This window comes from Syntrophales bacterium (assembly GCA_023229765.1).
In the GTDB taxonomy this organism is placed as follows: domain Bacteria; phylum Desulfobacterota; class Syntrophia; order Syntrophales; family UBA5619; genus DYTH01.
On record JALNYO010000004.1, the window covers coordinates 1 to 56190 of the forward strand.

At 53.8% G+C, this 56190-nt stretch carries 59 protein-coding genes and 2 tRNA genes; 33 read left to right on the forward strand and 28 right to left on the reverse strand.

Annotated elements, in window-relative coordinates; all coding sequences use genetic code 11:
• On the forward strand, positions 1 to 736 hold a 736-nt coding region (gene ftsY / locus M0P74_03395; protein MCK9362636.1), incomplete at its 5' end, for a signal recognition particle-docking protein FtsY.
• A gap of 578 nt (positions 737 to 1314) precedes the next feature.
• Here ftsY and M0P74_03400 read toward each other — a convergent pair.
• The 3 genes from M0P74_03400 to M0P74_03410 all read right to left on the reverse strand — a co-directional run bounded on the left by M0P74_03400 (position 1315) and on the right by M0P74_03410 (position 2640).
• A complete protein-coding gene (locus M0P74_03400) occupies positions 1315 to 1650 on the reverse strand; it encodes a nucleotidyltransferase domain-containing protein (protein MCK9362637.1) in 336 nt (111 codons plus the stop codon).
• Entirely contained in the window at positions 1626 to 2018 is a 393-nt protein-coding gene (locus M0P74_03405) for a HEPN domain-containing protein (GenBank protein ID MCK9362638.1), read from the reverse strand. The genes M0P74_03400 and M0P74_03405 overlap by 25 nt, the downstream gene beginning before the upstream one ends.
• 355 nt (positions 2019 to 2373) lie before the next feature.
• Positions 2374 to 2640: a hypothetical protein gene (locus M0P74_03410; GenBank protein MCK9362639.1), complete on the reverse strand. Its 267-nt coding sequence runs from the start codon at positions 2638 to 2640 to the stop codon at positions 2374 to 2376.
• 134 nt (positions 2641 to 2774) lie between these two features.
• Here M0P74_03410 and M0P74_03415 point away from each other — a divergent pair, with 134 nt between their 5' ends.
• From M0P74_03415 to M0P74_03435, 5 genes are all read left to right on the forward strand, one after another.
• Positions 2775 to 3074: a hypothetical protein gene (locus tag M0P74_03415; protein MCK9362640.1), complete on the forward strand. Its 300-nt coding sequence runs from the start codon at positions 2775 to 2777 to the stop codon at positions 3072 to 3074.
• Positions 3075 to 3129: 55 nt separating this feature from the next.
• Positions 3130 to 4164, forward strand: a complete 1035-nt coding sequence (locus tag M0P74_03420) for a heterodisulfide reductase-related iron-sulfur binding cluster (protein ID MCK9362641.1) — start codon at positions 3130 to 3132, stop codon at positions 4162 to 4164.
• Complete coding sequence (locus M0P74_03425; GenBank protein ID MCK9362642.1) at positions 4161 to 5540, forward strand: FAD-binding oxidoreductase; 1380 nt, start codon at positions 4161 to 4163, stop codon at positions 5538 to 5540. The genes M0P74_03420 and M0P74_03425 overlap by 4 nt, the downstream gene beginning before the upstream one ends.
• Positions 5540 to 6715, forward strand: coding sequence for a (Fe-S)-binding protein (locus M0P74_03430; GenBank protein ID MCK9362643.1), 1176 nt, complete (start codon positions 5540 to 5542; stop codon positions 6713 to 6715). Before M0P74_03425 ends, M0P74_03430 begins: the two co-directional genes overlap by 1 nt.
• A gap of 73 nt (positions 6716 to 6788) precedes the next feature.
• Complete coding sequence (locus tag M0P74_03435; protein ID MCK9362644.1) at positions 6789 to 7163, forward strand: signal recognition particle receptor subunit alpha; 375 nt, start codon at positions 6789 to 6791, stop codon at positions 7161 to 7163.
• A 218-nt stretch (positions 7164 to 7381) separates the two neighbouring features.
• Here the strand turns inward: M0P74_03435 and M0P74_03440 are convergent, their stop codons facing one another.
• Entirely contained in the window at positions 7382 to 8923 is a 1542-nt protein-coding gene (locus tag M0P74_03440; protein MCK9362645.1) for a right-handed parallel beta-helix repeat-containing protein, read from the reverse strand.
• Positions 8924 to 9372: 449 nt separating this feature from the next.
• On the reverse strand, positions 9373 to 9885 hold the full coding sequence (locus M0P74_03445) for a nitroreductase family protein (protein MCK9362646.1): 513 nt from the start codon (positions 9883 to 9885) through the stop codon (positions 9373 to 9375).
• A gap of 694 nt (positions 9886 to 10579) precedes the next feature.
• Here M0P74_03445 and M0P74_03450 point away from each other — a divergent pair.
• Positions 10580 to 10777, forward strand: a complete 198-nt coding sequence (locus M0P74_03450) for a hypothetical protein (protein ID MCK9362647.1) — start codon at positions 10580 to 10582, stop codon at positions 10775 to 10777.
• Positions 10778 to 11164: 387 nt separating this feature from the next.
• Here M0P74_03450 and M0P74_03455 read toward each other — a convergent pair whose 3' ends face one another.
• From M0P74_03455 to coaBC, 4 genes are all read right to left on the reverse strand, one after another.
• A complete protein-coding gene (locus M0P74_03455) occupies positions 11165 to 11914 on the reverse strand; it encodes a slipin family protein (GenBank protein ID MCK9362648.1) in 750 nt (249 codons plus the stop codon).
• 13 nt (positions 11915 to 11927) lie between these two features.
• On the reverse strand, positions 11928 to 13340 hold the full coding sequence (locus M0P74_03460; protein ID MCK9362649.1) for a nodulation protein NfeD: 1413 nt from the start codon (positions 13338 to 13340) through the stop codon (positions 11928 to 11930).
• Positions 13337 to 14104 carry a uracil-DNA glycosylase gene (locus M0P74_03465; GenBank protein MCK9362650.1) on the reverse strand — a complete coding sequence of 256 codons (768 nt, stop codon included), beginning with the start codon at positions 14102 to 14104 and terminating at the stop codon, positions 13337 to 13339. Before M0P74_03465 ends, M0P74_03460 begins: the two co-directional genes overlap by 4 nt.
• A 95-nt stretch (positions 14105 to 14199) precedes the next feature.
• Positions 14200 to 15408: a bifunctional phosphopantothenoylcysteine decarboxylase/phosphopantothenate--cysteine ligase CoaBC gene (coaBC, locus tag M0P74_03470; GenBank protein ID MCK9362651.1), complete on the reverse strand. Its 1209-nt coding sequence runs from the start codon at positions 15406 to 15408 to the stop codon at positions 14200 to 14202.
• A gap of 167 nt (positions 15409 to 15575) precedes the next feature.
• Between coaBC and M0P74_03475 the strand changes: the two genes are divergently transcribed.
• Entirely contained in the window at positions 15576 to 16901 is a 1326-nt protein-coding gene (locus M0P74_03475; protein ID MCK9362652.1) for a M23 family metallopeptidase, read from the forward strand.
• Positions 16902 to 16915: 14 nt separating this feature from the next.
• Here the strand turns inward: M0P74_03475 and rapZ are convergent, their stop codons facing one another.
• From rapZ to M0P74_03535, 12 genes are all read right to left on the reverse strand, one after another.
• Positions 16916 to 17779 carry an RNase adapter RapZ gene (rapZ, locus tag M0P74_03480; GenBank protein MCK9362653.1) on the reverse strand — a complete coding sequence of 288 codons (864 nt, stop codon included), beginning with the start codon at positions 17777 to 17779 and terminating at the stop codon, positions 16916 to 16918.
• 18 nt (positions 17780 to 17797) lie between these two features.
• Positions 17798 to 18259 (reverse strand): PTS sugar transporter subunit IIA, encoded by a 462-nt coding sequence (locus M0P74_03485; GenBank protein MCK9362654.1) that lies wholly within the window; start codon positions 18257 to 18259, stop codon positions 17798 to 17800.
• 19 nt (positions 18260 to 18278) lie between these two features.
• The gene (gene raiA / locus M0P74_03490) at positions 18279 to 18818 is read right to left on the reverse strand and encodes a ribosome-associated translation inhibitor RaiA (protein ID MCK9362655.1); all 540 of its coding nucleotides are present in this window, start codon (positions 18816 to 18818) and stop codon (positions 18279 to 18281) included.
• 90 nt (positions 18819 to 18908) lie between these two features.
• On the reverse strand, positions 18909 to 20375 hold the full coding sequence (rpoN, locus tag M0P74_03495; GenBank protein MCK9362656.1) for an RNA polymerase factor sigma-54: 1467 nt from the start codon (positions 20373 to 20375) through the stop codon (positions 18909 to 18911).
• Positions 20376 to 20397: 22 nt separating this feature from the next.
• Positions 20398 to 21120, reverse strand: coding sequence for an LPS export ABC transporter ATP-binding protein (gene lptB / locus M0P74_03500; protein MCK9362657.1), 723 nt, complete (start codon positions 21118 to 21120; stop codon positions 20398 to 20400).
• 33 nt (positions 21121 to 21153) lie between these two features.
• Positions 21154 to 21702, reverse strand: a complete 549-nt coding sequence (gene lptA, locus M0P74_03505; GenBank protein MCK9362658.1) for a lipopolysaccharide transport periplasmic protein LptA — start codon at positions 21700 to 21702, stop codon at positions 21154 to 21156.
• A 15-nt stretch (positions 21703 to 21717) separates the two neighbouring features.
• Complete coding sequence (gene lptC / locus M0P74_03510; GenBank protein ID MCK9362659.1) at positions 21718 to 22269, reverse strand: LPS export ABC transporter periplasmic protein LptC; 552 nt, start codon at positions 22267 to 22269, stop codon at positions 21718 to 21720.
• Between the two features lie 121 nt (positions 22270 to 22390).
• Positions 22391 to 22957, reverse strand: a complete 567-nt coding sequence (locus M0P74_03515) for an HAD-IIIA family hydrolase (protein MCK9362660.1) — start codon at positions 22955 to 22957, stop codon at positions 22391 to 22393.
• Between the two features lie 198 nt (positions 22958 to 23155).
• On the reverse strand, positions 23156 to 23983 hold the full coding sequence (kdsA, locus tag M0P74_03520) for a 3-deoxy-8-phosphooctulonate synthase (GenBank protein ID MCK9362661.1): 828 nt from the start codon (positions 23981 to 23983) through the stop codon (positions 23156 to 23158).
• A gap of 73 nt (positions 23984 to 24056) precedes the next feature.
• A complete protein-coding gene (locus M0P74_03525) occupies positions 24057 to 26066 on the reverse strand; it encodes a tetratricopeptide repeat protein (protein MCK9362662.1) in 2010 nt (669 codons plus the stop codon).
• A 26-nt stretch (positions 26067 to 26092) separates the two neighbouring features.
• Positions 26093 to 26947, reverse strand: coding sequence for a site-specific tyrosine recombinase XerD (xerD, locus tag M0P74_03530; GenBank protein MCK9362663.1), 855 nt, complete (start codon positions 26945 to 26947; stop codon positions 26093 to 26095).
• Between the two features lie 52 nt (positions 26948 to 26999).
• Positions 27000 to 28325, reverse strand: coding sequence for an N-acetylmuramoyl-L-alanine amidase (locus M0P74_03535; protein MCK9362664.1), 1326 nt, complete (start codon positions 28323 to 28325; stop codon positions 27000 to 27002).
• A 199-nt stretch (positions 28326 to 28524) separates the two neighbouring features.
• Between M0P74_03535 and M0P74_03540 the strand changes: the two genes are divergently transcribed.
• The 6 genes from M0P74_03540 (at position 28525) to dnaB (ending at position 32351) form a co-directional block, all read left to right on the forward strand.
• A tRNA-Arg gene (locus tag M0P74_03540) sits at positions 28525 to 28601 on the forward strand.
• 120 nt (positions 28602 to 28721) lie between these two features.
• A complete protein-coding gene (rpsF, locus tag M0P74_03545) occupies positions 28722 to 29195 on the forward strand; it encodes a 30S ribosomal protein S6 (protein ID MCK9362665.1) in 474 nt (157 codons plus the stop codon).
• Between the two features lie 2 nt (positions 29196 to 29197).
• Complete coding sequence (gene rpsR, locus M0P74_03550) at positions 29198 to 29473, forward strand: 30S ribosomal protein S18 (GenBank protein MCK9362666.1); 276 nt, start codon at positions 29198 to 29200, stop codon at positions 29471 to 29473.
• A gap of 35 nt (positions 29474 to 29508) precedes the next feature.
• Positions 29509 to 30471, forward strand: coding sequence for a YybS family protein (locus tag M0P74_03555; GenBank protein ID MCK9362667.1), 963 nt, complete (start codon positions 29509 to 29511; stop codon positions 30469 to 30471).
• Between the two features lie 45 nt (positions 30472 to 30516).
• Complete coding sequence (gene rplI, locus M0P74_03560; protein MCK9362668.1) at positions 30517 to 30963, forward strand: 50S ribosomal protein L9; 447 nt, start codon at positions 30517 to 30519, stop codon at positions 30961 to 30963.
• A 35-nt stretch (positions 30964 to 30998) separates the two neighbouring features.
• Positions 30999 to 32351 (forward strand): replicative DNA helicase, encoded by a 1353-nt coding sequence (dnaB, locus tag M0P74_03565; GenBank protein MCK9362669.1) that lies wholly within the window; start codon positions 30999 to 31001, stop codon positions 32349 to 32351.
• Positions 32352 to 32353: 2 nt separating this feature from the next.
• Here dnaB and rpoH read toward each other — a convergent pair whose 3' ends face one another.
• Positions 32354 to 33214, reverse strand: coding sequence for an RNA polymerase sigma factor RpoH (rpoH, locus tag M0P74_03570; protein ID MCK9362670.1), 861 nt, complete (start codon positions 33212 to 33214; stop codon positions 32354 to 32356).
• A 425-nt stretch (positions 33215 to 33639) separates the two neighbouring features.
• Entirely contained in the window at positions 33640 to 34989 is a 1350-nt protein-coding gene (locus M0P74_03575; protein MCK9362671.1) for a tetrathionate reductase family octaheme c-type cytochrome, read from the reverse strand.
• 241 nt (positions 34990 to 35230) lie between these two features.
• On the opposite strand from M0P74_03575, the gene M0P74_03580 reads away from it, so the two are divergent.
• The 6 genes from M0P74_03580 to M0P74_03605 all read left to right on the forward strand — a co-directional run bounded on the left by M0P74_03580 (position 35231) and on the right by M0P74_03605 (position 41311).
• The gene (locus M0P74_03580) at positions 35231 to 36655 is read left to right on the forward strand and encodes a sigma 54-interacting transcriptional regulator (GenBank protein MCK9362672.1); all 1425 of its coding nucleotides are present in this window, start codon (positions 35231 to 35233) and stop codon (positions 36653 to 36655) included.
• A gap of 125 nt (positions 36656 to 36780) precedes the next feature.
• A complete protein-coding gene (locus M0P74_03585) occupies positions 36781 to 38034 on the forward strand; it encodes an ATP-binding protein (GenBank protein ID MCK9362673.1) in 1254 nt (417 codons plus the stop codon).
• A complete protein-coding gene (locus M0P74_03590; protein ID MCK9362674.1) occupies positions 38031 to 39383 on the forward strand; it encodes a sigma-54 dependent transcriptional regulator in 1353 nt (450 codons plus the stop codon). Before M0P74_03585 ends, M0P74_03590 begins: the two co-directional genes overlap by 4 nt.
• 188 nt (positions 39384 to 39571) lie before the next feature.
• The gene (locus tag M0P74_03595; protein ID MCK9362675.1) at positions 39572 to 39862 is read left to right on the forward strand and encodes a hypothetical protein; all 291 of its coding nucleotides are present in this window, start codon (positions 39572 to 39574) and stop codon (positions 39860 to 39862) included.
• A gap of 13 nt (positions 39863 to 39875) precedes the next feature.
• Positions 39876 to 40400, forward strand: a complete 525-nt coding sequence (locus tag M0P74_03600) for a hypothetical protein (GenBank protein MCK9362676.1) — start codon at positions 39876 to 39878, stop codon at positions 40398 to 40400.
• Positions 40401 to 40504: 104 nt separating this feature from the next.
• Positions 40505 to 41311 carry a transporter gene (locus tag M0P74_03605; protein ID MCK9362677.1) on the forward strand — a complete coding sequence of 269 codons (807 nt, stop codon included), beginning with the start codon at positions 40505 to 40507 and terminating at the stop codon, positions 41309 to 41311.
• A gap of 113 nt (positions 41312 to 41424) precedes the next feature.
• Here M0P74_03605 and M0P74_03610 read toward each other — a convergent pair whose 3' ends face one another.
• Both M0P74_03610 and M0P74_03615 read right to left on the reverse strand, forming a co-directional pair.
• Positions 41425 to 41799 carry a NifB/NifX family molybdenum-iron cluster-binding protein gene (locus M0P74_03610; protein ID MCK9362678.1) on the reverse strand — a complete coding sequence of 125 codons (375 nt, stop codon included), beginning with the start codon at positions 41797 to 41799 and terminating at the stop codon, positions 41425 to 41427.
• Positions 41800 to 41828: 29 nt separating this feature from the next.
• Positions 41829 to 42221 carry a DUF134 domain-containing protein gene (locus tag M0P74_03615; GenBank protein MCK9362679.1) on the reverse strand — a complete coding sequence of 131 codons (393 nt, stop codon included), beginning with the start codon at positions 42219 to 42221 and terminating at the stop codon, positions 41829 to 41831.
• Between the two features lie 351 nt (positions 42222 to 42572).
• Here M0P74_03615 and wrbA point away from each other — a divergent pair, with 351 nt between their 5' ends.
• The 5 genes from wrbA to M0P74_03640 all read left to right on the forward strand — a co-directional run bounded on the left by wrbA (position 42573) and on the right by M0P74_03640 (position 45877).
• Positions 42573 to 43190: an NAD(P)H:quinone oxidoreductase gene (gene wrbA, locus M0P74_03620; protein ID MCK9362680.1), complete on the forward strand. Its 618-nt coding sequence runs from the start codon at positions 42573 to 42575 to the stop codon at positions 43188 to 43190.
• A 74-nt stretch (positions 43191 to 43264) separates the two neighbouring features.
• On the forward strand, positions 43265 to 43594 hold the full coding sequence (locus M0P74_03625) for a thioredoxin family protein (protein MCK9362681.1): 330 nt from the start codon (positions 43265 to 43267) through the stop codon (positions 43592 to 43594).
• A 96-nt stretch (positions 43595 to 43690) separates the two neighbouring features.
• Positions 43691 to 44389 carry a tetratricopeptide repeat protein gene (locus M0P74_03630; GenBank protein ID MCK9362682.1) on the forward strand — a complete coding sequence of 233 codons (699 nt, stop codon included), beginning with the start codon at positions 43691 to 43693 and terminating at the stop codon, positions 44387 to 44389.
• Positions 44390 to 44642: 253 nt separating this feature from the next.
• Positions 44643 to 45488: a metallophosphoesterase gene (locus tag M0P74_03635; GenBank protein ID MCK9362683.1), complete on the forward strand. Its 846-nt coding sequence runs from the start codon at positions 44643 to 44645 to the stop codon at positions 45486 to 45488.
• 41 nt (positions 45489 to 45529) lie between these two features.
• Entirely contained in the window at positions 45530 to 45877 is a 348-nt protein-coding gene (locus M0P74_03640; protein ID MCK9362684.1) for a rhodanese-like domain-containing protein, read from the forward strand.
• A 47-nt stretch (positions 45878 to 45924) separates the two neighbouring features.
• Here M0P74_03640 and M0P74_03645 read toward each other — a convergent pair whose 3' ends face one another.
• The 3 genes from M0P74_03645 to M0P74_03655 all read right to left on the reverse strand — a co-directional run bounded on the left by M0P74_03645 (position 45925) and on the right by M0P74_03655 (position 48611).
• Complete coding sequence (locus M0P74_03645) at positions 45925 to 46806, reverse strand: epoxyqueuosine reductase (GenBank protein ID MCK9362685.1); 882 nt, start codon at positions 46804 to 46806, stop codon at positions 45925 to 45927.
• 298 nt (positions 46807 to 47104) lie between these two features.
• Positions 47105 to 47434, reverse strand: coding sequence for a 4Fe-4S binding protein (locus M0P74_03650; GenBank protein ID MCK9362686.1), 330 nt, complete (start codon positions 47432 to 47434; stop codon positions 47105 to 47107).
• Between the two features lie 10 nt (positions 47435 to 47444).
• Positions 47445 to 48611 (reverse strand): acetyl-CoA synthase subunit gamma, encoded by a 1167-nt coding sequence (locus M0P74_03655; GenBank protein MCK9362687.1) that lies wholly within the window; start codon positions 48609 to 48611, stop codon positions 47445 to 47447.
• A gap of 226 nt (positions 48612 to 48837) precedes the next feature.
• Here M0P74_03655 and clpB point away from each other — a divergent pair, with 226 nt between their 5' ends.
• From clpB to pth, 8 genes are all read left to right on the forward strand, one after another.
• Positions 48838 to 51423 (forward strand): ATP-dependent chaperone ClpB, encoded by a 2586-nt coding sequence (clpB, locus tag M0P74_03660; protein MCK9362688.1) that lies wholly within the window; start codon positions 48838 to 48840, stop codon positions 51421 to 51423.
• 60 nt (positions 51424 to 51483) lie between these two features.
• Complete coding sequence (gene htpX / locus M0P74_03665) at positions 51484 to 52332, forward strand: zinc metalloprotease HtpX (GenBank protein MCK9362689.1); 849 nt, start codon at positions 51484 to 51486, stop codon at positions 52330 to 52332.
• A gap of 61 nt (positions 52333 to 52393) precedes the next feature.
• Positions 52394 to 52828: a DUF1844 domain-containing protein gene (locus tag M0P74_03670; protein MCK9362690.1), complete on the forward strand. Its 435-nt coding sequence runs from the start codon at positions 52394 to 52396 to the stop codon at positions 52826 to 52828.
• Positions 52825 to 53673: a 4-(cytidine 5'-diphospho)-2-C-methyl-D-erythritol kinase gene (ispE, locus tag M0P74_03675; GenBank protein MCK9362691.1), complete on the forward strand. Its 849-nt coding sequence runs from the start codon at positions 52825 to 52827 to the stop codon at positions 53671 to 53673. The genes M0P74_03670 and ispE overlap by 4 nt, the downstream gene beginning before the upstream one ends.
• A 23-nt stretch (positions 53674 to 53696) precedes the next feature.
• Positions 53697 to 53771: transfer RNA gene (locus M0P74_03680), tRNA-Gln, on the forward strand.
• A gap of 29 nt (positions 53772 to 53800) precedes the next feature.
• Positions 53801 to 54745 (forward strand): ribose-phosphate pyrophosphokinase, encoded by a 945-nt coding sequence (locus M0P74_03685; GenBank protein MCK9362692.1) that lies wholly within the window; start codon positions 53801 to 53803, stop codon positions 54743 to 54745.
• Between the two features lie 9 nt (positions 54746 to 54754).
• Entirely contained in the window at positions 54755 to 55414 is a 660-nt protein-coding gene (locus tag M0P74_03690; GenBank protein ID MCK9362693.1) for a 50S ribosomal protein L25, read from the forward strand.
• Positions 55415 to 55488: 74 nt separating this feature from the next.
• Positions 55489 to 56073, forward strand: coding sequence for an aminoacyl-tRNA hydrolase (gene pth / locus M0P74_03695; protein MCK9362694.1), 585 nt, complete (start codon positions 55489 to 55491; stop codon positions 56071 to 56073).
• Positions 56074 to 56190: the final 117 nt, after the last annotated feature.

Below are 56190 nucleotides of genomic sequence, written 5' to 3' on the forward strand. Positions count from 1 at the left end.
GAAAGAAAAGGTGAAACGCAAGGAACTCGCCTCCCCGGAGATCCTTCGCGGGGCGCTCCGGGAAACCATGCGGGAGATACTCCTGAAGAACGAGGCCCCGCTGAAAATGCCCCATGAGCAAATCTACACAATCATGGTGGTCGGGGTAAACGGCTCCGGCAAGACTACCACCGCCGGCAAGCTCGCCCATAATTTCAAGGATGACGGATACCCGGTTACGCTGGTCGCGGCAGACACCTTTCGCGCCGCAGCCGTTGAGCAGTTGGAGCTCTGGGCAAAACGGGCGGACGTCCGGATCGTCCGGCAAGCGGCCAACGCCGACCCCGCCGCCGTCGTCTTCGACGCCATGCGCCTTGCGAAGGATGGCAATCCCGGGGTGATCATTGTCGATACGGCCGGACGTCTCCACACCAAAATAAACCTGATGGAAGAACTCAAAAAGATGAAACGGATCATGGAGCGGGAACTCCCCGGCGCCCCCGATGAGGTTCTGCTCGTGCTCGATGCGACAACCGGCCAAAACGCCATCGCCCAGGCCCGGATGTTCAAGGACGAAATCGGCGTCACCGGCCTGATTCTGACAAAACTCGACGGAACGGCAAAAGGCGGCGTTGTCATCCGCATCGCCAAGGAACTCGGCATTCCGCTGCGTTACATCGGCGTCGGAGAGCAGATTGACGACCTTCAACCCTTTTGCGCCGAGGAGTTCATCGACGCACTCTTCGAAAAGGAATAACCCTTTGAGGCAATCGACACCACCGGCTGCGGCGACGTCTTCCACGCCGGCGTCATTTACGGCCTTGTCCAGGGATGGTCAGCGGAAAAATGCCTTGACTGCGGAGCCTGGGCCGCGGCCCTTGCCAGCACAAAAATGGGCGGAAGAAACGGCATCCCCACCCCCCAGGAATTGCATCAAAGGGGATATTGACCCCCTTCTCCTCCGGGCAAACGCATGCGTTACCCCGCCCCTTACAATGCCGAGGGGCTGTCGGTTATTTGGGAGGTGTGATCACAGCAGAACAATTTTATGCACTAACCAATTGCATTTTATTCGGGCCGGGAAATATCTCGATTGTGCGCCTCTACGATTAGCCAAGCGCTGAAAGTCCTTTACGATCAATGAGATCAAGAAGCCGCTGCGCCGGGCCGCCTATTTCGGCGGCGGCTATCGTATCGGCGGCTTGAATGTCATTCATGCGGCGGTTCAAACTTTACATGGGGAACTTCAACGGGCTCCGACATCGTGAACAATCTTTTCCACCTATTTCATCGTCAAAGGTTTGATGATCTCCTTTTCATGATCCTGTCCATTTTTTATGTACGGCCCGCCATGTAAATGACTTTGCCTTTCCGGACAATCTCGTTGACAAATTCGGCGGAGTCGCCGCCGAAATAGGCGTCCCGGCTGAACGGCAACGGTTCGATGTCGGTATCAATCTGTCGCCGGAGACGGAAAAGTGCCTTCATCTCTTCATAGGGAGCTTTTCCAAAGTCGTCTGAGAAAACGGCAACGTCGATGTCGCTATCATCGTTTGCCCGGCCCTCCGCATAGGAACCATAAAGGACAACAGCGTAAATGTTGTATCTTGCCCGCATGAGGGCAACGAAATCTTTCAATTTCTTCTCTACTGAATCTGCGCTTTTAGCCATTGGAGAAGCTCCTCCGTTTTTTCTATGACTTGCGCCGCCTTTTCTTTATCGATCAGGCTGTAAATTGCCTCCCGGTATGCCGGATAACGGGCCTGAATGTTGAGGGGCGTCAATTCATCTATGAAGTCGTTACGCTCTCCGGACATGGCAGTCTTCAAGCCCACAAGATCAACCAACCTGTCCAATTTGTGAATATAAGGCGGCATGGTTGAAGTCTGTTTTACATACAGGGCTTTGAGCATTTTCTCGACGGCTTGATGGCACATGAAGCCAACGTAAAGATAATGGTCTTTATCGAGAAGTGATTTGGCGACCTGCAAATCATATTCAGCGATGTCTATCCAATATTGGATCGTTTTCTCACTCATGATTCCCGACCTGTTTTTCGTGGGTCCGCGTGGGCGCTCCAGTTTAATCCTGAGACGGTGACTTGATCATTCGGAAGCTATTCCATACAATAAAACCATAAATTCCACAACAAATAAGCCATGTCTTTATCCCGATCTCTTCCTCCGCCATGATCATGATCAGCAGGACCATGATAAGCTTGGCCGGTAAAAACAGATTAAATCTCATCAACAGCCTGGCAAGAGGATTGGCTTCATAGGCCCCGCTTCTCAAAACTTTTCTGGTTGTGGTTATATCCAGAATATTCAGGATGATGAAGAGCAAAGGCAGCAGGAAGTGGAATATCTTCGTGAGCAGCAGGAAGAGCCGAGGAGTTCATCGACGCACTCTTCGAAAAGGAATACCATTTGAGGCAATTGCAAAACCATTTGTCATTCCCGAAAGGGCGGCCACCGCTCCATCTTTCTTACCCTGTCGCATCGCCAGCCCCTGCTTTTCGATGTAAAATAGATGCAAAATATTTCTGTCAAAATATTTCTTGACAAGCCAAAACAGCCCCCCTATACTCCGCCCGTCGAAAAGCAATGTCTTATCAATAAGCTTCGCTTTCGGGAATGACAAATGGTTTTGCAATTGCCTCAATAATATTAATAATTCTCCATTGCCAGCGCCTGCAATATCCGGAACATGATTTTCCTGCTGGATAACGGCACATTCGACTCCTTCAATTACAACCGCTGGGCGGTTAACCCCGCCGACATGGGGTCGGCGACAATATGCTGCGCGATTTGCAGCAAAGCGGTCTTTTCCGTGCCGTTTTTTCGTACCACACCCCCGATGAGGGCCGATATGTTGTCCAGGGCGGCGTAGAAGATTTTTTTCTCAAAATGGGCAAGACCGGTCGGACTGCCGTTGCCGCGCTGGTGATTACTCTCGAGGATACAAAACAGCACGCGGCAACCAGGAGGATACTCTATCAGAAGAAATACCGGAAGAGAGACTTCTGGGGACCCCGACCACGGAAGGCTACTGCCGGGCTACGAGTCTCGCCTTGGAAGCCCTTTCCCGGAGGATAACAACCGACATTTACGCGGGAATCATAAATGCGGAAAAATGTTAAGCGAGGTGACTATGAATGATTTGCAATTCAGCGAAAATGTCTGCCTGACCTGCCCGACCGCCGACTGCATGATGAAATGCCAGTACATCCGGTTCGGCAGTATCAAAGAGGCCCACGGGGAGATGATGAAGGTTGTCCGCGGGGAGGATTCCCGGATTCTGAGCGAGTGCGTCACCTGCTACGCCTGCGAGGAGTACTGCCGCAGGGGCAACCACCCCTATCTTCTCATTGGTGAGCGCCGGGAGGAAAAGGGCCTCCTTTCCGCCCCCCGGCCGATTGCCAAGCAGTGGATAAATCTGACGCGGATGCAGGGAAAGCAGTTCATCTGCCAGGTAAATGATACGGCGCTTTCGTGCTGCCTGCTTCCGGAGCTGATGGTTCTGGCCACCGGGGAAATCTTCAATGGCGTCAGTCAGGCCGTTGTTTTTGGCGCCGAATTCATGTGCCCTGCCGTCCACAGCCACTTCTCGAAGATGTCCGTAATCCGGGAGCGCCTGCCCCTGGTTATCGAAAATTTCCGGAAACTTGGCGTGAAGGAGGTGATCTTCATGCACGATGAATGCTACGGCACCTTTACCTCCATCGCCCCCGCCTACTGCTACGAATTGCCGTTCCGGCCGATCTACTATATGGATTTCCTGCTGGAGCGGTTGACACAATTAAAAGACCGGATCAAGCCACTCAATATCAGGGCCGCCTACCAGCGCCCCTGCTCGAACCGCCTCATCCCCGACAAACTGCCGCTCGTAAAGCAGATCCTCGACCTGATCGGCGTGGAGCTGCCGGAGAGAACCTACCAAGGGGAAAACTCCCTCTGCTGCGGAGAGGTGTTCAAGGCTACCTCCGGATACCAGCTCGTAGCCGATGTTCAGGGCCGCAATATCAGCGACATGCTCGCCTCCGGCGCCGACTATTGCGTCTTCAACTGCCCGGCCTGCCAGGTAAGCCTGTCGGAAAAGGTCAAAAAGGAAGGGCTTAAGCCTGTTCATCTGGTAGATCTTTGCAAGATCGCGATCGGCGAAAAGAGAAGGGAGGAATTTCTATGAGCGACATCCTGAATTCCCTGATTGAAATACTCGGCAAACGGGGCGTTTCCAACTCGCCTGAGGAACTCTGGTACTATTCAATGGACCCTGGGGTCCTCGATCCGCACCTGCCCGAATTCGTCGTCGCCCCGAAGACAACCGAAGAGGTGCAGAAGATCGTCCGGCTCGCCAATCGCGAAAAGATCCCGATTGTCCCGATGGGAAACGGCATGTCCCTGACAGGACTGGTTATTCCCCTCAAGGGCGGGATAGTGATGGATATGAAAAGAATGAACAAAATTGTTGAGGTCAATCCGGTGGCCCGGTATGTTGTCGTAGAAGGAGGAACCTCCCAGGGGATGCTCAAGGCATACCTGCAGGAGCACCACCCCGGCCTTCGCCACAGCCTCCCCGACGCACCGGCCGCGACGACGATTGCCGCGAACGTCTCGCTGCACGGCCAGGGAAGGCTGACCCAGCAGTACGGCTTCAACTCCGACATGGTAACCGGCCTGGAGGTCGTCCTTCCCACCGGAGAAATCTGTCGTATCGGCTCGCCCTCCGTCGGCCCCTACTGGTTTTCCAAAGGACCCTCACTCCCCGATCTTTCAGGACTTTTCCTGGGCTGGCTCGGGACGACCGGGGTCATCACCAAGGTGGGGCTGATGCTCTATCCGAACAAGAAAATCCGCGATGTCGAGCTCTTCGTGACCGACCGGGCCGACCTGATTCCGGAGATGCTCTACCGGCTCACCCATCTGGAGATGCTTGAGGACATCAATGTCTGGTTCCAGCCGAAACCGCTGATGTTCGAGGACAATTTTCATATCACCATCTACTTTGCCGGAGACGACGACGAGGAGATAGAGTTTAAAAGAAAGAAGCTCTGGAACACGATGCAGGGGTACATCGACTCCCGGGACGGCGGTTTCATGAGCGTCCAGTACATCAAAGCGTCGCTTCTCGAGATGCCCCAGCGCAGCATCGCCGATTTCGCCGACGTCCCGAAAGGGGGCGGCTTCGAATACTCGGGGCCAATTGTCACGATCGACCGTTTTCCCCTTTACGCCGCGAAGCTGGTCGAACTGGCGAGGAAATACCGCCTCCTCTACGCCGGGGCGGCCCGCCTCATCTCCGGTGGACACATGATGATGTTCGCGATTTCTTTTGCCTTTAACCGTGACGACAGAGACATGATGCGCCGGGTTAAGGAAGCCCTCGAAGAGGCGACGGAGTTTGCCCTTGCCGAGGGTGGCATCCCGTGGAAGCCCAATTTCGCAGAACAGCGGATGATCCTCGATAAGATGGAGCCCGCCACCCGCAGCCTCTACCGGATGATCAAGAAGAATCTCGATCCGCAGGGGATAATGAATCCCGGCAACTGGGAGGTGAACTGATGGAACTTGTCCACAACATCCAACACGCCGACATCGTCCACCGCTGCTTTCGGTGCGGCTACTGCAAATTTCCTTCTGATTACTCCGACTTCAACTGCCCGTCGTACAAGGCGTTCGGCTGGGACACCTACTCGCCGGGGGGGCGCATGTGGCTTATCCGGGGCTGGATGGAAGGGGAGATCAAAACAAATTCCCATTTTGCCGAGATCATGTACGCCTGCACCGCCTGCGACAACTGCAAAAACCAGTGCGTTTTCCCCCGATTTCGGGACTTCCTGCCTGAGATATTCGAGGAAACCAGGGCAGAACTGGTAAACGAGGGCTTCGTCCCCCCGCCCGTCCGCGATTATTTCAAGGCCGTGACAATCAACGGAAACCCCTACAAGCTTCCCCAAGAGCGGCGCGGGGATTGGGCGGCGGGAACCGGAATTCAGAAATTCTCCGGCCACGAATACCTCCTCTACATAGGCAGCGTCGGCGCCTGGGACGAAATCGGACAAAAAATGACAAGGAGCGTCGCCCGGGTGCTGATTAAAGCCGGCGTTTCGGTCGGCATCCTCGCCGATGAGGAGACCTGCGACGGCAACGATGTCAAGGCGATGGGGGAAACGGGGCTATTCAAACAGTTGGCAACAGACAACATCATTAAATTCAAGGAGAAAGGCATCGTGAAGATCATCACGCTGGATCCGCACGCCTATAACGCCTTCAAGAAGGACTACCCGCCGCTGGGCGCGGATTTTCAGGTATTTCACCATACGCAGATCATGGCAGAACTATTGAAAGAAAAAAGAATAACTCCATCCACCTATCCGGTGACCGTGACCTATCACGACCCCTGCTATCTGGGACGGCATAATGCCATTTACGGCCCACCGAGAGACATCCTGAAGGCGATCCCCGGACTTGCGCTTGTGGAGATGCGCCAGTCCGGTGTAAACGGGTTCTGCTGCGGCGGGGGTGGGGGGAATTTCTTTACCGATATCTTAGGCTCCGGCGAGGATAGCCCCGGCCGTGTGCGAGTCCGGCAGGCCCTGCAGACCGGCGCCTCCGTAATCGCTGTCGCCTGCCCCAACTGTGCGAAAATGTTATGCGATGCCGTCAAGGCGGAAGGTCTGGAGGAGATTCTGCGGGTTCAGGGCATCGCCGAAATAATCGAACAGGCCTCGCTGTAATTTTCTTCCTTGGCGTATCCTCGCTGGTTTCTGTCTCCCTGACATGAAAAATTAATAAAGGGAGGACGAATAGATGGAAGAAAAAAACGGGAAAAAGGGATTTTTTGACCGACTGAAGACAGGACTTGCCAAAACCCGCAAGCTGCTTATGACCGATGTTGACGATCTCATCCTCGGCAGCAAGCAGATCGATCAGGCGCTTTACGACGAGCTGGAGGAGCGGATGATTGTCGCCGACGTCGGGCCGGCCTTTACCGGCGAGCTGATTGAATCATTGAAAGAAAAGGTGAAACGCAAGGAACTCGCCTCCCCGGAGATCCTTCGCGGGGCGCTCCGGGAAACCATGCGGGAGATACTCCTGAAGAACGAGGCCCCGCTGAAAATGCCCCATGAGCAAATCTACTTGTCTATCGTTTGCAGACAGGAAAGACTCCGCAGCCAAACTTAATGTTGGCGGCCTCGTGAAAATGTATGAAACAGGGCCTTTTGAAAATGCGTTGGATTCTGTGTCGAATTCTGTTTATTGAACCCCTCGGCTCCATCATTTTGGGAGCCGAGGGAGGATATAACAAATTGATTACTGCTCTATATGGTCTTTCATGCGATAGCTTTTTCCTTCGATGAGCGTTTATCCCGCTGTCTCCACCTGAAAAAAGCGAATCATGATTACGGGCATGAAAGCCCCATCGTCGTGTAAGATTGGGAGCACTGTATCGCGTTCGGGTCGTAGGAACTGGTCGGCAGGCTGGCCCGGGACCCGAAATTTATGTTGAGATCTCTTGTCGTGTTCGGAGTGATGGTGATGGACCCGGATCCGGCAACACCGCCGCCGTTCCAGACGTTGATTCCGGTGCCGTTGTTCTTGACTTCTACCGCTTTGGGAGATGTCGGATTGAATGTCACCACGGAGCCATTCGTGATGTTGATCCCATTCCCGGGAGTACCCGTATTGTTCTGGACAAGCAACCCACCGCTCACTCCCAATCCCGAATTGTGGCTGAGAGAGATGCCATTCCCCTGCCCCGTGGTACCGCTCACCGTCAGCATTGCCAGTGGATCAACGCTTACGTTTCCCTGATAAAGATTTAACCCGATATTTACGCTATTCTGGATTGTGAGGGTAGCAGTACCCGATACATAGAGACTGGATGACATGCTGACATAGACGCCGTGATATGCGTTATTCTCCACCAACGCCGTGCCGGAAAGGAAAAGATTGGATTCAGAATAAAGGAGGATGCCATAGTGCTTGGCCGAGCGAACGGTCAGCGTAGAAGTCGCATCCGTGTAAAAGCTGGATGCGGACCCCACGGCTATTCCATCGCGGCCATTGTTCTCGTTGAGCAGAGAACTGCTGTTCTGAAAAATAATGGAAGATGAGCCGAAGGCCAGGATGCCTTTGCCATTATTCGTTGCGTTTCCCTGATTGTTCTGGATGATAATGGACGAAGTATCGGCCAAGAGACTGGAATTGTGGGTAACATCAATCCCGTGGCGGCCGTTGCCGTTGGCCGTTACCGTGGCGGCAGTCATGTAAGCGCTGGAGCTGCCCGAAATGATCACGCCGTCCCGAAGATTGTTGTTGCTGACCACCGTACCCAGGAAGAGGATGGTGGATTCTTGAAATGCGTGGATTCCGTCTTGGCCGCTGCCCTGCACCGTCACGTTATTGAGACGGGCGCCGGCAAGACCAATGATGGAGATGCCTCTGGCCGGCGCATCCTGAACAACAGAATCCCGGATTTCGAAAGTGGCCCCGCGCATGGCGAGGATGCCGTCATTGCCGCCCGGAACGCCCTTGATGGTCACGCCGGCGATAATAACTCCTGTTGCATTTTCGATGTAGATGACATCCGCTGCGGCAACCCCGGTAATCGTCGTCGCTCCCGATCCGGCCCCCTGGATGGTCAGGGTCTTGTCTCTGATAGTCAGGGCTTCCGTGTATGTCCCGGCAGCCACATTTATGATATCCCCCGGCGCGGCGGCGTTGATAGCCTGCTGGATCGTCGGGACCTGCGACGGCACGTTGATCGTCGCACCGGCGTTTGCAGCCGTCCTGACGCTGCTGGTCACCTGCAACGCGTGAATGGCCTCGACCATATCAATCTTGTTGTCATTGTTGATATCGCCAATCGTATAGGCGAAACCGTGAAAGGGAACAATCATTAAAACCAACCCAATAAACAGAACAAACCCCGTCTTTTTCATAACTCCCTCCTTATTAAATCATTGATGGATAAATATGACTGGGCAGAAGGAAAATTCACCTTTGGCGAATCTTCAATTCATTAAGATACGCCGGCAGCCAGAGAGATCAGATGAAATTCAAGCGTGAATCTTTTTGGAGATAACCGGAATAGCCTCTAAGGGAGTGGATATACTCCCATAGAGGCTTCGCATGATCGCTTTCTTGTACCTCCCCCATCTTCTCATTTTATTCACCAGAAGGCTAAAGGTTCGGTTGATGGGTTTATATGGGGACTACTGAGCATCAGGGAAGAAGCTGCCAACGGAAAATTTCAGCCTCAAATTGGCCATGCTGCCTTGTAAGCATTAATGATCCCCATCTGAAAGAATGCATATTAGCCAAAACAATCAAGCGCTTTACTTCAGGGAAGGAGCCCTCAGCCCCGCTCATCCTTCAATAATGCCATCTTTCATAGGAAGATTACTTTATCCTGTTCGAGGCTCTCGTAGGGGTGGCCGTTCTTGAACTCATCGGGAAGCCCGATGGCGACGATGGCTAAAACCCGGAGCGGGCTTTCGATGCCCAGGGTGTTTCGCACATAATCTTCGGAGGTCACATCCGCGTTGTGCCGCCGGTTTCTTATCTGAATCCAGCAGCTCCCCAGATTCAGACTTGCCGCGGTCAGGTGCACGATAGTCGTGGCAATGGAACAGTCCTCAATCCACACGTCGGATGAGGTTTCATCGCCGCAGACCACCACCGCAAGGGCAGCGTCTTTCAGGAAGGCGGAGCCGCTGTCCTTGCTGCGGGACAGGTTCTCGATAACCCCGGCATCCTGCACGAAGTAAAATTTCCACGGCTTAACTCCCCGGGAAGAAGGCGCCCGCAATACCGCCTCTTTCAGATCGTCTATTTTTGTTTGGTCAATTCGCTCCTTCTTGAATTTCCGGATGCTTCTTCTTTTTCTCATCAGCTCCAACATATTGTTCCTCCCCTCGTCATTTTTTATGCTGGAAAGACTTCCGCTCTGAGACCTTTGAATTTCTCCCGAAACCTTGTAATTTGTTATTCCCGTGAAAACGGGAATATGGTTTTTTCAGGAGTTTACAGATTCCCGCCTGCGCGGGAATGACAAAGAAGGGGCGTTTTTCAAAGGTCTCGCTCTTCCCCTGCATGCTGCGCTATTTAAGTATGCAAACAATTTGCCGAATTCCGCCCAGAATAATAATGTCACCTGCCATCATCTGTTGATCCGCTCCGCGAAAAGCTCCCGGCGCCCACAGGAATAACCTTTGGATTCACTCGCCGGCTTTCTGCAAAAAATAGGCTGACGCTCATTGTTTATCAACTTGTGCTTAAATATGGTCATATCGGCAAAAATAAATCAAGATAATTATCAACTTAACAGATAAGGCATAAACCGGCGCTGCGGCCCGCAAGAGGTTTTATAATTGTTTTGACTAAAAATATTAACTTGGGGTAAGAAAGGCTGTCGGGGATGAGCGCACCTTGTCCGCCTAACAGGACCGATAAAAAAATCGAGGAGATTGAATATGGCAATGTTTGAAATAATCGGTTGAGCAACATGAGGCGATTGCGAACCGCCGACAGTTAGTCGGAGCAAGCTGAAGTTTTCTGATGATACGCAGATCAATGTTGTCGGTTTAACCGAGATAATGGCTGACCTTTACTCCCAGGGCAGGCAGGCAAATAATGAGACGGCCGCGGAGATTATTGCCAGGCTGGAAGCCGCAAAAAACTATATCCCTTCGTCGGACCGCGTCCGTAAAGAGTACCGACATGTTCTTCTGAAGGAGTATAAAACGTACATAAAGGGCAAAGCCGGAGACAGCCAGGAAGAGGCGCCGGGCTGAGGTACAACCTGCGGCGCTGAGGACGCAGGTTATTCCGGCGATAGTCCCCTTCCCCCTGTTGGTGGAGGGAAAGGGAGAAAAAAAGAATTTAATATAAGATCCAATTGCAAAACTCCCAACGCTGTCATTCCCGCGACGCTTCTGGGCGGGAAAACGAAGTTTAATGTTCATAATCCAGTTTTTAACTATTTGAAATCATGGATGCCCGACAAAAGCGAGAGCTTTGAAAATCTATACCCTTTTGTCATTCCCGCGCAGGCGGGAATCTATAAGCTCCCGAAAAGACCAGATTCCCGTTTTCACGGGAATGACAATTAACAACATTTCGGGAGAAAGCTCTCAAAAGCATTCGGGCATGACACGGAGTTTTGCAATTACCTCATAAGATCAAGCCTTTTCGGCCAACTTCAAAAAAGGCCTGAACAGATCGATCGGGATCGGGAAGACCGTCGTTGAATTGTTCTCCGCGGCAATCTGGTTCAAGGTCTGCAGATAACGAAGCTGCAGCGACATCGGCTGGGTTTCCATCAGCGCCGCCGCCTCGACCAGTTTCTGCGCGGCCTGGAATTCGCCTTCCGCGTTAATCACCTTCGCCCGCCGCTCCCGTTCCGCTTCGGCCTGTTTGGCGATCGCCCGTTTCATCTCCTCAGGAAGGTCGATCTGCTTTACCTCCACATGAGACACCTTGATCCCCCAGGGACCGGTGCTGCGATCGAGTATCTCCTGGATCTGGAGGTTCACCTTCTCCCGTTCGGAGAGGATTTCGTCGAGTTCCATCTGGCCACAGACGCTTCTGAGCGTCGTCTGGGAAAGCTGGGACGTGGCAGAGAAATAATTTTCGATATTGATCACCGCGGAGTTGGGATCAATTACCCTAAAATAAACAACTGCGTTCACCTTGATGGAGACGTTGTCATGGGTGATGACGTCCTGCGGCTGCACCTCCATGGTGATCGTCCGCAGATCAATCCTGACCATCTTGTCGATAACGGGAATGAGGATGATCAGACCCGGTCCCTTTGTGGCGATGATCCGCCCGAGCCGGAAGATAACGCCCCTTTCATACTCGTTGAGTATCCGGATCGCCGACGCGAGAAACATCACAACCAGAACTATCAATACGACTAATGTGTACATAAAACCCTCCCCTTTATTTTTCTATTGGTTCGACTTTGAGCTTCAGATTCTCCACCCCAACGACCCGTATCGGGCTGCCGCCGACAATAGGAACATCGCTGACTGCATCCCAGTATTCACCGCCGACAATAACTTTTCCATCGGTAAGGACATCGCCTATCGCCACCCCTTCCTGTCCGGTCATCCCCTCTCTGCCCCCCTGCCGGGGCCGCAATTGCGCCTTCATCGCGATCCCGACAATTACAATGAAAAAGAGCGACGTTATGGCAACGGCCGGAATCAGCACGCTCCAGGAAACCCGGAGCGAAGAACCGGCTGTATTGAAGAGCATCAGCGAGCCGATTAATAGCGACACAACCCCTCCTATAGAAAGTATCCCGTGACTTATAATCTTGATTTCCGCGATAAATAGAATGATGGCAAAGATAATCAGCGCGACCCCCGCATAATTTATCGACAGGGTCTGCATCGCAAATAACGCCAGGATCAGCGATATGCCACCGATCACGCCGGGCAGAATGGCTCCGGGGGTGGAAAACTCGAAGTAAAGACCGGCAAGTCCCAACAAAAACAGGATGTAGGCAATATTGGGATTGCTGAGCGCGGAGAGAATCCGGTCTCTGGTTTCCATTGTCTTTTCATGGACAACGGCGCCCGCCGTCGCGATAACCCGTTTGACGCCGTTTACGTCAACCTGCCGGCCCTCGATTTGCCGCAAGAGGGAATCCTTGTCAGTCGCCATGAGGTCGATCACATTCAGACGCAGCGCCTCTTCAGCGGTAATTGATGCGCTTTTGCGAACCGCCTCTTCCACCCACGCCTCATTGCGACCCCTTTTTTTAGCGATCCCCTGTACGTAAGCGACGGCATCATTTTCCACCTTCATGCTCATCGTCTTGTCCGCTGTCCCACCGATGCCGATGCCGACCGGGTGGGCTGCGCCGATGTTGGTGCCCGGCGCCATAACCGCGACATGGGCCGCGGAAACAATGATCACCCCGGCGGAGGCTGCCCGGGCGCCGGAAGGGGCGACATACACAATAACCGGCAGCGGGGCGTTAAGAATCGCCTTGGCAATATCCCGCATCGCCGTGTCCAGGCCACCCGGGGTGTCAATCCGGATGATTATCCCCGCGGCGTCGCCCTTGGCCGCTTCCGCAATGTTTTTTTCTATATACTCGGCGATCGAGGGGGTAATCGCCGCATCGATGGAAATCAGATCAAAGACCGGCGCCTTTTGCGCTTCTCCCGACGAGGGGGCGGCAACACAGAAAAACAAAAGCAGCGCTGCCAGCCAGGCCAGCCTCATCTTCCGCGGCGCGCACTCGCCGCAGGCAAAAATTCCCACGCGTGCTTTGGGCCCCACGGCCTTTGTCGCACCGTGCTCACGCCTGCTTCCCCGTGTGAAACCACCATTATTCTTCATGCCGTCGCATCCCTCGGTCGCAATAACTCCATGATCTTCTGGACATCTTCCCAAACCTGTTTCTTGGCCCCCGGATTTCTGAGCAGATAGGCCGGGTGATAGGTGGGCATCAGCGGTACCCCCTGGTAGTCATGAAAATGGCCTCGCAACAACGTAATCGGGGTCTCCGATTTCAACAGCGTGCGCGCCGCAAAACTGCCCAAGGCACAGATCGCCCGCGGCTTGATCGCTTCCAACTGGCTGATAAGAAACGGCTCGCAGGAAACGATCTCTTCCGGAAGCGGATTGCGGTTCCCCGGGGGGCGGCATTTCAGGATATTGCAGATGTAAACATCCCGGCGCTCCAGTCCCATCGCAATGATGATCTTGGTCAAAAGCTGCCCGGCACGACCGACAAAGGGTTTCCCCTGGAGATCTTCGTCCCCGCCCGGCGCCTCGCCGACAAAAACCAGCTCCGCGTGGGGATTGCCCTCGCCAAAGACGATATTGCGGCGGCTTTCGGCAAGCCGGCAGCGACGGCAATCGCCAAGCTGATCCCTTGACGCATCCAGCGCCGTTTTCTGCCCGCCGGAAATCTCATCTGTACGGCGTTGCCCGAGCGGCGCTTCGGCAACCGGCAAAGACCGGCCTTCACTTACCAGGGCGCTTTTCCCGGGAACAACATAAGAAAGAGGTTTCCCCAGTTCCCTGTCGGTAAGCACCCGCTCTTTCAGGGAACTGGCCAGCAAGCGCAACTCCTCACGCTCTTCCCTATCATCACCCACGTTAAAGCCCCTTTCCCGAAAGACAGCGGTCTGTTCTGCTGATTACCGGATCTGCAAACCTTTATTACCTGAACCAATGGTCAGTGAATATTTTTTCATCCTGCAAGGGGGAGCTGCTCCCGCATTTTTTTCACCCGGTCGAGGATGACGCCGGCCACCTCGAGTTTACTCAAAAGCGGCAACTCCTCCATGCCGCCCTCCCGGTCAAGAATCCGGACAATGTTCGTATCGCCCCCGAAACCGGCGCCCGCCTCGGTCACATCGTTGGCCACGATAAAATCCATCCCCTTGTCAAAAAGCTTTTTGCGGGCGTGTTCAAGCAGATGGTCCGACTCCATCGAGAAGCCGACAACAATCCGGTTACCCTTTTGCCGGGCTATTTCCGCTATGATATCGGGATTGCGCTCCAGCAGAAGCGTCATCGGGCCCTCCTTCTTCTTGATCTTGGACTCTGCGCAGACGGCGGGACGGTAATCGGCAACCGCGGCGGCCTTGATGACGACCGTTGCGGCCGGAAGAGCTGCCAGGACGGCATCGTGCATCTGCAGGGCTGTCTTTACCGGGACAAAATCCACCCCCGCGGGCGGGGACAGGGCAACCGGGCCGCTGATCAGGGTCACCTTCGCGCCGCGGCGCCTGGCCGCGACAGCCAGCGCATATCCCATCTTGCCGGAGGAGTAGTTGCTGATAAACCTAACCGGGTCCAGCGGCTCCTGCGTCGGCCCGGCGGTGACAATAATCCGCTCTTTCCGCAGATCCTTTTCGGCAAGCAGATACTCCACCTCTTCGGCAATAGCGACAGGTTCGGGCAGACGACCCCGCCCCTCTGTGCGGCAGGCAAGTTCGCCGTATCCGGGGGCCATGATCAAATAGCCGCGCGCGGCCAGCTCGGCAAGGTTTTTCTGAACAATGGCGTTTTCATACATGTTTACGTTCATGGCCGGGCAGAATAAAACCGGCTTCGTCGTGGCGAGAATAATCGTACTGACAAGATCATCGGCAATTCCCGCCGCCGCCTTGCCGATGATGTTCGCCGTTGCCGGAGCGACAACAAGGAGATCGGCAAACGCGGCCAGGGCGATATGGGGTATTTCGGCCTGGGCGTTAAGGCTGAAGAGATCGGTGGCGACAGGATGGCCCGACAATGTCTCAAAGGTAAGCGGGGCAACAAGTTTGCAGGCGCTTTCGGTCATGACGACCCGGACATCCGCCCCGCGCCGGACAAATTCCCGGAGCAGCTCGGCGGCCTTGTAGGCGGCAATGCCCCCGGTTACACAGAGCGCTATCTTTCTTTCCTTCAACATTTTTATGGAGTCCCCCGAGTTCGTGGTCTGTCCGGTTTTTTAGGGTACGAGAGACTTATAACAATGATCTCAAACAATATCAAGAAATACATATTTCCGCTCTCCCGACCTTGCAATCCCCTCTGAAAAACGCTATAGGCCGACATAAGATTTAAGGAGGGTAGAGAATGAAGCGGAAATTATTGTATATTGCCACTTTGGTGCTGCTGCATGCCGCCGGCGCCTGGTGGTTCTTTGGCACTATTGGCGAAAAGGGCAAGCCTGCTGTTAAAATTGGCGCCGAGGCGGGGTTTATCGGCAGACAAAAGACAATCAGTGTCGTTTTCTCGGACAAGGGGCAGGGGCTTCGCCATACGGAGATATCCATCACCCAGGACAACATCCCCCACGTTCTCTCAACGATTGACTACCCGGATAAAAACACCGCAACTAAAAAAGTTGCCCTGACCATCGATACGGCGGCGCTGAAGCTGCATGACGGCCCCGCTGTAATAAAAGCATCCGCAATCGACCGTTCTGTGTGGAAGAACAGCACCGAGATCGCAACTCCAACGCAGATAGACCTCCTGCCCCCCCAGATATATCTCCAGACCGCGCAGAACCATATCAACATCGGCGGCGCCGGGGTCGTTTCCTACAACCTTTCCGAACCTGTTTCCCGAACCGGCGTTCAGGCGGGGGGCATTTTCTATCCGGCATACAAAACTACCCTTGCCGGGAAGGAGGCATACGTGGCGTATTTTGCCCTGCCAGATGAAGCTCCCCCCGGGGGCGGCGCCTGGCAAATAGCCGCCCTGGCCGTTGATAACGCCGGCAACGAGACGCTGAACACGATCCCCGCCCTGATCAAGAAAAAGAAATTCCACAGCGACAAGATAATCCTGAGCGATGACTTTCTCAATCGCAAGATGCCGGAATTTCAGGCCTCGCTGCCGGAGTTGCGGGGGAAAACACCATTGGAAACCTTTACAATCATCAATACCGCAACCAGAGCTGCCAACCTGAAGACAATCCAGGCAGCGGGCGAAAAAACGGAAGGACGGTCGCTTTGGAACGGCCCCTTTCTACGGATGAAGGACGCCGCCCCGAGGGCCTTCTTCGGCGACCGCCGCACCTATTTTTATAACGGGCGGCAGATCAGTGAGAGCGTTCACAACGGCGTGGATCTCGCCTCGCTGGCCCATGCCTCGATCCAAGCGGCCAATGACGGCATTGTCCGCTTCGCCGGCGCGATAGGAATCTATGGGAATTCGGTAATCATCGACCATGGGATGGGGCTTTCAACGCTTTACTCCCACATGAGCTCCATCCTCGTCAAGCCCGAGCAGACGGTAAAAAAAGGCGAGGCGATCGGAGTCTCCGGGATGACCGGGCTTGCCGGCGGGGATCATCTCCATTTTGGAGTCGCCATCAACGGCCAGTTTATTGATCCTGTGGAATGGTGGGATCCGCACTGGATCGCCGATAATATAACGAAGAAATTGGGACAATAGCCCCGCGGTAACTTTTACGACTTCCCGATATCGCGGTGGGTTATGTTTACAAAATAATCCTTCCCCGAAAAATGGGCGCCCAAGAGATTGGCAATAACCACAGAACGGTGGTGGCCCCCGGTACAGCCAACGGCGATCGTGAAACGGGATTTGCCTTCCTGCTCGTACATGGGGATAAGGAAATCTATAAAATCAAGCAATTTAGAGGTAAAATCCCGACCGCCTTCCGACTCCAGGACATAGTCGCGCACGCGGGCGTCATGGCCGTCAAAAGGGCGAAGCTCAGCGACAAAATGGGGATTGGGCAGAAAACGCACATCCAGAACCATGTCGGCGTCCACCGGAAGGCCATAGCGGTAGCCGAACGAAACTACCTGGATAACCATGCTTTTCGTTGCTGCCGAGAGAAAGTGCCGCTGGATGATATCCTTAAGCTGGTGGACATTGCAGGAAGAGGTGTCGATGACCTTATCGGCCATCTTTTTCAGCGGGGCGAGTTTCTCCTTCTCGAGACGAATGCCATCCAGAATGGAACCCCGGGGAGCAAGGGGGTGAACCCTCCGGGTCTCGCTGAAACGGTGCAAAATAGTTTCGTCCGAGGCATCCAGAAAGATAATCTCGATGCGATACCCTTTTTCCTTAAGTTGCACGAAAATCTGCGGGTATTTTTCCAGAAACTCATTTTCCCGGAGATCCATGACCATGGCGACCTGCGACACCCCCTTGGCGGGCGCCGACTGAATGGCAAGAAACTCCGGGAGCAGAATAACCGGCAGGTTATCGACACAGAAAAAACCGATATCCTCCAGAGCCCTGATCGCGGTGCTCTTACCGGAGCCTGACAACCCAGTTATTATAACAACCTGCATCGATTGCATAATTAAGTCCTCACCGAATCAGGGCTCATCATCCTTTTCGGAGATAACCGCAAACAAGTCATCATGCAGTTTCGCCTCCATAAGCTTCTTTCTGAAAACAGGATCCTTGAGCATCCTTGATATCTTGGCCAGCACCTTGAGATGCAGGCCGGCGGAATTTTCCGGGGCCATCAGCAGGAAAAAGAGGTGAACAGGACTGTGGTCCATTGCCTCAAAATCAATCCCCTCCCGGCTCCGGCCGAAGGAAACAACCATCTCCTTCAGACCGGCCATTTTCCCATGGGGGATGGCAACGCCGTCGCCGATTCCTGTGCTTCCCAGACTCTCCCTGGCAAGCAGGATCTTGAGCATTTCTTCGGGATCCATGACCAAACCCACTTTTTTAAACACCCCGGATAGCTCCGCCAGCACCTCTTCCTTATTAGTCCCCTTGAGTTCTTCCAAAACGAACTCTCGTTTGAGCATCTCGGTTATTTTCATGCCTGACTATCCTCTAAGCTTAACGACTTGTTTCCAGCAGCACAAATTTACCGTCATCACGTCGATAGATTACGTTGACGTTTTCCGTCAGAGAATCACGATAAACCAGGAAATGGTTTTTTGTCGTTTCCATTTTCAGAACAGCATCATCAATAGACATGGGCTCCAACACGATCTGGCGAGTCTCAACCAGCTTGAAATCAGGCGTTTCCTCAATCTCTTCCAGCGGAGCCTCAAACCCCGGCTCGCCGCTCCGGGCGGCGTTTGTTTTCAAGTCGCGGATCCGCTCCTTGTGCTTCTTCAACTGCCGCTCGATCTTCTCTATGGCGTTGTCAATCGCCATGTGCATATCCTTTTCCTCTTCCTTGCCGTTAACGCTCAACCCATTGGACGACAGATTTATCTCCGCTGTATTCCGGAATTTCTCCACCGACAGTATGACACGGGCATCGACCGGATCATCGATATACTTCTTCAGCCTTTTCAGTTTCTCTTCCGCATAACCCCGTTGCCAATCTTCCGCCTCATCCGTATTCCTGAATGTAACAGAAATCTTCATTATCCAATCCTCCTGTCTGTTATTTACCTGCAAATTTACCAGCGGGAAACGAAAAAAGAGGCGCCGTCCCCCTTTCTCGTCATAACTTTTTCATTGATACTTCTTTCTCATTGACGATGGCAGAACCCCCATGATGTCGCGATATTTTGCAATCGTTCGGCGCGCTATCGTCAGACCGGAAGCCTCCAGAAAGCCGGCAATTTTCTCATCGCTCAGTGGCTTGCGGGGGTCTTCAGATGCGATCATTTTTTTTATCTCCTCCTGGACGCTTTTGGAAGAGATATCATCGCACCCGGCCTTGTGAATGCCGCTCCCGAAAAAAAACTTCAATTCAAACATCCCTTGGGGAGAGTGCATATATTTGTTTGTAACAACCCGGCTTATCGTGGATTCGTGCATTTCCAGCTCATCGGCAACATCCCGGAGTATCAGAGGTTTCAACGCGTCAATACCCCGATCGAAAAAATCCCGCTGAAAACGCACGATGCTTTCCGCGACGCGGCGGATCGTTCTCTGCCGCTGCTGAATACTCTTGATGAGCCAGCTTGCCGACTGCATTCGTTCCTTTATATACCTCCTGCCGTTATTCTGGTTTGTCTCTCCCCCTCCGCCGCTCGTTATTTCCCGATAGTAATTGCTGATTCGGAGCCGCGGCACGCCGTCTTCATTGAGCAGGACTTTATAGTCATCCCCGCTTTTAATAACATAAACGTCCGGCACGATAGCCTCTATGCGTTCCTCGTTATACCCGCTTCCGGGGTGGGGATCCATATTGCTGATTATCTTTACCGCCGCGTTCACATTCTCGCTCGACTCCTTCAACTTTTTCGCTATGTGGTCGTAATTTCTCGTTTTCAGGTCATCGAGATGATGAAGGATAATTTGCTCTACAAGAAAACGAGCCTCCCCCGCCAGTCTCGCCTGGTTCAAGAGACATTCACTCAAATCGCGGGCGGCGATCCCGGGTGGATCAAATTCCTGAACCTTCTTGAGCACCTCTTCGACAAGGGCCGGGGTAGTTTTCGCGCCAGCGGCGATTTCTTCCAGACTGGCGGCCAGATAACCTTTTTCATCGATATTGCCGATAATCTGCTCTCCCGCGCGCCGTTCTTCCTCGGTAAATTGCGACAGCATCAGTTGCCACATCAGATGGTCAGTCAGTGATGTTTTTCCGGCAACAGTCGTTTCCCAGAGGGGGGCGCTCTCTTCATTGCGGCTGACCGAAGAGGATCCGGACGGCGCATAATCTTCGAGATAGCCATCCCAGTCAAATTCCTCCCGGCCGTCCCCTTCCCCCGTCAGCTCCTCCTGACTCCTGACGACCGCCGCCCCTTCCGAAGGCGCGTCTTCACCATTGGCCTGTTCGATCTTCGCCTCTACTTCGGGCATCTCATCCGAAACAATCTCTTCAAGGAGCGGATTTTCCTCCATCTCCTGATTGACGGCATCGACCAAATCCAGCCGCGACATTTGCAGCAGTTTTATTGCCTGTTGCAACTGCGGGGTCATGATCAGTTGCTGGGTCAATTTTAAATTCTGTCTCAGTTCAAAGGCCATTTTCTATCCAAGTTCTTTCTTTTTAGAATCTAAAGTCGGCGCCGAGATATAACTTCCGCGCAATCTCGGAGGCGGCGATAAAATCAGGGGCGCCCTCCACGAGTATCTTCCCCTCATTTACTATATAAGCGCGATCACAGACAGAAAGGGTCTCCCGCACATTGTGATCGGAGATGACGATCCCGATCCCCTTGTCCCTGAGTCGCTTGATGATTTTTACGATGTCGGCAACGGCCAGCGGATCGATGCCCGCAAAGGGTTCGTCGAACAGGATATATTTGGGCGATGTCACCAGCGCCCTTGTAATCTCCACCCGGCGACGCTCGCCGCCTGACAGGGAATAGGCCATGTTGTCTGCCAGTTGCGTCAGATCAAGTTCGGCCAGAAGGATGCGCAAACGCTCCTGTCTTTCGTCCGGGGCAAGCGACAGGGTTTCTATTATCGCCAGGATGTTGTCCCGCACCGTCAGCTTACGGAAGATGGACGGCTCCTGCGGCAGATAATTCAACCCATTTCTGGCCCTTACATACATCGGGCTGTCGCTGATGTCGCTACCATCGAGAAAAATAGAACCCCCATCCGGTTTTATCAGGCCGACTATCATGTAAAAAGTCGTTGTCTTGCCAGCGCCGTTGGGACCCAGGAGGCCGACAACCTCGCCGGGGCCGACCTCCAGATCGACCCCATCAACCACCTTTCTTTTATTGTATATTTTTACAAGACCTGTTGCCGCAAGTTTTCCCATGCATATTCCTTAAAGAAGGCACTCAGCCAACCATCATTTTTTCTCGCCGGGATAGATCGTTGCCGACACGCGCCCGTTTTGACCACCTTCGACAACACCCCTGTTCTCTTCAAGAAAGATAACGACCTTGTCCCCCTTTATTATATTTTTCCCCTCTTTCAGAACAGCATCGCCGGTCATCGTGATCTTCTGGGCGGCCTGATCGAAGACGGCGGCATTGCCCGTGGCCACCCTTCCGCTCTCGCTTACAGTCACCTTCCCTTGCGCCTCTATTTTTTCTACACTGCCCGAATCTTTGAGGGCGGAGGAAGGTTGTCCTACCGTTTTTTTATCGTCTTTATAATAAACCGTCAGGCGCTCGGCATGGATCGTCCGCCCTCCCTGAGCAGCAACGACATTTCCGGAAAACACAACCGTTCGTTTATCATTGTATGCCTCCAGGCGATCGGCGTCAACCTGCAGCGGCTGATTCCTGTTGATCTCGACTTTCGGCTTTGCCTCGCCCCATAACCCCGCCGGATTGCCGATCAGCGCCAATAAAATTCCCAACCCCGCCGCTCTTTTTATAATCTTTATCGCCATTTTCCCCTTTCCCTGCTATCTTGCCAAAGACTTGGCTCGCACTTGCGACAGGATAGTAACCTTTTCTTCCTTCAGGTTAAAAAGCATCCCCACCCCGTTTATCCTTATATTGCGGGTCTCCATGACGACCGGCTGGTCGGTCTCGATCCTTTTGAGGTTATCCCTATAGTTCAACCGCTCGGTCTGGAAACGATCACCGCTTTCCGAAACCAATACAACGTTCCCCTCTAAGCTCAAATCCTTCGAGAGTGTGTTCAGACGCCCCTTGTCGCCGCTCATCGTGAAGATGCGGCCGTCTTTCATTACTACCCTGGCCTTGATTTTCTCAAAGAGGGCAAGGTCTCCCTGTTTGCGATACAAAGCCGAGTCCGCCGTTATTTCCCATTTCATGCCGGAGCTGCCAACCTGTGTATAGCGAACGCTTTTGGCCTGCAGATCCACCTTGTCGGCCATTTTCTCAAGGAGCGCCTTCCGAGGCGCCTTCCCCACGCCTATTAAGACAGCCGCCGCCGACAGGATCAAAATCAGCAGAACAATTGCGAGGAGGGTCTTTTTTCTGGCATTCATAATCAACAGGCGCTCAGCAATCAGCTCTCGGCGCACTAAACCGTTTTATCCAGCTTCGGGATCAATAACCGCTGCATCAGCTTCGGGGTGGTTCTACCATCCGGGGCCACAGATGTAAAGATTAAACCGTTTCTGCCCGCTCTCTGTCCAATCCGTAACGGGCGACAATATCGCCCCAAAGGTCTTGCGCCTTCAGAATCATCTCGCACACCTCCCGGACGGCCCCCCGCCCCCCGGAGTTCGTTGTAACATAATCGGCAGCTTCCCGCACCTCACGGACAGCATCGAAAACGGCAATGGAAAATCCCGCCTTTCTCATTATGGGGATATCGACAATGTCATCCCCGATGCAGGCTGTTTCGTCGGGAGGCACATTGCGCCTTTTGATTATTTCCTCAAAAATTTTGCCCTTGTCCCAGACCCCCTGATGAACCTCGGTGATCCCGAGATCTGTTGCGCGCCATTCAACCGCCCGGGATTGCCTGCCGGTAACCAAAACAACATCTATCCCGTAGCGGAGAAGCAATTTCAGCCCGTGGCCATCCCGGACATTAAACTGTTTGCTTTCCAGCCCCTCATCGTTGACAACTATTGTGCCATCGGTCAGGACCCCATCCACATCGGAAATAAAAAGCTTCACGCGTCGCAACTTGTTGAGAAGTTTCTCGTCCGTTATCCCCATCGTCATCTGCTTGAACCCATTCCTCTCTCTTGCAAATTCCTATAAACCCCCATGCCCGTGGGGCACAACGAAGCATGAAAATCCCCCCTTGCCCCCCTTTGGCAAAGGGGGGATTTTCATATAAAACCAGCCGCCCTTTTCCGTGACATCGTCTCTATCCGCGCCGGTGCTTTTCTGGAGGGACGCGCTTCGTCGCATCCTGATTCAGCACAACCCCGGACGGACGACCGCGTCAATTTTCAAGAGCGTCGCCAACAGCGCCGGCAGGCTATCTAAGGTCAGCGAATTGGGACCATCGCTCAGCGCCCGGTCCGGGTACGGATGAACCTCAAAAAACAGGCCATCGACGCCTGCCGCCACTGCCGCCCGAGCCAGATAGGGGACCATCGCGCGGTCTCCCCCCGAGGCAGTCCCGGCGGCGCCGGGGAGCTGGACGCTGTGGGTGGCGTCAAAGATAACCGGATATCCTGTTTTTCGCAGCACCGGCAGGGAGCGAAAATCAACAACGAGGTTGTTGTACCCGAAAGAGGCTCCCCTTTCCGTCAGCAGGATGTTTTCATTGCCCGCGGCCGCCGCCTTTTTTACGATATGGATTGCATCCTGAGGGGCGATAAACTGCCCCTTCTTGATATTTATAACCTTCGCCTGGCGGGCGATCTCCATCACGAAATCGGTCTGGCGGCACAAAAATGCCGGGATCTGCACGACATCGAGGATCTTCGCCGCCGGGGCAATTTCCTCAAACCGATGGACATCGGAAAGAATCGGGATATCAAGCTCTTTGCGCACCCTGGCCAATATCTCCAATCCCCGGCTCAACCCCGGTCCACGGTATGATTTATGGGATGTTCTGTTGGCCTTGTCATACGAAGCCTTAAAAATGAGAGGAATCTCCAAACTCGCCGCCATCCGCTTCAGCTCTCCGGCGATGCTCATTGCGCTGTCTTCGTCTTCAATAACGCACGGCCCGGCGATAAGAACCAGCGGCGCCCCGCCGCCTATTTCAAAGTCTCCCATTTTTATCTTTTTCATCGGCAATCCTCTTCATTACTCTGTATTAACATCAGCCTCCCGCAGCATTCGCGATACGCGGCTGATTCCCCTGCTACTCTTTCTGACGCAGCATCATGATCCTTATCCGCGGGATATTCTTTGCAGCCGTTTGCGACTCAGGATTCAGACGGTAAGCCGCCGTGTACGACTTCAGCGCTTCATTCAAGAGACCCTTCTTTTCATAGGCCGCCCCTAAATTTACATGGGCGTCGTAATCCTCGGGATCGTATTTCAGCGACAGACGATAGTACTCTATTTGCCGGTCGGTGTCACCCTTCAAACCATAAAGATAAGCGGCGCCGGAATAAAGAGACGCCTTCTTCGGCTTTAATTTGATCAGTTTCCGGTAAACGCCGAGCGCCTTTTCGTAGTTTTTCTCCCGGCTGTAGATTTCCAATAATTTGGTCAGAGACTCTTCCGTCGGGTTCTGGACTGCCATTTTTTCATACAGGGCCTTCTCTTTGCTGGTATTCCCCCCCTGTGCATAGATTTTCGCCAGATTAGCCCGGATTTGCTGATCCTTCTCCCCATACCGAAGGGCCTTTTCCCAGTTTTCCGCAGCCTTGCCGGGCTGTTTCATTTCCGCGTAGCAGAAACCAAGACGGGTATAGAGCGCCGCTTTCAGGGGATTCTTGCGGATAATTTTTCCATAGAGGACCGCCGCCTCCTGGTATTTCTTCTCAATGAAAAGGATGTCGGCCAGCCTTTCTGCCGCTTCGTAATCGTTCGGATTGAGTTTCAGCGCCTTTTTATACTCTGCCCCCGCCTCGGCAAGCCTTTTTTCCTTTTCATAAGCGACCGCCAGATTGAAATGAATTACCGGATCCGCAGGCTTCAACTCCATCGCCTTGCGGTAATTGGCGATCTCTTCCCGGTGATTGCCTTTAGCCCCCCAGGCGAAACCAAGATTGGCATAAAGGGCGGCGTCCCGCGGCTGTCTCTTCAACATCTCCCCGTACAATTTGATCGCCCCGTCGAAGTCCCCGGTCTTCAACAAAATACCGCTCAGGGACGCCGCCACCGGCTCGGCCTGAGGCGCCTTCTCCAGAGCCAGACGGTAGTGTTTCGCAGCCATCTGCTGATTGCCGCTCTTTTCATAGGCCTCCCCCAACCGGTAGAGAACCTCGGGACTTCCGGGACGCAGTTTCAGTGCCCCTTCGTAGGCGGAAATTGCCTTTCCCCAGTTTCCGAGCCCTCCCCAGGCCCCGGCAAGATCTGCCAGCAGTTGCCCATCCTGCGGGTTGACGGCAAGTGCCCGCAAACCAATCCGGATTGCTTCATCATAACTGCCGATTTTGAGGTAGCATTGGGCAAGCCCGGTGAGAGCTGTTCCGTCATCCGGTTTCAGTCTCAGAACCTCTTTGTACTGGCTGATTGCCTCCGCCGTCAGGCCTGACTTGAAATAAAGGGCCCCCAGCATCCGGCGGACATTTGCATCTTCCGGGGTCATCTTGACTGCCCGCTTCAGGTAGTCTATCTGAACCCTGCTATTTTTTGATTCACGGGCATAACGGAGCCAATCCTGGGGAGTCACAACCACCCGGATCGGAATGGACGCAAGCAAATTACCCTGATAGGACACCCTGAAGTTTAGTTCCCCCCCCCTTTTTTCTGTTCCCACATTTTTCCCCGCCGCCGCTATTTTGTCAACAAGCTCCACCCCCTTCACAAGCTTGCGGAAATCATCCCTGCTGCCCGTTCCCTCGATGTCCACCCCTAATCCCTTGCCGGCAAGGACGTCTGTTTCAATCTCTTTAACGATAAATTGATCCCGGTAGGAAACCTCAAACACATCCCCTGCCTTCAGGATATAATCATTCCCGTTTTTCTCCACGACCAACGAATAAAAATGCGGCGTTCCGGAAAAAACGAAAAAAGCGATGGTGTTTTTAGTCCGGACCAACGCCGCGGCAACCGTTCTTGCCTTCTCCGGCAGCAGATACCCGACGGCGGCAATGCAGCAGGCCGCAAACAGCGAGGCAATCAGAACGACCATTCCCGTCCTGCTGTTTTTTACTTTTTCCTTTTTTTCTTTCGGCGCCCGGCCCGATTCATATTCCATAGCTGCCACTTGCCCTTCTCATTTTTTCACCCCCGGGGATGATACCGGCGATGTACCTCCTTAAGCCGTTCCCGCGTCACGTGCGTGTATATCTGGGTGGTCGAGATATCGGCATGACCGAGCATGATCTGCACGGAACGTAAATCGGCGCCCCCCTCCAGCAGATGCGACGCAAAGGAGTGGCGAAAGGTGTGGGGGTGAACCCTTTTCTCCAATCCAGCCCGTGCCGCATACCCCTTGACGATCTTCCAGAAACCCTGTCTGCTCAGACCCTTGCCAAAGCGATTCAGGAACAGCAGATTGCAGCCGCTGCCTTTGAGCAGCAGCGGCCGGGCAATTTCTACATATTTTTTCGCCCTGTCGTAGGCCGTTCTGCCGATCGGCACAATTCGCTCCTTTTCCCCTTTGCCGGAAGCCACCAGATACCCGACATGCCAGTTTATGCTGTTCAAGGTGAGCCCGATCAGCTCCGAAACCCGGATGCCGGTCGCGTACATGAGTTCGAGCATCGCCCCATCCCGAAAATCCGCTGGGGTTTCAGCGCCCGGTTTAGTTAGAAGCAGGGCCATCTCCTCACGGCTTAAAACCTCCGGGATGCGCGTCCAGATTTTGGCGAGTTCTATATGGGACAGGGGGGTATGGTCAATCTTTTTTTCCCGGAGCAGATATTTGTAAAAACCCCGGAGCGCGGCAAGAGAACGGTTCATCGAATTTGCCGACAGTCCTGAGGCATGAAGAAAAGTCAGATACGCAACTACATCTTCCGCGCCGATTGGCCCCAGCCCGACTACCCCCCGCTGCGTCGTGAATTTCGCATAACGAAGCAGATCACGGCTGTACCCGTCAATCGTGTTTGGCGAAGCCCCTTTTTCGACAATCATAAAATTCAGATACTCGTCGATCAGACTGTACATTATTTATCTCTTTCAGCGGCTAATTTGCCTTCCGGGGAATAACCAGCTTGCTGCCGACATAAAGCAGGTCGGGCCGCTTAAGATTATTCAGTTGCTTTATAGCCCCGGTTGTTGTCCCGTGACTTACGGCAATCGAATATAACGTATCGCCGCTTTTTACCTTATAGACAGTGGTTGGCGCCGAAGCATCGCCGGGATATCCTCCGCTTGCCGGAAACGGCGGAAGAAATTTCACGATCGCATCGGCCGCCGCGAGCGCTATTTTCTCCTGGAAATCTCCATTTCTCAGCAGTTTTTCTTCCTTCAGGTTAGAGATAAAAGCGGTCTCCAGTAAAACTGACGTAATTTCAGGAAGTTTTAGGACATAGAAGGACGCTTCCTGAACGTCCTCAAATTTAATGCCGCTCACCGCCTTCAGGTCACTCAGTAAAATACGCCCGAAACTTCGGGACTGATTTTTAACATGGTTCTGGAACATATCAAGGATGATCGGATCGGAGATATCGCTTTGCTCTCCGGCGGGGACACCTCCGATCACGTCCGCCAGGTTTTCGTTATCGGCCAGAATCTTTGCCGCTTCACTGCTGGCGGCGCCGGCGGCAATGCAATAAACGGAGCTGCCCCGGGCCGCCCTGTTTTTGGCCGCATCCGCATGGATGCTCAAAAAGAGATCAGCGCCATGTTCCCTTGCAATCATAAGTCTTTTTTTAAACGTCACATAATAGTCGCCCTTTCTGGTTAAAAAGGCGCGATAGCCATTTTTTTTATTAATGATATCCTGCAGTTTGCGTGCGATATCCAAAACTACATCCTTTTCATACGTTCCTTCCTTCCCGACGGCGCCGGGCGCATCCCCCCCATGGCCGGGATCGATAACCACCACCCACTCCTTTTTTTTGTCCCCTGTTTCCTCTCGTGTTGGGTTGTCATTTTGCTCAGCTTCCGGCAGGATAATATCAACGACAATCCGCTCCGGTTTGTCGCGAAATTTTTTCAGTTTAAAAACGTTTGTCTGCAAATTTCCGAACATTCTTATTTCAATGATTACCTTGGACGGGGAAAAAGCGGACAAGGAAACTGCCTGCAACCCCGGTTTGTTGAAAACCTTCAAACCGGCAAGAGCGGCGGGCAGGACAGCATCTGCAAAAATGAGCGTAATCTGCCGGTCAACCTTTTCAATACGGAAATCAGCCTCTTGGCTGGTATCGATAACCAAACGGGTGTGATCCGGGGCCACCCAGTGGCGAACGCCGAGGATTTCGGTCGCGGCTTTAGCGTCTGCCGAAAAGGCCGCTCCCAGAATCCATGCCAGCACAAAAAATAAAACCCTCCCCTTCCGACGCATCCAGACACCTCCCTTGGGTTGCTTCTATCAGCTTGACGAGGGAAATTCAATCCCCTCGGGAAAATTTGATTGACAAATTCCGCCATTAATGACATTGATGCCGCCGCTTTAAAGGCCGACAGCGGAACGTAAAAAGGGTTGAGTATCGTTAAGACCGGTTATATATACCGCATGTCGCTTGTCAGGTTTAGGTTTTAGGGGGCGATTAGCTCAGATGGATAGAGCGCTGGTCTCCGGAACCAGAGGTCGTGGGTTCGAATCCCACATCGCCCACCAATAGCGTCAGGGGGCGGCATCGACAGAGACGCCGCATAAACTCTCAGGAGTTAACCAAGCAGAGTGTCTCCTTGCCTGCATCCTGAATGCAGGCTATAGAGCCGAAAGGAGGAAGTAAAATTGAGGAAATATGAAACGATTTTGATCGCCAATGCGGATTTGCGCGACGACGAACAAACCGCCCTCATTGCCCGGTACAGCGGAATCGTTACCGGACAGAAAGGCATCATGATCAAGGGTGATTGCTGGGGCAAGCGGAAACTGGCGTACGCCATAAAGAAACAGACCCGAGGCATTTACGTCCTGCTCGAGTATGCCGGAGGGAGCTCCGTTGTCAACGAACTGGAGAGAAATCTCAAGATTGACGACAAGATTCTGAAATTCATGACCATTCTCAAGGAAGACGGGATTGATCCCGTTGCCCTGGAAAAGGAACTGGCCGAGTTAAAACAGAGGAAAGAAGATGAAAGCAAGGTTACCCCTCCTTCCGGGGACGAAGCCCCTCAACCGGAAAATGATCAGCCGGAAAAGGACGCGGAGATAGCGGAAACGCTCCCTGAAGATGCAGCAACCGACGCAAAGGAGGAAAATTAATCATGGCTTTTACACCTGCAACAAGAACGCCGGGAAAGGGACCGCGCACTCAGAAGAAGTTCTTCCACAAAAGAAAATTTTGCCGCTTCTGTACGGACCATAACCTGAATATTGAATACAAGGATCCCCAGACACTCCGAGAGTTTATAACCGAACGGGGCAAAATAATGCCGCGCCGGATCACCGGAAACTGTGCAAAACATCAGAGGGAGATTACCGTGGCGATAAAAAGGGCAAGAACGATCGCACTGCTTCCTTTTGCCGTTTCCGAGGGATAAATAACGCTGAAACAAGACTGGCTCAGAACTTGATATTGGCAAGAACCCTTGACAATGAATTGCTGCAGGGATGGATGATCCTTACCGTCACCTTCCTCTTCGTGGCCTTGGTTCCTTTTATAGGCCCGCTCGTTGTCGTCCTGACCCCGTTGCCCGTTCTCTATTACGCCTCCCATCTGGGCCGGCTGCGCGGGTTTTCGGTTCTGGCGGCTTCGTTTTTGACGTCGTACGGCATTCTATCCCTCCTGAAGCAGCCTGTCCATCTGCCGACGCTGTTGATGATCGCCATCACGGGGCTCCTGCTGTCAGAGGTTCTAAAGCGCAATTATTCGTTCGAAAAGACAATTTTGACGGCTTCCCTGTTTTTGTTTTTTTGCGGTGCAGCTTTTATCATCTTGCGCTCCTGGCAGGCCGACATCGCCCCCTGGAAGCTGATCGAACGTTATGCGGCTGCTTTAATAAAAGAAAACATTGAGCTTTACAGCCAGTTGAATATTTCTCAGGAGCAAATTAAGGTGATCCGCGAAAACACCGGGCAGATCACACGCTTTTTTGCCGGTGTTTTCCCAGCCTTGGGAATTTCAGGAAGCGTGCTTATGGTATGGGCAAATCTGCTGGCGGGACAAATGTTATTGCGGGTCAGGAAGTTTTCCTTTCCCGAATTCGGAGATCTGACTTTATGGAAAGCGCCGGAATGGCTGGTTTGGACTTTTATCGCCGCCGGAGGAATGCTGTTTTTCCCTGGGGAAAGCATTGTCATACTCGGGATGAATCTGCTGATTATTCTCTGCATGATCTATATGTTTCAGGGTTTGGCCATCACAGCGTTCTTCTTCCGGAAGAAACAAATCCCGCGGCTGTTCCGATTTTTCTTCTACGGACTGATCCTGATCCAGCAGTATATGCTGTTAATAGTTGTTGCCCTGGGCCTTTTCGATTTGTGGGTTGATTTCCGCAAGCGGATAAAAGATGTAAACCATACGGATGGAAACCAATAATTATGATGGCGGCATTAAGTGTCGCCATCCTCAAAGGAGGAAAAAATGAAGATCATTTTAAATCAGGGGATAGACACTCTCGGAAAAGCCGGCGATCTGGTGAAGGTTGCCGATGGATATGCCCGCAATTACCTGATCCCCAAGGGACTGGCCTCCGAGGCCGACGGTAGGAACATCAAGGCCTTTGAACACGAAAAGAAACGGATAATGGTTCAGGCTGAAAAAGACCGGAAAAAGGCCGAAGAGATCGCGGCCAGACTGGGTGCAATAACCTGCACAATCGCCAGGCGCGTGGGCGAGCAGGAAAAACTATTCGGGTCTGTCGGCGCCAAGGACATCCAGGAGGCGCTTGGCCTTTTGGGAATCGAAGTTGATAAAAGGAATATAATTTTGGATGAGCCGCTCAAGGCGCTGGGTGAATTCCCGGTCCGCATCAAAGTCGGCGGCGGGACCACAGCCGAAATAAAAGTAGCGGTAGTTGCGGAAGGATAAACCATGTTCAGCAAAGTTAGGCCGGCGCTTTTTCGATGAAAGACATAGACGTTTCCCTGCACAAGATTCCCCCGCAAAACCTTGAAGCGGAGCAATCCATTCTGGGGGGAATCCTGCTCGACAATCAGGCGCTGAATGCGGTTCTGGAGGTGCTTACCCAGTCTGACTTCTACAGCGACGCCCACCGCAAGATTTTCACCTCGATCCTCGAGCTGAACAACCGCAACGAACCAGCCGATCTGATTACGCTCAGCAACATCATGAAGGATCAGAAAAAGCTTGACCAGGTAGGGGGGGTATCCTACCTGGCTTCGCTGGTAGATAACGTCGGTTCGGCGGCGAACATCGCCTACTATGCCAAGATTGTTAAGGAAAAGAGCATACTGCGCAACATGATCGGCGCGGCGACCGAGATACTCAACAACAGCTACGACGTGGGCGGGGATGTCGATCAGATTCTGGATCAGGCGGAACACGCCATCTTCGAGATCTCCGAAAACAAGATACGCCCCTCTTTTTCTCCGATCCGGGAGATAATGAAAGACAGTTTTCAAACCATTGAAAAGCTCTATACTAATAAAGAGCTGATCACCGGGGTAGCCACCGGGTTTGACAAGCTGGACGACATCACTTCCGGCCTGCAGAAATCCGATCTGATCATTATCGCCGGCCGGCCCAGCATGGGGAAAACGGCGTTTGCCCTGAACATCGCCCAATACGCAGCGCAGGAAACCGGCGTTCCGGTGGCAATCTTCTCGCTGGAAATGGCGAAGGAGCAGCTTGTCATGAGAATGCTCGCCGCCGAGGCCCGCGTTGATTCACAGCGTCTGCGCAAGGGCTTTCTCGGAGAAACGGACTGGCCGAAACTGACAGATGCAGCCGGACGTCTGTCCGATGCCCCCATTTACATAGATGACACGCCGGCGATTACCGTCATCGAAATGAAGGCAAAATCGAGACGGCTCAAGGCGGAAGCGGGGCTGGGACTTATTGTTCTTGATTATCTGCAGCTGATGCGGGGAAGCGCGTACCGTGATTCCCGCGAGCAGGAAATTTCGGAAATCAGCCGCTCCCTGAAGGCCCTCGCCAAGGAACTCTCGGTGCCGGTCATTGCCCTTTCCCAGTTAAACCGAAAAGTGGAGGACCGCACCAACCGTCGGCCGATGATGGCGGATTTGCGGGAATCCGGTGCGATTGAACAGGACGCGGATGTTATTGCCTTTATCTATCGCGACGATGTTTACAACAAATCGGAAGACAACCCGGAAAAGGGGATCGCCGAAATAATCATCGGCAAACAGAGAAACGGGCCTACCGGCATCGTGAAACTGGCCTTCCAGGAGAAATACACCCGTTTTGAAAACCTGGCGATTGTCGCAAAAGAATAAAATCAGGCCTCCAGCAGTTTGGTCTCCTCCCGCAGATACGGGATAGCGAGAGCCATCTTTTTCAACGCCTGCTTTTCTATCTGCCGCGCCCGCTCCCTGGTCACCCGAAAGTGATCGCCTACTTCCTGCAGGGTCAGCGGATTATCAGCCATGACCCGGTTGCGGATGATGAAGCTCTCCTTATCATTCAGTTTGGAAAGCGCCCCGGCTATGTTGCGCTGGACTATGGACGTCTCCTCTTTCCGGATCAGGGACGTTTCCTGATCCTCGCCATCATCGGTCAGGTAATCCAGATGGGTGGACTCACTCTCGTCATTGACGGCAGTGTTAAGCGAAAGATCGCGGCTTCCCATCCTTGTTTCCATCTCCGCAATCTCCTCTGCCTTGACTCCCAGCGATTCGGCTATCTCTGAAAACTCCGCGTGCTTCTCGGAGAGGGTTTCCAGCGTCTTTCTTGCCTGGCCCAGCTTGAAGAAGAGCTTCCGCTGGGTCTGGGTCGTGCCAATTTTAACTAAGCTCCATGATTTTATGAGATAATTCTGTATATAAGCGCGTATCCACCAAACGGCATAGGAAATCAAACGGTAACCCTTGTAGGGGTCGAACTTCTTTACGGCATGCATCAGGCCAATGTTGCCTTCCTGAACAAGATCGGGAAGTTTCATTCCGTAATTCCGGTATTCATGGGCAATCTTGACCACAAAACGCAGATTCGAGACAACGAGCTTCTCCGCTGCCTGCATATCATTGTATTTTTTGAACCGGACGGCGAGTTCAAACTCCTCTTCCGCCGTCAAGATGGGAAACCGATTTATTTCCGCAACATAAACATCAAGGGTCCCCGTAACAGCCGGAATATACAAAGCAGATCCTCCTGTAATTTAAACGCGTCAAAATCCAAGCCAAGTCGCTTTCCGAAAGCGGCGAAAGGCCAGGGAACACCGGGGCGACTGCTAAGGCATTGCCAAAGTCAACACCCTGATAATTTGCCGCCCTGTTGCCATCATCTTGAACCTCAACCCCTTCTCTGCCCAGCCTGCAGCTAATTGACCTTTCGCGGGCGGCACTGTATGTGAGGTCATGCCAGGGGAAAGGCATCTACCCACGGAAGGTTTCTTGTGCAACAATTCTCCCGAAATATCAAGTTCAAATGCTCTTGTTGGATAAGGTGAAGATGACAAGCATCTCCTCAAATTATTGGGATTTCTATGGACTTATTCAGTGAGCGTCAATGGGCGCCCTGCGTGGGGAAACAGTGGGAGGGAAACCCGCACGGCGGTGAGATCGGTTATTTTTTCTTCATCGGGTCGCCTTCGTAGCCCAGGGCCTTCCAGTCCAGACGTCCCTTGGAACCGTGGCAATCCATACATTTGAGAGCCTTCGCCTTCGGAACGACCATGTGGTTCACCCGCCAGACCATACGGGTCTCCACAAAGCCGTATTTGCCGCTGTACGGCATCCCGGCGGCTTTCATCCCATCTTCGACGGCCTTCCCCCAATCGAAGTTTTTCCAGTAACCTCCAAAGAGGTGGACATAGGCCATGGTGTTGTTTCCAGCGTCATAGGGCTGCTTTCCTCTCATCACCTTGAAAGGGGTGATCCGAGCGTTCGGATCTTTGCGGTCGCCCAGCGGTCGGTTGAACTCAACCACCTTGTTCGGATCGATCTTGTCGCCGGGAAGACTCCGCTCCACCTTGCCGTCGTACCAGAAGTATTCGGGGGCAAAATCTTTGTTCCACTTGAACTCCCCCTTGATCTTCGCATAGGTCTCCATGCCGAAAGCATCCTTCTCCGGCTTCCGATCCTGACCCGCCTTGGACCAGTCCCACCAGACCTTGGTCGGCAGCGTCTTGGCGATGGTCGGAATGTGACAAGTCTGGCAGGCAACCTTTTTGGCATGGCGGTTCAGCACCGCGTTCTTGTGGATCTCGGGCTTGTCGTGGCAATCTACACACTGCACGCGGAGCTTGTCCCCCTGCGAGACCATCAGGGATTCGCCCCGAATCACGTGATTCTTGGTCTTGTGGCAGTCTGTGCAGCTCATCTTGGCCTTGCCGCCCATGTGGACGTCAATCTCCGCGGTCGGGTCGGTCATCGAGGAGTCGAGATCCCCATGTTTGATATGGTCTCCGCCGCCGCCGTAGAAGTGGCAGGAGCCGCAGGATTTGCGGGAAGTCCTGCCGACCGTCTGGGCCACCTTAGTCAGATCGACCTTGGGATCCGGCGCCACCTCCGGGAAAACCTTATTATAGGTACCCGTCGTATCGTGGCAGGCCAGGCAGTCCACGTTCTCCGCCTTGGTGAAGTCATACTGGTTATTTTTGTAACCGTATCCGGCATGACAGACCGTGCAGCGGGGCTCGTTGGAAGGGACGGCAATGCAGAAATTGTTAATGACATTCTTCTTGCCTATGGCCATTTTCCGGCCGTTAACCACCTGCTCGTCAGACCAGGTCCAGTGCGGTGTCTTCATGACATCCTGGGCTTGTTTCTTGTGACACTCGAGACACTTCGCGGTAACCTCGGGGCCGCTCTTGAACGGGCCGGCAATGAAGTCAGCATGGTTCGGACCCGCCAGGGCGGCTGACGTCACCGCCAATCCCAATATGGCGGCACTTACGACGATCCTAAATTTCATATAAACATCCTCCTTTTATTGAATTTGCCGGTCATAAGCAAAACATGCACCAGTGGCAACCAAGTGGGATCAATAAAAAAATAAACCAGAATACAACGTCTTATGGATACATAACGTTTCCGTGGCTTGAACGCCTTATAGACGTTAACAATAAATTAACACTTGATAATTAACAGAAGTTAATTTATTAACATTCATCGGCCGTCGAAAAACGGCAAAAACGGGAGAGAAATGTTAAGTTATGACCAACAGCCATTTTGAACAATACTGGGAAACCATTGTGGATACAATGATGGACGGCATCATCGTTGTCGATGGCGATTGCACGATCCTGACGTCCAATCGGGCGCTGGAGGAGATGACCGGCTATGACAAAAATGCGCTGGTGGGGCAGCCCTGTACAATCCTCGGTTGCAACGTTTGCGTTTCCGGGCATTCGCATGAAAACGGCTGGACTAAAAGTGATTGCGACCTGTTTTCCTCGAGGATGGTGATCAAACGTCGCTGCCTGCTCCGCAGAAAGGACGGCGGCACGCTCCACGTTTTGAAAAATGCCGCAATCCTGAAAGACGGCAGCGGCAAGACGGTGGGCGGAGTCGAAACCATTACGGACATTACCGATCTCGTTGAAAAGGAAGAGGTGATCCGGGAGTTGAAACACCTGCTTTCGCCTCAGGAGAGCTTCGAGGGGATTGTCGGAAAAAGCAGCAAGATGGCGGATGTGTTCGAACTCATCCGCAACGCCTCGGCATCCGACGCCCCGATCATCATCTACGGAGAAAGCGGGACGGGGAAGGAGCTGGCGGCAAATGCCATCCATCACCTGGGCCGGAGGAACAAGCGGGCCATGGTCAAGGTAAGCTGTGCAGCCCTGAGTGAGTCGTTGCTGGAGAGCGAGCTGTTCGGGCATGTGAAGGGCGCCTTCACCGGCGCCGCCAGGGACCGCAAAGGGCGCTTCGAAGCGGCCCACAAGGGGGACCTTTTCCTGGACGAAATCGGCGACATTCCGCTGGCAATGCAGATCAAACTTCTTCGGGCGCTTCAGGAAAAGGAGATCGAGCGGGTCGGCGAGCAGACGCCAATCCCCGTCGACGTGCGAATCATCGCCGCAACCCACCGGGACCTTAAAGCGCTGTGCCGGGAAGGACGATTCCGGGAAGATCTTTTCTACCGGTTGAACGTGATCCCTATCTGCCTGCCCCCGCTCCGGGAAAGACCGGAAGATATCCCCTTGCTGGTGGACTATTTTATCCGGACCATCAGGGTTAGAACAGAGAAGAATATTCAGGGGGTGACGAAGCAGGCCATGGAGCTTCTGACGGCCGCGCAGTGGCCCGGCAATATCCGGGAGCTGCTCAACGTTCTGGAATACGCCTTCGTCGTCTGTCATGAAGAGCTGATTTCCGACTGCCACCTGCCGTCCCTGAAAGAGGAGCAGCCTCGCCTGCCTTACCGCCGGCAGGAGAGCGCGCCCGACCGGACAAGGCGAGAGGAACTGATCAGAATTCTTCATGATACGGGCGGCAACCGGCAGGAGGCGGCCCGTCTGTTGGGGATAAGCCGGGTCACGCTCTGGAAACTGCTTAGGCGGCACGACATCCGGATAGAATCTCGCATTCGGTCTGATGCGGCCGACCCGCAAAGTCATTTGGAGTCGTCCGGATGAATGAGAGCGCGGGCTCCGTCCCGGCGTTCAGGAGATGGAAAAGCCCGTAAACGGGAATACTGATGAATTGCTGTCTGAAGATAAAATCAGCTAATGATGGCCGGAAGGGAAACGTGCATTTTCAAATGCAACGGCCCAGCGCGGATACCTTGCTGCTGATGGGTGGCATCCTTATGACCGCCTTCCTGCTGTGGTTTGCCGTAAACAGCCAACTGAACGCCCGACCTGTGGCTCGGGCTTTGCTGCAGGGCGTGGCCCTTTCGCTGGGGCAGACGATTGAATATCTGGCTGCCCGCGATCCATCTTTCAAAACTCTGGCCAACTTTCACTACCGGGATATCGCCTATTTTTCCCTGATCGACCGTTCCGGTCGGGTCCGCTTTCACCAGAATCCCGAGCTGACAGGAGAAATGGTGAAGGACGACCGTTACCTTCCCGCCTTCTCTGCCTCCGCGCCTGTCGAAAACCGCATCCGTCTGGGCACCGGGGAGGAGGTTTACGAATGCAATTTGCCGCTGCACCTGTCAGGGGAGAGCATGGTTTTAAGGCTGGTGCTTCATACCTGGCAGGCCGATCAGATCATCAACCGGGCCCGCGCCGGTGCGATCATTCTGCTGACGCTGACGCTGGGCTTCTGGATACTGGGTTTTCTGCTGACTCGGTTGCTGAAACGCGATGCAAGACATCGGGAACAGATGGCCCGACAAGAGCAGATGGCCCGGCTGGGCACATTGGGGGCTGTGCTGGCCCACGAAGTGCGCACGCCCCTGGCCGGCATCAAGGGATACGCCCAGTTGCTTGGAGAGAGAATAACCGAGGAACGTTCCCGCGGCTTTGCCGCCTTGATCGCGCAGGAAGCAATCCGACTGGAGGGCTTGGTAAACGATCTGCTTGACTATGCCCGGCAGGATGACCCTGACAACGGCTGCACCCTCCTGAATGAGGAGTTGCTTAACACAGCCTGGAACATAATGTCTGACCGCGCAAATGTTCAGACGGTAAATTTGAAGCTGTCGATACAATCCGGAGTCTGGGTTGCCTGCCGCCCGGAGAGACTGCGACAACTGTTGATCAATCTTTTCAGCAACGCCCTGCAGGCAATCCCGTCGGGAGGAACAATCCAGGCAACGGTAACGGAGGGAAGGCAAATTGTCACACTAAAGGTTCGAGACAGCGGCGCCGGTTTTACGGAAGAGGCTATAAAAAAGGCATTTGATCCCTTTTATACAACCCGTCCGCATGGCAGCGGTCTGGGTCTGGCGGTCTGCCATAAGATAGCAGAAGGGTGCGGGGGCAAAATCAGCGCCGCAAACACCGACGGAGGCGGGGCCGAGATTACTGTTCTCCTGCCATTTTGTCGCGAAAGGAAGAGTCTATGACAAATCAGGCCACAATACTGATCATTGAGGATGACCCAACCTTTCGGTCGCTTTTGGTTGCGATCCTTGAGGATGAGCATTACGAAGTAGTGGAGGAAAAAGACGGCCTGCAGGCGTTGTTGGCCCTGCGCCGCCGTTCGTACGATCTGGTTCTTTCAGACCTGAGGTTGCCGGGTATGGAGGGGCTGGATCTGTTCAGAGCCGCCAAGGCCGAGGGACTTACCCCTCCTTTCATCCTGCTTACCGCCTTCGGCACGGTGGAAGAGGCGGTATCGGCGCTCAAGGAGGGAGTCATCGACTTTCTAACAAAACCGCTTAAAGACCCCGATGCCTTGCGGACCCTGGTTCGCCGGACCTTGGAGAGCCGTCGCCGGGAACTGGCACTGACTGCCTTGAGGGACAGGGAGGTCGCTGGAATGCCACCGGAAAAGGTGCTTTTTGCAGGCACAGCGATGGCGAAGGTACGCCGTCTGATCGCAAATGTGGCGGAGACTCCGGCCTCGGTACTGATCAGCGGCGAGTCCGGCACCGGCAAGGAACTGGCGGCCCGGATTATCCATCTTGCAAGCCCACGGCATGACGCCGGCTTTGTCGCGATAAACTGTGCGGCAATCCCTGAAAATCTGATGGAGAGCGAATTGTTCGGTCATGAAAAGGGGGCCTTCACTGGCGCGACGCAGGCACGCCCAGGCAAGTTCGAGTTGGCGGCCGGCGGCACCCTGTTTCTCGACGAGATCGGCGAGCTGCCCCTGGCGTTGCAGGCAAAGCTGCTGCGTGTTTTGCAGGAAAGGACATTTGAGCGCCTGGGTGGGCTCCGGGAAATCCGGGCCGATGTTAGGATTATCGCGGCAACCAACCGGAACTTGGCAACCGAAATCCGTGAAAAAAGGTTCCGGGAAGACCTCTTCTACCGACTGAATGTCTTTCCGATCCAGCTGCCTCCCTTGCGGGAAAGGCGCGACGGACTGCCGATCCTCACCGAGTACCTGGCATTGCGGGCTGATCGGCAAATCGGCAAGGCGGTTTCTGTCGTAGAATCGGAGGTGCATGCCGCTTTTGCAAACTATGACTGGCCTGGGAATATCCGTGAGTTGCAGAACGTTATCGAACGGGCCGTAATATTGAGCAGCGGCAGGATCACCCTGAGCGATCTGCCGGAGCTTATCCGTTGGCCGCTCAAACAATCATTGGTCGTAACGGACGGCAGCCTCCAGGAACGGGAGAGGGAGGCCATCCTGGAGATGCTGGCACGTTGCGGCGGAAACCGCCGTCTGGCGGCGGAACGTCTGGGAATCTCGAAGCGTACCTTGCAATACCGCCTCAAGGAGTATGGGATGACTGACGGTTGATCGGCGGTGCAGAATTGGCATGCCTTGTGCAATATCTGCACCACTAATATCTGAAGCTCTTTGGGCTCCATGTATTAACACCTGTGATAATAGTTAGATACACTTAATAATGAGCTTGGCACGGTATCTGCTCTATCTTATGGCAACGGGAAATGGTTCCCGATCAAAACGATAAAGGAGATACGAAGATGAAAGCAAAAAGCATGATGATGATGGCAGCAGTGGCGGCATCCGTTCTGGTCATTGGAGGCGAATCCTTTGCCCGCGGTGGGATTTCAGGCGCCGGCGGTGGCAGGGGACAGGGTGTTCAGACGATGACCCAATCTACGACCCAGGTTCGGCCGGCGGGCGTTCAGCGCCGCGACGGTTCTTTCCTAACCACAGGAACCAGGGCAAACGGATCGACCACGCGCCCCGGCAATGGGCGCGGGGTAATGGACGGGACCGGGATAAATCATCCCCAAAGCCCGACTCCCTAAACGTTAATGTGAAATGAGAAATATCCAGCGCTTTTATATCCTGATTGCGGCAACGGCACTTCTGCTAGTGTTGGGAGGAACCGCCGATGCGTTCTGGGGGTTCGGCAACTCCAGGCAACAGGATAAAAGCGGTCTGGATCTGGAACTGGGGTATGACCGCAACACAGTCGTGAAGATCAGCGGACCTGTTGCGGTTCCCCCTCACCAGCTTTCCGGAGGCCTGATCGCCGTCGATCTGAATCTCCCGGGCGAGCAGATCGTCGCGGTTCTTGGACCTGCCTGGTATCTACAGGATGACAACCTGGACTGGAAGATTGGGGAGCAGGCGACTGTGCGCGGATCGCTTGCCCAGGGCAAGGACGGGAGAACCTACCTGCTGTCGCAGCAGATCAGCGTTGCGGGTAGAGCGACCATCGAACTGCGCGATACAAACGGAAAACCCTCCTGGTCCGGCGGTCTTCGGAGTGGACGACCGGGTGGCGATTCCGGGGGGCAGGCTTACCGTGGCGGCAGCGCCGGGGGACGTCGCGGGCGATGAAATCATCTTGATCAATGCAGTGAAAATGTTTTGTCTATGATAACCGAAAGGGAATGATGAGCATGACTCTGAGCGTACGAAATAAAATAGGAGTGGTTCTCTGTTTGGCACTGTTCGCACACTCGCCGCTGGTCTTGGCGCACGATGGCGAGCCTCGTTTGAACAACGTTGCGTCATCCGCTGTAGGAATAGGATTTGAGGTTGCGCACGGCAACTATGGCGCAGGCGCCGACGCCACACTGGTCACGATGCCGCTGTCGGTTTATTTATATCCAACAGACAGGCTGGATATCACCCTTGAGGCCCCGCTGCTTTACCTGTCCAGCAAATCCGACAGTGGGATGATCGTAACCCGCTCCGGCGGCGCCGGACGGGGTCGAGCAGCCAGTAGCATAAAGAAGGCGCCGACTTCCGCAACGACGGTACAGGAATCCGGCGTTGGGGATATCAACATGACAACCGGCTGGACCCTGCTTGCCGATGGCGAGGGAATCCCCAAAATCCGCCCCACTATTTATTTGAAGGTCCCCTCGGGAGACCTGAACCGCGGTTTGGGTACGGGCACGGTGGAGGCGGGGCCGGGGATTTCAATTTCCAAATGGCTGGGAAACATCCAACTGTTCTGCGAGGGGGCATATATCTTACAGAACAGCAAATCAGACTATTTAGGCCGCAACTATGTCAGCTATCTCGGCGGAGCAGGCATCCAGACGACAGAGCGGCTGTTTGTCTCCGCGCTGGCCAAAGGCTCGTCAGCACGCTCGGACGGCGCGGACGCCCAGGCCGAGGGACGGCTCAATATAAACTTCACCCACTCCCGCCGAATCTCATGGGACTTTTACGGATCGGCAGGCTTCACTGACGCAAGTCCCGATTACGGCGGCGGGATCAGCATGATCTACCGTTTTTGATCCAAGCGGCCGACTCGTTCAGAACGATCGGACAGACAAAGGCGGCAATGGCATAGCTCAGAAGCAATGCGATCCGGATCGCATTGCTTCTGAGAAACGAAGGGCGGAATCCTTCAGGCCTCATGGCAACCGTGCTCGTGCAGATCGCAGGTCATTCCCGAATCCTTAAGTCTTCCCGCAAGCCAACTTTCGGCAACTGCCTGCACATCGCCCGAGCAGCCCCTCAAGACATCGATTCCGCAGCTGTTTAGCACGTTCACGGCCCCCTGTCCCATGTTTCCGGCCAGCATCATCTTGACGCCGACCTCGGCGAGCGTCTGGGCAATATTTGATTTACAGCCGCAATTTGCCGGAGACGAAACGGTTTCCTCTGAAATGATTCCTTTCACATCGTCAACGGTAAATACCGTAAAGTATTCACAATGGCCAAAGTGTGCATCCACCTGATGCTGACGTGACGGTACAGCGATTTTCATAAAATTTTCCATAAATTTCTCCTTTTCAAAACAGTTTCATATTATGCATATTCCCCGCAATGCGGACAACTCCGTTCACTGCACTTGCCGCATTCAGGGGTCAGCGCCCGCCGGCAGCTTGAACAGCGTACCGGTTTTTCCGCCCTCATGGAGACGGAACCGCCCTCAATCCTCAAGACCTTACCGTTGACAAGAACATCGGCTACCTTCCTGTGGGCCGCCTCGATGATCCTGCCAAAGGTCTGCCGCGAAATGTTCATCCGCGATGCCGCCTGCGCCTGGTACAACCCCTCGAGATCGGCCAGGCGGATTGCCTCGTATTCGTCGAGGTTCAACAAAACCTCAGCAAAAAGCGAAGACTTCTCCCCCTCCGGCTGGAAACGGATTTTTCCCGGCATTGCGAAGATTTGTCGGCAACACTTCGGTCTTGGCATAGTCGCACCCCTCGTCGAACAATATAAGCATATGCTCATAATAAGTCAAGGCTGAAAACGGCATCCTTTTCCCGGACACAGCTTGCAAAGGCTCCGGCAAGAATGATTTGCATCGCAATAATTTATCTCGTTTTTTAAAACCTATACCGCTCACGTCGATGAACACCCCAGACTGGGAAACCAGCGGGAATGGTTCGAACGCCTGCGGCGGGCATCCGCTGGAGGCGTTCTCCGGGCGGTGCGCCAGGCTTATTGGGCAGAACAAATTTATCCGTAAGCAAGATCCCTGAGATTGTAATTTTATCAAATCAGGTGTATGAAGGCTTCAACTAAACATAAGGAGGGAACGTCATGAAAATATTCATTGTATATTATTCCCTGTACGGCCATATCCACCGCATGGCGGAAGCGGTAAGGGAAGGCGCCGCAGAGGTCGGCGGAACTGATGTTCGTCTGTACCGTGTGCCAGAAACCCTCCCGGAAGAGGTTCTGAAAAAAATGGGTGCGCTGGAGTCTCAGCAGGCCATGGCCCACATCCCGGTCTGCAAGGTGGAGGATCTTCCCCAGGCGGATGCCATCATCTTTGGCACGCCCACGCGGTTCGGAAACATGTGCGGCCAGATGCGCCAGTTTCTCGATGCGACCGGGGGAATCTGGAGTCAGGGGGCGCTTGTCGGCAAGGTCGGCAGCGTCTTTGTCAGCAGCGCGACCCAGCATGGCGGTCAGGAATCGACAATCCTCAGTTTTCATATTACGCTGCTGCACCACGGGATGGTCGTAGTCGGCCTGCCTTATGCCTTCGCCGGACAGACGCGCATCGACGAAATGACCGGCGGTTCCCCCTATGGCGCCTCCACTATTGCCGGGGGCAAAGGCGAGCGGCTGCCGTCGGAAAATGAACTGGCCGCGGCCCGCTTTCAGGGAAGACATGTGGCCGAGGTCGCCTCCAAATTGTCCCGTAAACCTTAAAGATGCGGCCCCGCCGAGGGCAAGACAGGTTATGCATCGGCAAAGCGTTTATCAGCAAAGGAGCGTGTATTAATATGAAGGATAACAGTAATTGGGTCGAGCAAAAGCAGGATCTGGAGAAAATGCTGACCGCCAGGAACCGGGTAATTGCCCTCTGGTATGCCTCTTGGTGCCCTTTTTGTAAAAAGTTCCTGCCCATCTTCGAGAAGCACGCTGAAGATCCGGACCATAATTTTCTGTTTGTCCGCGACGATCAGGAGATTATCGGGGAGAAATATGCGGTGGAGGTTTTTCCCACGGTGCTTTTCTTTGAGAACGGGGTTGTTTCCCAACGACTGGACGGCATTCCGGGCGTGGGACTAACCAAGCAACAGTTGACGGAGTTTATTGCCGCCTGTCCTTAACCGGGAAGCGCACAGTGTCCACAGAAGATAATTTTATTCATCCGCAGACCCTTTGATGGTCCTGTGTAAATTACGGATAGTGGAGGTTTATTAGATATGGCCAGGCAGAACAAACAGCAGATCCAAACGCAAACGAAAGAAGCGCCGAGACTCGCTCCGAATGAAATGGCGGCACGTCTCTTTCTGACCGGCTTCGTCTGCCTCTGCATCGGGGTGGGCATCGGTTATTTCTTCGGCAGTCAATCCGGCGGGATAAGCATCCCCGGCTCATCGGCGCCTTTCCGGGCGCAGACATCTCCCGCCTCCCCAAACCAGCCGCCAGCTCAGAATCCGGCAATCGCCGCGCAAAATGAGGCCAGCCTCCGGGCCTTGCTGATGGCCAATCCGAAAAACCTCGACGCGCTGATTCAGCTCGGCAACCTCTATTACGATCAGGGACAGCACCAGCAGGCAGTCGAGTGGTACGGCAAGGCGCTGGAGATCGATCCCAGTAATGCCAACGTGCGCACGGATCGGGGCACCAGCTATTGGAGCCTCAATCAGCCTGACGCGGCGATCGCCGAGTTTAAGAAGTCGCTCCAGGTGGACCCGAACCATCTGCAGACCCTCTACAACATCGGGTTGGTTTACCTGCAGGGCAAAAACAACAGCGCAGAAGCAAAAAAGGCGTGGCAAAAACTGCTGACGGTCAGCCCGAATTATCCCAACCGTGCAGATATCGAACAGCAGTTGGCCGCGATGGCGGCAGCCCCTCCGGCCGGGGCGCCGATCGCTCCGAAAAAAGCGCGCCCCTGATCGAATTCCGCTTTTCTTTGCAGTCGGTCTGCCAGATCGTATAGGTGCAGATTTCTGCCAGCCCAACTGGTGATGCTTGCCGGGGACTGTGAACTCGAAAAAACGGAACTAAGAAACGGGGAGCGAGCGAATCCAGCGAGGCGCACCCCCTCTGATCGGGGCGCGCTGGCTATCGACCCGACCCATCGCTCAATCATCCTGCTTCCTTCTTTTGTCAGAGTTTACAAGTCCAATTATTTTCAGGAAAAGCCTTATGTACAGAATAGAGAAGCTTTCCCATATAGTAATGTTTGCAGCCGCGCTGTTTCTTGTCTGGGCCGCCAATACCCATGCTGCAACTCTCTATGAACGGTCAATGGAAAAACTCCCGGCAGGAATCGAAAAGGTTTCACCAACTGATTTTACGTTCGTCGTGCTCGGCGACAGCCGGGGTAACGACAGCATATTTAAAAAAGCGCTGGCCCTGGCCAAAACCTATAACCCGCTTTTTATCCTCCATGGCGGCGATTATTCCGACCGCGGGAGCGAAAAGGAGACCGACCATTTCCTATCCCTTGTCAATGAAGTCGTCCCCGATGTGCCCCTCTTTGTGGTTATCGGCAATCATGAGAACCGGAAGATTTTTGCGGAAAAAATCGGTCCGGCCAATTTTTCACTCGACTCTGCCAGACTGAAGCTGAGGATAATCGCCTTGGACAACGCAAGCTATGCCCTGAAAATACCCTCCCTGAACTATCTGGACAGTCAACTGGCAGAAAAGCGGGAAAATACCTTTGTTGCCATGCATATCCCGCCGAAAACAGAGCGCTGGAGTTGGCATACCTTCAGCGATGGAGCGGCCGAGCTTGAAAATGCACTCGCTGCAAAGGAAGTCCGGGCGGCTTTCTATTTTCATGTTCATCTCTACGACCGGGATGAAATCAAGGGCATCCCCTCCCTCATTGCCGCCGGGGCCGGCGCGTCCCTGATCAAATTCGGCTTTCCCGGAGTTCCGATTTACCATATCGTTTTGGTGCGGGTGAAAAACGGCGAGGCAACGACGGAGATGGTCAAGGTGAATAAGGAGGGGGACAATCCAGGGTCGTCTTCGCGACGGTGAAAAGATATCGGAGATTCAAAAGAAAGTTATAGGGAGGATAGATGAAAAAGTTGTTTTTCGTTTTGTTGGCCGTGGAACTGGTTTTCGGAGCGGTCTCGTCTGATTGCGGAGCTAATGACGCAAATCCGCTCATAATCGATGTCCGAACCGAAGCCGAATGGAGAAACGGCCATCTCGAAGGAGCCATCCTGATTCCTTACGAATTTATAGGGGAGAAAATCGGGACGGTTGCCAAAGACAGATCTCGCCGGATTTATGTCTATTGTCGAAGCGGCAGGAGATCGCAAATAGCGAAAGAAACCCTCGAAAAACTGCTATATAAAGATGTCGTGAATCTCGGACCGCTTGAAAACGCAGCCAAGAAAATGAAGCGAAAGATTGTAAAGTAAAACCGGCAGAAGCTTAAAGCTCGCAGCAGGCGCGTGTTTTTCGCGTCTCATCCAATACTTCCCGGGAGAGGAATCTTCGCCTCGCAGGGAACGCCGACCTGACAGAGACCGCAGCCGGACGTTTCAAAACCAAACCTTTCCTGAATCGCTTTGGACGATACGTTGTGGGCGTAGGCCGCACATTTTTCCTTGTCATGCCCCTTGCTGGTAATGGCGCCCGCCGGGCAGCGCTCGATGCATTTACCGCAGCTCCCATCCAAATAGAAAAGGCAGTAAGCGTGATGATCGGTGTAGAGCCGCACCGACGGGGGGATGGCAATCCGGACGACAATGGAGCCGCAGCGCATCGCTTTGCCCATAGGGGTGATCAGGCCGTCGGACAGGCCGAAGGTGCCGAGGCCGGCGGCGAATGCCGCATGCCGCTCCGACCAGGACGAGGCAAAGCCAAAGCGGGGCGATTCTTCCCTTTTCCAGGCGGGCGAGTTCACAGGCGCCACTGCCTCGTGGCCGGTCTCGCTGATGACCCGAGCCAGATGGTCGCGCAGCTTGACGTTGAATTCCTCCCCATACTTGCGTGACCTTGCCCATCGCTCTGCCGAAACGGCCTTTTCCCGGCGGTTGTCAAGCCGGGTCATTTCCGTCTGCGGCAGAATCCAACTGACCACAGTCAACTCGCCGGGGGCTGCCTGCAGCCCGGGAAAGGTCGCGGCGAATATCTCCTGCGGGGTCCAGTGGAACGGGCCTATATCATCCTTAAACTGTTGATAAAGAGGATCATCGCCGCGGGAAAAGCCGACGAGCGGCTCCGCCCACGCCGGTTCATTGCTGTCTTCAAACTGCATGCTGTTTTCAGCGGAAGCCGCGTACTGGAGGACGCGCTCTCTAATCCAACTCGCCGGATCTTTCTTTATGCCGCCCGTTTCCGTCATGATACATCTCCTGATCGCTTGAGAAGCCTCTTCGCTTGAAATACGCGTATAAATTTTGATTTGTATGAAAATCCCCCCATCCCCCCTTTGCCAAAGGGGGGCAAGGGGGGATTTTCATGCTTCGTTGTGCCCCACGGGCATGGGGGTTTATATGAAAATAGAATTTATACTAACAATATCGTCATATTACATTGCGGTGTTTTTGAGGCTTCCTGCAGCCGCCCCAGACGCGACGAAGCGCGTCCCTCCATTTTCATCCCCCTTTACGATGGCGAGTACTGTGTACGAACACGGATTATCAACAGCAAGCTGCCGCTCCCTTTTTGCCGGACGACGGGGCGCCTGATTCGGTAATGCAGCAACAAGACGGGCCAGTGCGCCCCAGCATGGAGTTGATTACCGCCGCCGCGCAGCCAACGCCGGCCTGCACGAAAATCGCTTCCGTGGGACAATTCACGCTGCAGGCGCCGCACTCCATGCACGCGTCCCGGTTCGTGATTTCGACATGGCGGCCGTTCATTTGAAACACCGCGTGCGGACACACATCCAAGCATGTTCCGCAGCCGGTACACTTCTCTTTATTGAGTTTCAGGGTAACCACATTCTTCAAATAATTAAGTTGCCTCATCGCACGACTCCTATGCAATCAAACTCGACGCCACCCACAAAAGCAGGCCGGTCAGACCCATCCCTATCTGCGTGGGAAGCGCCCACCGCATCTCCCTGTTCACGCCGGAAGGGGAGGTAAAGGTCGATGCCCCGGTAAAATTCATCGCCAGAAAGGCCGTTACCGCCGGGATGATCAGCAGCCACGCCAGAATGCCGAGCCGTCCCGCCCAAAGCGCCGGATCGTATCCGTGCAGAAAAAGCATCACGACCGCCACAACCGTTCCCAGCGCCAGCCCTTTTGCCGCAAACGCCCGCCCCGGAAGATACGGTAAAAGCAGGGGATGGATTACCGCCCCCGCCCCGATCGCGCTCAGAAAGGCCAGAACGGCAAAAACCCCTTCATGAAGGGCTTTCTCCCAGAAACCGGCCGGGCCGCCGATGCCACCGAGAAGAAAAAGAAGCGGCGCAATAATCAAGGCCGTTTTTATGGTTTCGACCAGTTCGACCGGAATCAGGACGGCTCTCTCCCGGAAGGAGAAGGTTTTAAGCCGCATTGCGCTTGTGGCCTTAAATCCGGCATCGAGATATTCGGGAATGTCCTCGGCCATGATCGGACCAAAGCGAACGCCGAATCCGGATAGTTTCTTGACCTTGTGGGCGGCCACGCCCGGCGCCCCCAATTGCGGCAGAATTAAAGTACGATGGCTGACTACTTCTTTCAAACCGCTGGTTTCTATCCTGCCTATCAGCTCCTCTGTACCGAAGGTTCCCTTGCCGGCAGCGCACCAGACGTTGATTCCCTTCGTATCGAGCACAAGCAGCCAGAGGTCCCGGCCGGGCAGAGCGCACCTCAGTGCGTCAAAACTCAGCTTGTAATTGGCGCTCACCAGGACGGGCGACTCCCGATCCGGATTTCCCAGCGCGTAAAGACCCGGATCAACGGTGTAATCCATCCGGCCGACCCCCCAGCGGGCCTTGATCGCCCCCCAATGATCCCGCCCTTGCAATTGTGCCGATACCCTGGGCAGTAAACCTACTGGCGTTGCCAAGGTCCCGGTCACAAAACCCTGGTCAAGACGCGGAAGGATCGGCGAGTTCTCGCCGGCTTCACCCGCACAGCAGGCGGACACGGAAAATGATGGCAAAAAGACGGTCTTTTTGCTTTGGCAGTAAGAAGGCTGATTTGTTTGATTCATTACACTTCCTCTCTTCCCGGCAACCGCCAATAAATAAAAACAACGGCAGCAGGGCAGCCTGATTTTCAGTAAATGAACATAGCGGCTTTATACAGGGATGGCTTCTGGTCGTCAACCTTTTCCGTCTTTACCTGTTATCTACCCCGGCCATTCTTGACATCCTTTTTGTCCATGTTTAACTTACCGCCACAGGTGTAATTGTTATAAAATAAGGAGGAAATTCTCTATGAGATTCGATAAATTTACATTGAAGGTGCAGGAGGCGCTTCAGGAAGCGCAGGGTATCGCAGCGCAGCATGGCCACCAGGCGGTCGATGTTGAGCATTTGCTCTTTGCCTTTTTGAAGCAGCCGGAGGGAATCGTTCCCGATATCCTCCGCAAGCTGGGGGCAAACGTCCGGGACATCGAGGAAGAGCTTCAAAAAGCGCTTGATAAAATCGCCAAAGTAGAGGGCGCCACGACAGGGCAAACCTACCTCTCGCCACGGCTGAACCGCATTCTGGATGCCGCCCTGGGCGAGGCAGCACGGCTGAAAGACGAGTACGTCAGCGCCGAGCACATTCTGGTCGCCATGGCCGACGAAAAGGGGGCGCCGCTGGCGAAACTGTTTGCGGCAAACGGCATCACAAAGGATGCGATTTTCCAGGTTCTCGTTTCCATCCGGGGAAATCAGCGGATCACCGATCCCAATCCGGAAGAAAAGTACCAGGCGCTGAAAAAATATGCCCGCGATTTCAACGAACTGGCCCGCAGCGGCGCCTTCGATCCGGTTATCGGCCGGGATGAGGAAATACGCAGAATTATGCAGGTGCTCTCCCGTCGGACAAAGAACAACCCGGTGCTGATCGGCGAGCCGGGCGTCGGCAAAACAGCGATCGTTGAGGGGCTGGCGCAGCGGATCGTCAACGGCGACGTTCCGGAAAGTCTCAAGGACAAACGGGTTATCGGACTCGATATCGGCTCCTTGATCGCCGGAGCAAAGTACCGGGGTGAATTCGAAGAGCGCCTGAAGGCCGTGCTGAAAGAGGTTTCCACCGCGCAGGGGGAGATTATCCTCTTTATCGACGAAATCCACACCGTCGTCGGCGCCGGGGCCTCAGAAGGGGCCATGGATGCCTCGAACATGCTGAAACCCGCCCTGGCCCGGGGAGAACTGCGCTGCGTCGGAGCGACAACCCTGAACGAATACCGCAAGTACATTGAAAAGGACCCGGCCCTGGAGAGGCGTTTCCAGCCGATCATCGTCAAGGAACCGTCGGTTGAAGACACGATCGCGATTCTCCGGGGGCTCAAGGAGCGCTACGAGGTGCACCACGGGGTGAGGATTAAGGACGCGGCGATTATCGCCGCGGCAACCCTGTCAAACCGGTATATCAGCGACCGCTTCCTTCCCGACAAGGCGGTTGATCTGATTGACGAGGCGGCATCCCGACTGCGCATTGAACTCGACAGCATGCCTGCGGAGATTGACGCCCTCGACCGACGGGTAATCCAGCTCGAGATCGAAAGGCAGTCGCTGAAAAAGGAGACCGACAAAACCTCCGTCGAGCGGCGGGGAAAGATAGAAAAGGAGCTTGCCGATCACCGCGAAGCGATGGACAAAATGAAGCTCCACTGGGCGAGCGAAAAGGAAGCGATCAAGAAAATTCAGAGCATCAAGGGACAGATCGAGAGCTTCAAGATCGAGGAGCAAAATGCCCAGCGCTCAGGCGACCTCGCGCGGGCGGCGGAAATACGGTACGGAAAACTCGTCGAATTGAACCGGGAGTTGGAGCAGGAAAATCTTAAACTGCTGGAGGCGCAGACGGAAAAACAGATGCTCAAGGAAGAGGTGGACGCCGAGGATGTGGCCGAGGTGGTGGCAAACTGGACGGGCATCCCCGTTTCCCGGATGATTGAGGGCGACGTCCAGAAACTCCTCCAGATGGACGAGCGTCTCTCCAAACGCGTCATCGGACAGCGGGAAGGGATCGCCGCCATCTCCAGCGCTCTGCGCCGGGCTCGTTCCGGCCTTCAGGACCCAAACCGGCCAATCGGTTCCTTCATCTTTCTCGGCCCGACCGGAGTCGGCAAGACCGAACTGGCCAAGGCGCTCGCGGAATTCATGTTTGACAGCGAAGCAGCCTTGATCCGAATCGACATGTCGGAATTCATGGAAAAGCACTCGGTAGCACGACTGATCGGCGCTCCTCCGGGCTACGTCGGTTATGATGAAGGGGGATTTCTGACCGAGGCGGTCCGCAGGAAACCGTACTGCGTTCTATTATTCGACGAAATCGAAAAGGCGCACCCTGATGTCTTCAATATCCTGCTGCAGATTTTCGATGACGGCAGGCTGACGGACGGCCATGGCCGCACGGTTGACTTCAAAAACACGATTGCGATTATGACCTCGAATATTGCCGGCAGCGCGATCCAGGATCCGCTTTTGTCAGAAGAGGAAAAGACAGACAGGGCCATGGAGGCCCTCCGGGCGACCTTCCGGCCGGAATTTCTGAACAGAATCGATGATATCATCATTTTCCATTCCCTGCGGATGGAGGACATCGAGCGGATCATCGACATCCAGCTTAACCTGATCAGAACCCGCCTCCAGGAACGGAAAATAACGGTTGAATTGACACAAAAAGCAAAAGATTATATAGCTCGCCAAGGTTACTCTCCGGTGTACGGCGCCCGACCCTTGAAAAGGGTAATGCAGAAGGAAATTCTCGACCGTCTGGCAATGGAGCTCCTGGAAGGCAAGTTCGTCGAGGGGAACTCAATCGTGATAGATTACGATGGAACATCTATTTCACTAAAGAAAACATGAACATACGGCAATAACAACTATTCGGCGTGTTGTATGTAACCGCCTAAAGGAGAAGAAAAAATGAATACGCTTAAAACGGGATTGCTCCTCGGCCTGCTGACCGGGCTTTTGATGCTGGCAGGCGGCCTGTTCGGGGGGCAGCAGGGTGTCTTTATCGCGTTTATTTTTGCCACAGTGATGAACTTCGGAAGCTACTGGTTTTCGGACAAGATCGTTTTGCGGATGTACCACGCCCATGAGGCGTCGGAACAGGAAGCCCCTGAACTGTATAACCTGGTCAGGAATCTCGCTTTCCGAGCGCAGTTGCCGATGCCGCGGGTCTATATAATTCCCGAGGAAACGCCGAACGCCTTTGCGACGGGGAGAAATGAACACCATGCGGTTGTCGCCGTTACCGAGGGAATCCTCCGGGTGCTGAAAACGGATGAGTTGGAGGGAGTTCTGGCCCACGAACTGACCCATATCAAAAACAAGGACATCCTGATCGGCTCGATGGCGGCGACGATAGCCGGGGCAATCGTCATGCTGGCAAACATGGCGCAATGGGCGGCGATCTTCGGAGGCGGCCGGAGCGACGATGATGAAGGAGGAAGCAACATCTTCAGCCTGATCCTGATGGCGGTACTCGCTCCCCTTGCCGCCACACTGATCCAGATGGCGATCTCCCGGTCAAGGGAGTATCTTGCCGATGAGGGAGGGGCAAATATCTCCGGCAAACCGTACAGCCTGGCAAGCGCGCTCGGCAAGCTTGCCGGCGCCGCGCAGGCGATTCCGCTGGCGGCAACCCCCTCGACCGCCCACATGTTTATCGTCAATCCGCTGACCGGCAAGTCGCTGATGAATCTATTCAGCACCCATCCGCCGATCGAGGAGAGAATCGCCCGGCTTCGCAAAATGCGGACGATGTAATAACAATAGTTAATAGTTAATAGTTGGCAGTTAAGACCAAAATAAATATTGGGGAGGCTTCATGGAAGAGGGAAAAAATGACAAGGGGTTTGTTATAAAGGACCGCCGTCTGTTTGACGAAGCAGGGGAAGTGCGGGCCGAGGCAGAAAAAAAGGCTGACGAGAAGGCCACCGAAAACCTCGGCAAAGAGGAAAATCACTCTTCACCTGTTCAAGATGAGGGAAAGGAAGAAGAGTACGGCCCGCTTCCCGAAATGAATTTCGCCGGCTTCATCTACTCGCTTGCCACAACGGCCTTTTATCACTTCGGCGATTTTCCCGATCCGGCGACAAAAAAGCCTGCCCGGAATCTCATCGCAGCCAAGCAGACTATCGATATTCTCAGCATGCTCAAGGAAAAGACGGAGGGCAACCTTGAGCAGGCTGAAAAGAAGATGCTGGAGGATGTCCTGTACGAATTGAGAATGCGCTATGTAAAGGAAGCCGAAGGCAAGTGACCTCAAAAAAGGCGCCGGCAAAGATAAACCTCTATCTGAGGGTGGTCAGAAAGCGCAGCGACGGCTACCATGACATCATCTCCCTGATGCAGTTAATCAGCCTCTACGATGAGCTGACCTTCGTTCAGAGAGCTTCCGGAATAATGGTCAAATGCCCGGGCAGCATCCTGCCCGAGGATGAAAACAATCTTGTTTACCGGGCAGCCGCGGGATTTTATGACAGGTCAGGGCTCAAGCCGGGGATCGAAATAACCTTGCAAAAACATATTCCTGTTGGGGCCGGGCTGGGGGGCGGCAGTTCGGATGCGGCGACCACTCTCGTTACCCTGAACGAACTGCACAACTCGCCGCTTTCAACAGAGGAACTGCTGCGACTGGGGGAATCTCTGGGAGCGGATATTCCTTTTTTTATTTTCGGGAAAACGGCATGGGCCTCTGGCAAGGGGGAGATGCTGACGGAGGCGCCAAGCCTGCCTTTATTCTGGATTGTTCTGATAAACCCCGGATTCCCGGTTTCGACAAAGGAAGTTTACCAGGGTCTTAATTTGGGATTGACAAAAAAAATAATAAAATATAGTATTCCACGTTTTTCCTCAGTAAAAGAGGCGGCATCGGGTCTTGTAAACGACCTCGAACGGGTTACGCTGACGCTCCATCCTGCTTTGGCGGAGATAAAGGCCTTTTTACTGAAAAACGGCGCCCTGGGGGCGGCCATGACCGGCAGTGGGCCAACGATGTTTGGCGTTTTTACCGACGAGGCTTCAGCGCAGAGGGTTAGAAGAATCTCCGTTGCGCAAGACGGATGGCTGACGTTTTGCGCTTGCTCGCTTCAGGGGAATCTTTGATGATTTAAGTAAACGATTTTATTTGGGGCGTCGTCAAGCGGTAAGACACAGGAATTTGGATCCTGCATTCGGAGGTTCGAATCCTCCCGCCCCAGCCATCAGGAATAAATTGGTGCAAGGAGCTGATATGCTTGAAAGAATGAGGGTGTTTACCGGGAACGCCAACGTTGGCCTGGCGCGGCGGATAACGGAAAATCTCGGCATCGCCATGGGCAAGGCCAACGTAGTATCCTTCAGTGATGGGGAAACACGCGTGGAAATAAATGAAAATGTTCGGGGAATGGACGTTTTTATCATCCAGCCTACCTGCCCGCCGGTAAACATCGCCCTGATGGAACTGCTGATCATGATTGACGCGTTGCGCCGGGCCTCGGCGGATCGGATAACGGCAGTTATCCCCTATTACGGATATGCCCGGCAGGACCGCAAGGTTGTACCTCGCGCCCCGATCAGCGCCAAGCTCGTTGCGGACTTGATAACCCAGGCAGGCGCCAACCGCGTTATGGCAATGGATCTTCATGCCGGCCAGATACAGGGATTTTTCAACATCCCCGTGGACAATATTTTCGCCACACCCATCCTCTTTGAATACTTCAGGCATAATTACACAGGCGACAACATCGTGATTGTCTCCCCGGACACGGGGGGCGTTGAGAGAGCCCGTGCCTTTGCCAAACGACTGGGGGCAAGCCTTGCCATTATCGACAAACGCCGGGAAGGACCCAATGAGGCTCAGGTAATGAATATTATCGGCCATGTCAAGGGGATGAGGACCATTCTGCTGGACGACATGATAGACACCGCCGGCACCATTGTTCAGGCGGCCAAAGCGCTCTCCGATGAAGGGGCCCTTGAGGTGGCTGTATGCTGCACCCACCCCGTTCTTTCCGGACCGGCGATAGAAAGACTTAGCCAGTCAACTATCAAAGAGGTAGTCGTAACGGATACGATACCCTTGAATGAAAATGCCAAAAACTGCGATATAATAAAGGTTCTTTCCGTTTCCGCGCTTCTCAGCGAGGCGATTCGCAGGATCTACTACAACGACTCAGTGAGTTCATTATTTATTTAGGAGGAACAAATGGAAACAATTGAATTAAAGGCCAGCATCAGGGAAAATTCCGGCAAGGGGCCGTCGAGACGTTATAGGATGGAGGGGCTTGTTCCTGCGGTAGTTTACAGCAAGGGAGACTCATCCGTTCACCTTACCGTCAGCGAAGCAGATATGCAAAAAATAATCCGTTCGAAAAAGGAGAAGCATTTCATAAAGCTCCTCATTGATGGTGAAAAGCAAATGGAAAAAATTTCCATGCTGAAGGAATTGCAGTATGAACCGATGAGTCGGCATCTTTATCATGCCGACTTTTATGAGATCATTATGGATCACAGGCTGACGGTGGATATCCCCCTCAATTTCATCGGCACGCCGGTGGGCGTTGTCAATGGCGGAGAGCTTCAGCATTCCAAGAGGGATCTTAAAATTTCCTGCCTGCCGGCAAATATGCCGGATTACATCGACGTTGCTTTGGCCGGACTGGAGATTGGCGACTCGCTTAAGGTAAAGGATATTGTTCTTCCGGAGGGGGTTGCCGCCGTTGACCACGGAGATGTGGGAATAGTGGCTGTCGTTGCGGTAAAGGCCGCTATCGTGGCGCCGACGGAAACGGCAGCCGGGGAAGGCGCTGCCCCGGCGGAAGCAGCGGCTAAGCCGGCCGCCCCTGACAAGGGGAAAACAAAATAGCATTTCACCAAGGGCAGAATTTACCGCGTAACGGTAATTTTGCCATGCTTTTATGGCGCTGATGAGGGGATGGATTGAAGCTTGTCGTGGGACTGGGAAATCCTGGCTTAAAGTACAAAAATAGCAGGCACAACGCAGGCTTCATGATCCTTGAGCGCTTCGCGGATTTACATGACATATCCATCAATCAATCACTTTTAAATGCAGAGGTGGGAAAAGGCCGGATAAACGGAGAGATGGCAATCCTTGCCCAGCCGCAGACCTTTATGAACTTAAGCGGCTTCTCCGTTAGAAGGCTGGCTGATTACTTCAGGATAGCAGTCGCTGACCTCATTGTCCTGCACGATGACCTGGATTTGCCCTTCCAGACCATTCGCCTGAAGTACGGCGGCGGCAACGGAGGGCACAAGGGGCTGCTCTCCCTGATGCAACACATGGGGAGCGGCGATTTCTGCCGCGTCCGCTTCGGGATCGGGAAACCCACCCGTAAATCCATGGTGGAGGGGTACGTTCTGGAAAATTTTTCCAGCACCGAAGCGGAGTCACTTTTCGAGGCGACGGACAAGGCAGCCGCGGCTCTCCATGACATTCTTTTCTCGGATATCCAGACAGCCATGCAGAAATACAACCGTAAGGAAGGTGCGAACTCCGAAAAGTAGAACTTATTTTATTGACATTGCAAATAGCTTCAGTATATAAGCCGCGCGATGTAAACCGGCGCCGCGGAAGCAGTCATATCTGACCGGTAAGGTAAAATCAGAACAACTGTTTAAAAA

What these genes read in the sequence shown, in the direction of transcription:
- M0P74_03400 (MCK9362637.1), bottom strand. Translation starts at nt 1,650, where the DNA reads ATGGCTAAAAGCGCAGATTCAGTAGAGAAGAAATTGAAAGATTTCGTT.
- M0P74_03405 (MCK9362638.1), bottom strand. Translation starts at nt 2,018, where the DNA reads ATGAGTGAGAAAACGATCCAATATTGGATAGACATCGCTGAATATGAT.
- M0P74_03415 (MCK9362640.1), top strand. Translation starts at nt 2,775, where the DNA reads ATGCTGCGCGATTTGCAGCAAAGCGGTCTTTTCCGTGCCGTTTTTTCG.
- M0P74_03420 (MCK9362641.1), top strand. Translation starts at nt 3,130, where the DNA reads ATGAATGATTTGCAATTCAGCGAAAATGTCTGCCTGACCTGCCCGACC.
- M0P74_03425 (MCK9362642.1), top strand. Translation starts at nt 4,161, where the DNA reads ATGAGCGACATCCTGAATTCCCTGATTGAAATACTCGGCAAACGGGGC.
- M0P74_03430 (MCK9362643.1), top strand. Translation starts at nt 5,540, where the DNA reads ATGGAACTTGTCCACAACATCCAACACGCCGACATCGTCCACCGCTGC.
- M0P74_03435 (MCK9362644.1), top strand. Translation starts at nt 6,789, where the DNA reads ATGGAAGAAAAAAACGGGAAAAAGGGATTTTTTGACCGACTGAAGACA.
- M0P74_03440 (MCK9362645.1), bottom strand. Translation starts at nt 8,923, where the DNA reads ATGAAAAAGACGGGGTTTGTTCTGTTTATTGGGTTGGTTTTAATGATT.
- M0P74_03445 (MCK9362646.1), bottom strand. Translation starts at nt 9,885, where the DNA reads ATGTTGGAGCTGATGAGAAAAAGAAGAAGCATCCGGAAATTCAAGAAG.
- M0P74_03450 (MCK9362647.1), top strand. Translation starts at nt 10,580, where the DNA reads ATGGCTGACCTTTACTCCCAGGGCAGGCAGGCAAATAATGAGACGGCC.
- M0P74_03455 (MCK9362648.1), bottom strand. Translation starts at nt 11,914, where the DNA reads ATGTACACATTAGTCGTATTGATAGTTCTGGTTGTGATGTTTCTCGCG.
- M0P74_03460 (MCK9362649.1), bottom strand. Translation starts at nt 13,340, where the DNA reads ATGAAGAATAATGGTGGTTTCACACGGGGAAGCAGGCGTGAGCACGGT.
- coaBC (MCK9362651.1), bottom strand. Translation starts at nt 15,408, where the DNA reads ATGTTGAAGGAAAGAAAGATAGCGCTCTGTGTAACCGGGGGCATTGCC.
- M0P74_03475 (MCK9362652.1), top strand. Translation starts at nt 15,576, where the DNA reads ATGAAGCGGAAATTATTGTATATTGCCACTTTGGTGCTGCTGCATGCC.
- rapZ (MCK9362653.1), bottom strand. Translation starts at nt 17,779, where the DNA reads ATGCAATCGATGCAGGTTGTTATAATAACTGGGTTGTCAGGCTCCGGT.
- M0P74_03485 (MCK9362654.1), bottom strand. Translation starts at nt 18,259, where the DNA reads ATGAAAATAACCGAGATGCTCAAACGAGAGTTCGTTTTGGAAGAACTC.
- raiA (MCK9362655.1), bottom strand. Translation starts at nt 18,818, where the DNA reads ATGAAGATTTCTGTTACATTCAGGAATACGGATGAGGCGGAAGATTGG.
- rpoN (MCK9362656.1), bottom strand. Translation starts at nt 20,375, where the DNA reads ATGGCCTTTGAACTGAGACAGAATTTAAAATTGACCCAGCAACTGATC.
- lptB (MCK9362657.1), bottom strand. Translation starts at nt 21,120, where the DNA reads ATGGGAAAACTTGCGGCAACAGGTCTTGTAAAAATATACAATAAAAGA.
- lptA (MCK9362658.1), bottom strand. Translation starts at nt 21,702, where the DNA reads ATGGCGATAAAGATTATAAAAAGAGCGGCGGGGTTGGGAATTTTATTG.
- lptC (MCK9362659.1), bottom strand. Translation starts at nt 22,269, where the DNA reads ATGAATGCCAGAAAAAAGACCCTCCTCGCAATTGTTCTGCTGATTTTG.
- M0P74_03515 (MCK9362660.1), bottom strand. Translation starts at nt 22,957, where the DNA reads ATGACGATGGGGATAACGGACGAGAAACTTCTCAACAAGTTGCGACGC.
- kdsA (MCK9362661.1), bottom strand. Translation starts at nt 23,983, where the DNA reads ATGAAAAAGATAAAAATGGGAGACTTTGAAATAGGCGGCGGGGCGCCG.
- M0P74_03525 (MCK9362662.1), bottom strand. Translation starts at nt 26,066, where the DNA reads ATGGAATATGAATCGGGCCGGGCGCCGAAAGAAAAAAAGGAAAAAGTA.
- xerD (MCK9362663.1), bottom strand. Translation starts at nt 26,947, where the DNA reads ATGATTGTCGAAAAAGGGGCTTCGCCAAACACGATTGACGGGTACAGC.
- M0P74_03535 (MCK9362664.1), bottom strand. Translation starts at nt 28,325, where the DNA reads ATGCGTCGGAAGGGGAGGGTTTTATTTTTTGTGCTGGCATGGATTCTG.
- rpsR (MCK9362666.1), top strand. Translation starts at nt 29,198, where the DNA reads ATGGCTTTTACACCTGCAACAAGAACGCCGGGAAAGGGACCGCGCACT.
- rplI (MCK9362668.1), top strand. Translation starts at nt 30,517, where the DNA reads ATGAAGATCATTTTAAATCAGGGGATAGACACTCTCGGAAAAGCCGGC.
- dnaB (MCK9362669.1), top strand. Translation starts at nt 30,999, where the DNA reads ATGAAAGACATAGACGTTTCCCTGCACAAGATTCCCCCGCAAAACCTT.
- M0P74_03575 (MCK9362671.1), bottom strand. Translation starts at nt 34,989, where the DNA reads ATGAAATTTAGGATCGTCGTAAGTGCCGCCATATTGGGATTGGCGGTG.
- M0P74_03580 (MCK9362672.1), top strand. Translation starts at nt 35,231, where the DNA reads ATGACCAACAGCCATTTTGAACAATACTGGGAAACCATTGTGGATACA.
- M0P74_03585 (MCK9362673.1), top strand. Translation starts at nt 36,781, where the DNA reads ATGCAACGGCCCAGCGCGGATACCTTGCTGCTGATGGGTGGCATCCTT.
- M0P74_03590 (MCK9362674.1), top strand. Translation starts at nt 38,031, where the DNA reads ATGACAAATCAGGCCACAATACTGATCATTGAGGATGACCCAACCTTT.
- M0P74_03595 (MCK9362675.1), top strand. Translation starts at nt 39,572, where the DNA reads ATGAAAGCAAAAAGCATGATGATGATGGCAGCAGTGGCGGCATCCGTT.
- M0P74_03600 (MCK9362676.1), top strand. Translation starts at nt 39,876, where the DNA reads ATGAGAAATATCCAGCGCTTTTATATCCTGATTGCGGCAACGGCACTT.
- M0P74_03610 (MCK9362678.1), bottom strand. Translation starts at nt 41,799, where the DNA reads ATGGAAAATTTTATGAAAATCGCTGTACCGTCACGTCAGCATCAGGTG.
- M0P74_03615 (MCK9362679.1), bottom strand. Translation starts at nt 42,221, where the DNA reads ATGCCAAGACCGAAGTGTTGCCGACAAATCTTCGCAATGCCGGGAAAA.
- wrbA (MCK9362680.1), top strand. Translation starts at nt 42,573, where the DNA reads ATGAAAATATTCATTGTATATTATTCCCTGTACGGCCATATCCACCGC.
- M0P74_03625 (MCK9362681.1), top strand. Translation starts at nt 43,265, where the DNA reads ATGAAGGATAACAGTAATTGGGTCGAGCAAAAGCAGGATCTGGAGAAA.
- M0P74_03630 (MCK9362682.1), top strand. Translation starts at nt 43,691, where the DNA reads ATGGCCAGGCAGAACAAACAGCAGATCCAAACGCAAACGAAAGAAGCG.
- M0P74_03635 (MCK9362683.1), top strand. Translation starts at nt 44,643, where the DNA reads ATGTACAGAATAGAGAAGCTTTCCCATATAGTAATGTTTGCAGCCGCG.
- M0P74_03640 (MCK9362684.1), top strand. Translation starts at nt 45,530, where the DNA reads ATGAAAAAGTTGTTTTTCGTTTTGTTGGCCGTGGAACTGGTTTTCGGA.
- M0P74_03645 (MCK9362685.1), bottom strand. Translation starts at nt 46,806, where the DNA reads ATGACGGAAACGGGCGGCATAAAGAAAGATCCGGCGAGTTGGATTAGA.
- M0P74_03650 (MCK9362686.1), bottom strand. Translation starts at nt 47,434, where the DNA reads ATGAGGCAACTTAATTATTTGAAGAATGTGGTTACCCTGAAACTCAAT.
- M0P74_03655 (MCK9362687.1), bottom strand. Translation starts at nt 48,611, where the DNA reads ATGAATCAAACAAATCAGCCTTCTTACTGCCAAAGCAAAAAGACCGTC.
- clpB (MCK9362688.1), top strand. Translation starts at nt 48,838, where the DNA reads ATGAGATTCGATAAATTTACATTGAAGGTGCAGGAGGCGCTTCAGGAA.
- htpX (MCK9362689.1), top strand. Translation starts at nt 51,484, where the DNA reads ATGAATACGCTTAAAACGGGATTGCTCCTCGGCCTGCTGACCGGGCTT.
- M0P74_03670 (MCK9362690.1), top strand. Translation starts at nt 52,394, where the DNA reads ATGGAAGAGGGAAAAAATGACAAGGGGTTTGTTATAAAGGACCGCCGT.
- M0P74_03685 (MCK9362692.1), top strand. Translation starts at nt 53,801, where the DNA reads ATGCTTGAAAGAATGAGGGTGTTTACCGGGAACGCCAACGTTGGCCTG.
- M0P74_03690 (MCK9362693.1), top strand. Translation starts at nt 54,755, where the DNA reads ATGGAAACAATTGAATTAAAGGCCAGCATCAGGGAAAATTCCGGCAAG.